Source organism: Kosakonia sp. BYX6 (assembly GCF_038449125.1).
Lineage (GTDB): Bacteria > Pseudomonadota > Gammaproteobacteria > Enterobacterales > Enterobacteriaceae > Kosakonia > Kosakonia calanthes.
On sequence record NZ_CP151800.1, the window covers coordinates 4,473,436 to 4,531,106 of the forward strand.

The 57,671-nt window shown below is 54.4% G+C and carries 46 protein-coding genes, 6 tRNA genes and 3 rRNA genes (1 of these 55 running past the window's edge); 16 read left to right on the forward strand and 39 right to left on the reverse strand.

Annotated features, from left to right (window positions below; all coding sequences use genetic code 11):
- The 10 genes from rsd to AAEY27_RS20945 form a co-directional block, all read left to right on the forward strand.
- A protein-coding gene (gene rsd / locus AAEY27_RS20900) for a sigma D regulator (RefSeq protein WP_342322693.1) crosses the window boundary here: on the forward strand, positions 1 to 173 show its final stretch. The gene continues 331 nt to the left of window position 1, outside the view; only the last 173 of its 504 coding nucleotides appear in the window; the start codon falls outside the window, past its left edge; it ends in the stop codon at positions 171 to 173.
- A 320-nt stretch (positions 174 to 493) separates the two neighbouring features.
- Positions 494 to 2,389: a phosphomethylpyrimidine synthase ThiC gene (thiC, locus tag AAEY27_RS20905; protein ID WP_342322694.1), complete on the forward strand. Its 1,896-nt coding sequence runs from the start codon at positions 494 to 496 to the stop codon at positions 2,387 to 2,389.
- A complete protein-coding gene (gene thiE / locus AAEY27_RS20910) occupies positions 2,389 to 3,024 on the forward strand; it encodes a thiamine phosphate synthase (protein ID WP_342322695.1) in 636 nt (211 codons plus the stop codon). The genes thiC and thiE overlap by 1 nt, the downstream gene beginning before the upstream one ends.
- Positions 3,017 to 3,775, forward strand: coding sequence for a HesA/MoeB/ThiF family protein (locus AAEY27_RS20915; RefSeq protein ID WP_342322696.1), 759 nt, complete (start codon positions 3,017 to 3,019; stop codon positions 3,773 to 3,775). The genes thiE and AAEY27_RS20915 overlap by 8 nt, the downstream gene beginning before the upstream one ends.
- Positions 3,756 to 3,956 (forward strand): sulfur carrier protein ThiS, encoded by a 201-nt coding sequence (gene thiS, locus AAEY27_RS20920; protein ID WP_342322697.1) that lies wholly within the window; start codon positions 3,756 to 3,758, stop codon positions 3,954 to 3,956. Before AAEY27_RS20915 ends, thiS begins: the two co-directional genes overlap by 20 nt.
- Position 3,957: 1 nt before the next feature.
- Positions 3,958 to 4,728 (forward strand): thiazole synthase, encoded by a 771-nt coding sequence (thiG, locus tag AAEY27_RS20925; protein ID WP_342322698.1) that lies wholly within the window; start codon positions 3,958 to 3,960, stop codon positions 4,726 to 4,728.
- Entirely contained in the window at positions 4,725 to 5,879 is a 1,155-nt protein-coding gene (thiH, locus tag AAEY27_RS20930; protein ID WP_342322699.1) for a 2-iminoacetate synthase ThiH, read from the forward strand. The genes thiG and thiH overlap by 4 nt, the downstream gene beginning before the upstream one ends.
- A 206-nt stretch (positions 5,880 to 6,085) precedes the next feature.
- Positions 6,086 to 7,630 carry a sensor domain-containing diguanylate cyclase gene (locus AAEY27_RS20935; RefSeq protein ID WP_342322700.1) on the forward strand — a complete coding sequence of 515 codons (1,545 nt, stop codon included), beginning with the start codon at positions 6,086 to 6,088 and terminating at the stop codon, positions 7,628 to 7,630.
- Between the two features lie 130 nt (positions 7,631 to 7,760).
- Positions 7,761 to 8,066 carry a PTS sugar transporter subunit IIB gene (locus AAEY27_RS20940; protein ID WP_020456060.1) on the forward strand — a complete coding sequence of 102 codons (306 nt, stop codon included), beginning with the start codon at positions 7,761 to 7,763 and terminating at the stop codon, positions 8,064 to 8,066.
- Between the two features lie 4 nt (positions 8,067 to 8,070).
- Positions 8,071 to 8,388, forward strand: coding sequence for a PTS lactose/cellobiose transporter subunit IIA (locus tag AAEY27_RS20945; RefSeq protein ID WP_342322701.1), 318 nt, complete (start codon positions 8,071 to 8,073; stop codon positions 8,386 to 8,388).
- A 134-nt stretch (positions 8,389 to 8,522) separates the two neighbouring features.
- Here the strand turns inward: AAEY27_RS20945 and rpoC are convergent, their stop codons facing one another.
- The 13 genes from rpoC to AAEY27_RS21010 form a co-directional block, all read right to left on the reverse strand.
- On the reverse strand, positions 8,523 to 12,746 hold the full coding sequence (gene rpoC, locus AAEY27_RS20950; RefSeq protein ID WP_342322702.1) for a DNA-directed RNA polymerase subunit beta': 4,224 nt from the start codon (positions 12,744 to 12,746) through the stop codon (positions 8,523 to 8,525).
- A 76-nt stretch (positions 12,747 to 12,822) separates the two neighbouring features.
- Entirely contained in the window at positions 12,823 to 16,851 is a 4,029-nt protein-coding gene (rpoB, locus tag AAEY27_RS20955) for a DNA-directed RNA polymerase subunit beta (protein WP_342322703.1), read from the reverse strand.
- 323 nt (positions 16,852 to 17,174) lie between these two features.
- Complete coding sequence (gene rplL / locus AAEY27_RS20960; RefSeq protein WP_035890291.1) at positions 17,175 to 17,543, reverse strand: 50S ribosomal protein L7/L12; 369 nt, start codon at positions 17,541 to 17,543, stop codon at positions 17,175 to 17,177.
- 66 nt (positions 17,544 to 17,609) lie between these two features.
- Positions 17,610 to 18,107: a 50S ribosomal protein L10 gene (gene rplJ / locus AAEY27_RS20965; protein ID WP_007704673.1), complete on the reverse strand. Its 498-nt coding sequence runs from the start codon at positions 18,105 to 18,107 to the stop codon at positions 17,610 to 17,612.
- A gap of 299 nt (positions 18,108 to 18,406) precedes the next feature.
- Positions 18,407 to 19,111: a 50S ribosomal protein L1 gene (rplA, locus tag AAEY27_RS20970; RefSeq protein WP_342322704.1), complete on the reverse strand. Its 705-nt coding sequence runs from the start codon at positions 19,109 to 19,111 to the stop codon at positions 18,407 to 18,409.
- Between the two features lie 3 nt (positions 19,112 to 19,114).
- Entirely contained in the window at positions 19,115 to 19,543 is a 429-nt protein-coding gene (gene rplK, locus AAEY27_RS20975; protein ID WP_006688357.1) for a 50S ribosomal protein L11, read from the reverse strand.
- Between the two features lie 141 nt (positions 19,544 to 19,684).
- Positions 19,685 to 20,230, reverse strand: coding sequence for a transcription termination/antitermination protein NusG (gene nusG / locus AAEY27_RS20980; protein WP_006816549.1), 546 nt, complete (start codon positions 20,228 to 20,230; stop codon positions 19,685 to 19,687).
- A 1-nt stretch (position 20,231) separates the two neighbouring features.
- On the reverse strand, positions 20,232 to 20,615 hold the full coding sequence (secE, locus tag AAEY27_RS20985) for a preprotein translocase subunit SecE (RefSeq protein ID WP_003033128.1): 384 nt from the start codon (positions 20,613 to 20,615) through the stop codon (positions 20,232 to 20,234).
- 228 nt (positions 20,616 to 20,843) lie between these two features.
- Positions 20,844 to 22,028, reverse strand: coding sequence for an elongation factor Tu (tuf, locus tag AAEY27_RS20990; protein ID WP_342322705.1), 1,185 nt, complete (start codon positions 22,026 to 22,028; stop codon positions 20,844 to 20,846).
- A gap of 114 nt (positions 22,029 to 22,142) precedes the next feature.
- Positions 22,143 to 22,218, reverse strand: a tRNA-Thr gene (locus tag AAEY27_RS20995).
- Positions 22,219 to 22,223: 5 nt separating this feature from the next.
- A tRNA-Gly gene (locus AAEY27_RS21000) sits at positions 22,224 to 22,298 on the reverse strand.
- Between the two features lie 112 nt (positions 22,299 to 22,410).
- Positions 22,411 to 22,495: transfer RNA gene (locus AAEY27_RS21005), tRNA-Tyr, on the reverse strand.
- Between the two features lie 8 nt (positions 22,496 to 22,503).
- Positions 22,504 to 22,579, reverse strand: a tRNA-Thr gene (locus AAEY27_RS21010).
- Between the two features lie 551 nt (positions 22,580 to 23,130).
- On the opposite strand from AAEY27_RS21010, the gene coaA reads away from it, so the two are divergent.
- Positions 23,131 to 24,081: a type I pantothenate kinase gene (gene coaA / locus AAEY27_RS21015; protein WP_342322706.1), complete on the forward strand. Its 951-nt coding sequence runs from the start codon at positions 23,131 to 23,133 to the stop codon at positions 24,079 to 24,081.
- A gap of 33 nt (positions 24,082 to 24,114) precedes the next feature.
- Here coaA and birA read toward each other — a convergent pair whose 3' ends face one another.
- The 11 genes from birA to pepQ all read right to left on the reverse strand — a co-directional run bounded on the left by birA (position 24,115) and on the right by pepQ (position 35,753).
- The gene (gene birA / locus AAEY27_RS21020; RefSeq protein ID WP_342322707.1) at positions 24,115 to 25,077 is read right to left on the reverse strand and encodes a bifunctional biotin--[acetyl-CoA-carboxylase] ligase/biotin operon repressor BirA; all 963 of its coding nucleotides are present in this window, start codon (positions 25,075 to 25,077) and stop codon (positions 24,115 to 24,117) included.
- Positions 25,074 to 26,102 (reverse strand): UDP-N-acetylmuramate dehydrogenase, encoded by a 1,029-nt coding sequence (murB, locus tag AAEY27_RS21025; protein ID WP_342322708.1) that lies wholly within the window; start codon positions 26,100 to 26,102, stop codon positions 25,074 to 25,076. The genes birA and murB overlap by 4 nt, the downstream gene beginning before the upstream one ends.
- Positions 26,103 to 26,226: 124 nt before the next feature.
- Positions 26,227 to 26,342, reverse strand: a 5S ribosomal RNA gene (gene rrf, locus AAEY27_RS21030).
- Positions 26,343 to 26,444: 102 nt separating this feature from the next.
- Positions 26,445 to 29,350, reverse strand: a 23S ribosomal RNA gene (locus AAEY27_RS21035).
- A 179-nt stretch (positions 29,351 to 29,529) separates the two neighbouring features.
- Positions 29,530 to 29,605, reverse strand: a tRNA-Ala gene (locus tag AAEY27_RS21040).
- 107 nt (positions 29,606 to 29,712) lie between these two features.
- Positions 29,713 to 29,789 (reverse strand) — tRNA-Ile (locus AAEY27_RS21045).
- A gap of 71 nt (positions 29,790 to 29,860) precedes the next feature.
- Positions 29,861 to 31,402, reverse strand: a 16S ribosomal RNA gene (locus AAEY27_RS21050).
- Together the 16S, 23S and 5S rRNA genes with 2 tRNA genes alongside form the textbook arrangement of a ribosomal RNA operon.
- A 358-nt stretch (positions 31,403 to 31,760) precedes the next feature.
- A complete protein-coding gene (gene hemG, locus AAEY27_RS21055; RefSeq protein WP_342322709.1) occupies positions 31,761 to 32,303 on the reverse strand; it encodes a menaquinone-dependent protoporphyrinogen IX dehydrogenase in 543 nt (180 codons plus the stop codon).
- 11 nt (positions 32,304 to 32,314) lie between these two features.
- Positions 32,315 to 33,766: a Trk system potassium transporter TrkH gene (trkH, locus tag AAEY27_RS21060; protein WP_342322710.1), complete on the reverse strand. Its 1,452-nt coding sequence runs from the start codon at positions 33,764 to 33,766 to the stop codon at positions 32,315 to 32,317.
- Positions 33,767 to 33,807: 41 nt separating this feature from the next.
- Positions 33,808 to 34,422 carry an IMPACT family protein gene (locus AAEY27_RS21065; RefSeq protein WP_342322711.1) on the reverse strand — a complete coding sequence of 205 codons (615 nt, stop codon included), beginning with the start codon at positions 34,420 to 34,422 and terminating at the stop codon, positions 33,808 to 33,810.
- The gene (gene pepQ / locus AAEY27_RS21070) at positions 34,422 to 35,753 is read right to left on the reverse strand and encodes a Xaa-Pro dipeptidase (RefSeq protein ID WP_342322712.1); all 1,332 of its coding nucleotides are present in this window, start codon (positions 35,751 to 35,753) and stop codon (positions 34,422 to 34,424) included. The genes AAEY27_RS21065 and pepQ overlap by 1 nt, the downstream gene beginning before the upstream one ends.
- A 189-nt stretch (positions 35,754 to 35,942) precedes the next feature.
- Here pepQ and fadB point away from each other — a divergent pair, with 189 nt between their 5' ends.
- Both fadB and fadA read left to right on the forward strand, forming a co-directional pair.
- Entirely contained in the window at positions 35,943 to 38,132 is a 2,190-nt protein-coding gene (gene fadB / locus AAEY27_RS21075) for a fatty acid oxidation complex subunit alpha FadB (RefSeq protein WP_342322713.1), read from the forward strand.
- A 9-nt stretch (positions 38,133 to 38,141) separates the two neighbouring features.
- The gene (gene fadA, locus AAEY27_RS21080) at positions 38,142 to 39,305 is read left to right on the forward strand and encodes an acetyl-CoA C-acyltransferase FadA (protein WP_342322714.1); all 1,164 of its coding nucleotides are present in this window, start codon (positions 38,142 to 38,144) and stop codon (positions 39,303 to 39,305) included.
- 198 nt (positions 39,306 to 39,503) lie between these two features.
- On the opposite strand, the gene fre is transcribed toward fadA, so the two are convergent.
- Positions 39,504 to 40,205, reverse strand: a complete 702-nt coding sequence (gene fre, locus AAEY27_RS21085; RefSeq protein ID WP_342322715.1) for an NAD(P)H-flavin reductase — start codon at positions 40,203 to 40,205, stop codon at positions 39,504 to 39,506.
- Positions 40,202 to 41,710: a 4-hydroxy-3-polyprenylbenzoate decarboxylase gene (gene ubiD, locus AAEY27_RS21090; RefSeq protein ID WP_342325666.1), complete on the reverse strand. Its 1,509-nt coding sequence runs from the start codon at positions 41,708 to 41,710 to the stop codon at positions 40,202 to 40,204. The genes fre and ubiD overlap by 4 nt, the downstream gene beginning before the upstream one ends.
- Positions 41,711 to 41,880: 170 nt before the next feature.
- On the opposite strand from ubiD, the gene rfaH reads away from it, so the two are divergent.
- Positions 41,881 to 42,369: a transcription/translation regulatory transformer protein RfaH gene (rfaH, locus tag AAEY27_RS21095; protein ID WP_342322716.1), complete on the forward strand. Its 489-nt coding sequence runs from the start codon at positions 41,881 to 41,883 to the stop codon at positions 42,367 to 42,369.
- 3 nt (positions 42,370 to 42,372) lie between these two features.
- On the opposite strand, the gene tatD is transcribed toward rfaH, so the two are convergent.
- From tatD to udp, 9 genes are all read right to left on the reverse strand, one after another.
- Complete coding sequence (tatD, locus tag AAEY27_RS21100) at positions 42,373 to 43,161, reverse strand: 3'-5' ssDNA/RNA exonuclease TatD (RefSeq protein WP_342322717.1); 789 nt, start codon at positions 43,159 to 43,161, stop codon at positions 42,373 to 42,375.
- Between the two features lie 42 nt (positions 43,162 to 43,203).
- Positions 43,204 to 43,968 carry a Sec-independent protein translocase subunit TatC gene (gene tatC / locus AAEY27_RS21105; RefSeq protein WP_342322718.1) on the reverse strand — a complete coding sequence of 255 codons (765 nt, stop codon included), beginning with the start codon at positions 43,966 to 43,968 and terminating at the stop codon, positions 43,204 to 43,206.
- A gap of 2 nt (positions 43,969 to 43,970) precedes the next feature.
- Positions 43,971 to 44,495 carry a Sec-independent protein translocase protein TatB gene (gene tatB, locus AAEY27_RS21110; protein WP_342322719.1) on the reverse strand — a complete coding sequence of 175 codons (525 nt, stop codon included), beginning with the start codon at positions 44,493 to 44,495 and terminating at the stop codon, positions 43,971 to 43,973.
- A 3-nt stretch (positions 44,496 to 44,498) separates the two neighbouring features.
- The gene (gene tatA, locus AAEY27_RS21115; RefSeq protein WP_342322720.1) at positions 44,499 to 44,768 is read right to left on the reverse strand and encodes a Sec-independent protein translocase subunit TatA; all 270 of its coding nucleotides are present in this window, start codon (positions 44,766 to 44,768) and stop codon (positions 44,499 to 44,501) included.
- A gap of 101 nt (positions 44,769 to 44,869) precedes the next feature.
- Positions 44,870 to 46,510 (reverse strand): ubiquinone biosynthesis regulatory protein kinase UbiB, encoded by a 1,641-nt coding sequence (ubiB, locus tag AAEY27_RS21120; RefSeq protein WP_342322721.1) that lies wholly within the window; start codon positions 46,508 to 46,510, stop codon positions 44,870 to 44,872.
- Positions 46,507 to 47,112 (reverse strand): ubiquinone biosynthesis protein UbiJ, encoded by a 606-nt coding sequence (ubiJ, locus tag AAEY27_RS21125; RefSeq protein ID WP_342322722.1) that lies wholly within the window; start codon positions 47,110 to 47,112, stop codon positions 46,507 to 46,509. Before ubiJ ends, ubiB begins: the two co-directional genes overlap by 4 nt.
- Before the next feature lie 11 nt (positions 47,113 to 47,123).
- Positions 47,124 to 47,879: a bifunctional demethylmenaquinone methyltransferase/2-methoxy-6-polyprenyl-1,4-benzoquinol methylase UbiE gene (gene ubiE, locus AAEY27_RS21130; protein ID WP_342322723.1), complete on the reverse strand. Its 756-nt coding sequence runs from the start codon at positions 47,877 to 47,879 to the stop codon at positions 47,124 to 47,126.
- A 66-nt stretch (positions 47,880 to 47,945) separates the two neighbouring features.
- Positions 47,946 to 49,403, reverse strand: coding sequence for a DNA recombination protein RmuC (gene rmuC / locus AAEY27_RS21135; protein WP_342322724.1), 1,458 nt, complete (start codon positions 49,401 to 49,403; stop codon positions 47,946 to 47,948).
- Between the two features lie 134 nt (positions 49,404 to 49,537).
- The gene (gene udp / locus AAEY27_RS21140; protein WP_342322725.1) at positions 49,538 to 50,299 is read right to left on the reverse strand and encodes a uridine phosphorylase; all 762 of its coding nucleotides are present in this window, start codon (positions 50,297 to 50,299) and stop codon (positions 49,538 to 49,540) included.
- A 260-nt stretch (positions 50,300 to 50,559) separates the two neighbouring features.
- Here udp and AAEY27_RS21145 point away from each other — a divergent pair, with 260 nt between their 5' ends.
- Positions 50,560 to 51,366 (forward strand): dienelactone hydrolase family protein, encoded by an 807-nt coding sequence (locus AAEY27_RS21145; RefSeq protein ID WP_342322726.1) that lies wholly within the window; start codon positions 50,560 to 50,562, stop codon positions 51,364 to 51,366.
- Positions 51,367 to 51,412: 46 nt separating this feature from the next.
- On the opposite strand, the gene metE is transcribed toward AAEY27_RS21145, so the two are convergent.
- The gene (gene metE / locus AAEY27_RS21150; protein WP_342322727.1) at positions 51,413 to 53,674 is read right to left on the reverse strand and encodes a 5-methyltetrahydropteroyltriglutamate--homocysteine S-methyltransferase; all 2,262 of its coding nucleotides are present in this window, start codon (positions 53,672 to 53,674) and stop codon (positions 51,413 to 51,415) included.
- 248 nt (positions 53,675 to 53,922) lie between these two features.
- On the opposite strand from metE, the gene metR reads away from it, so the two are divergent.
- On the forward strand, positions 53,923 to 54,876 hold the full coding sequence (gene metR / locus AAEY27_RS21155) for an HTH-type transcriptional regulator MetR (RefSeq protein ID WP_342322728.1): 954 nt from the start codon (positions 53,923 to 53,925) through the stop codon (positions 54,874 to 54,876).
- On the opposite strand, the gene AAEY27_RS21160 is transcribed toward metR, so the two are convergent.
- The 3 genes from AAEY27_RS21160 to pldB all read right to left on the reverse strand — a co-directional run bounded on the left by AAEY27_RS21160 (position 54,764) and on the right by pldB (position 57,587).
- Positions 54,764 to 55,663, reverse strand: a complete 900-nt coding sequence (locus AAEY27_RS21160) for a carboxylate/amino acid/amine transporter (RefSeq protein WP_342322729.1) — start codon at positions 55,661 to 55,663, stop codon at positions 54,764 to 54,766. The two genes, metR and AAEY27_RS21160, sit on opposite strands and share 113 nt — an antisense overlap.
- 105 nt (positions 55,664 to 55,768) lie before the next feature.
- A complete protein-coding gene (yigL, locus tag AAEY27_RS21165; protein WP_342322730.1) occupies positions 55,769 to 56,569 on the reverse strand; it encodes a sugar/pyridoxal phosphate phosphatase YigL in 801 nt (266 codons plus the stop codon).
- 25 nt (positions 56,570 to 56,594) lie between these two features.
- Positions 56,595 to 57,587, reverse strand: coding sequence for a lysophospholipase L2 (pldB, locus tag AAEY27_RS21170; protein ID WP_342322731.1), 993 nt, complete (start codon positions 57,585 to 57,587; stop codon positions 56,595 to 56,597).
- Between the last annotated feature and the right edge of the window lie 84 nt (positions 57,588 to 57,671).

A 57,671-nucleotide genomic window follows, 5' to 3' on the forward strand; every position in this document is an offset into this window, starting at 1 on the left:
TGGAAAATGCCATCGATGACGACAACTGTCTGGAGTTCCAGCAAGCGCTCTCTGGCATTGGCGAAGCGCTGGCCGCGCGGTTTACGCTCGAAGACAAACTGATCGTGCTGGCGTTTGATAACAACCTTCATGAAAGTGCTAATGACGAAAGTGGGATGGCCCGCCCGGCTTGAGTTCTTAAACATTAGCGCGTAGTTTAAAAAGCAGTCCCCCGCTTATGGGCGGGGTTTTTTCTTGTCGGAGTGCCACTGTTTTACACAAAAGCTTTCGCGCTGTGTCTATGAACCTCTAGGGGGGAGCAGATGCAGCCACGTGAAAGAGGAAGTGTAAAAAGGCTGAGACCGTTAATTCGGGATCCGCGGAACCTGATCAGGTTAATACCTGCGAAGGGAACAAGAGTAATCCATTCACATCAACCACCCTCACGGGCGGTTTGCTGCCATTACTCCATCCGTCGTCTGACAAGCCATCTCCTCTAATTCTGGAATGAGCTATGTCTACAACTAAACTGACACGCCGTGAACAACGCGCCCAGGCGCAACACTTCATCGACACGCTGGAAGGCACCGCTTTCCCCAACTCTCACCGGATTTACATCACCGGTTCGCAACCTGATATCCGCATTCCGATGCGCGAAATCCAGCTCAGCCCGACGCTGCTCGGCGGCAGCAAAGCGCAACCGCAATATGAACAAAATGAAGCGGTGCCGGTGTATGACACCTCCGGCCCGTACGGCGATCCGGCGATTGCCATTGATGTGCAACAAGGGTTGGCGAAGCTGCGCGCGCCATGGATTGCCGCCCGCGATGACAGCGAAACTCTTGAAAAGCGCAGTTCCGCCTACACCAATGAACGCCTGGCGGATGACGGCCTCGACGAGTTACGTTTTAGCGGCTTACTGACACCGCGTCGCGCCAGAGCAGGCCAGTGCGTGACACAATTGCACTATGCCCGCCAGGGAGTTGTGACGCCGGAGATGGAATTTATCGCCATCCGCGAAAATATGGGCCGCGAGCGCATCCGCAGCGAAGTGCTGCGCAGGCAGCATCCGGGCGAAGGGTTTGGCGCACGCCTGCCGGAAAATATCACACCAGAATTTGTGCGTGATGAAGTGGCCGCCGGTCGCGCGATTATCCCGGCCAACATCAACCACCCAGAGTCGGAACCGATGATTATCGGCCGTAACTTCCTGGTGAAAGTGAACGCCAATATCGGCAACTCCGCCGTGACGTCTTCCATTGAAGAAGAGGTGGAAAAGCTGGTGTGGTCGACCCGTTGGGGCGCGGACACGGTGATGGATTTATCCACCGGGCGCTATATTCATGAAACCCGCGAATGGATCCTGCGTAACAGCCCGGTACCGATCGGCACGGTACCGATCTACCAGGCGTTGGAGAAAGTGAACGGGATCGCCGAAGATCTTACCTGGCAGGCGTTTCGCGACACGTTGCTTGAACAAGCCGAGCAAGGCGTGGACTATTTCACCATCCACGCGGGCGTGCTGCTGCGCTACGTGCCGATGACCGCCCAACGCCTGACCGGCATTGTCTCGCGCGGGGGCTCGATCATGGCGAAATGGTGCCTTTCACATCATCAGGAAAACTTCCTCTACACCCACTTCCGCGAAATCTGCGAAATCTGCGCCGCGTACGATGTTTCGCTCTCGCTCGGCGACGGCTTGCGCCCCGGTTCCATTCAGGATGCCAATGATGAAGCGCAATTCGCCGAACTGCACACCTTGGGCGAGCTGACCAAAATCGCCTGGGAGTACGACGTGCAGGTGATGATCGAAGGCCCCGGCCATGTGCCGATGCAGATGATCCGCCGCAATATGACCGAAGAGTTGGACCATTGCCACGAAGCACCGTTTTACACCTTAGGACCGTTGACCACCGATATCGCGCCGGGCTACGACCACTTCACCTCCGGGATTGGCGCGGCAATGATCGGCTGGTTCGGCTGCGCAATGCTCTGTTACGTCACGCCAAAAGAACACTTAGGCCTGCCGAACAAAGAGGACGTGAAGCAGGGATTGATCACCTACAAAATCGCCGCCCACGCCGCCGACCTGGCGAAAGGCCACCCTGGCGCGCAAATCCGCGATAACGCCATGTCGAAAGCGCGTTTTGAGTTCCGCTGGGAAGACCAGTTCAACCTCGCGCTCGATCCCTTCACCGCACGCGCCTATCACGATGAAACCCTGCCGCAAGAGTCCGGCAAAGTGGCGCACTTCTGCTCGATGTGCGGGCCGAAATTCTGCTCAATGAAAATCTCCCAGGAAGTGCGCGATTACGCGACGGCGCAGGCCATTGAAGTCGGCATGGCGGATAAGTCCAACGACTTCCGCGCACGCGGCGGCGAAATCTACCTCAAAAAGGAGGAAGCCTGATGTATCAGCCTGATTTCCCTCCGGTGCCCTTTCGTCTGGGGCTTTACCCGGTCGTTGATAGCGTTGAGTGGATTGCGCGTCTGCTGGATGCGGGCGTGCGCACGCTGCAACTACGCATCAAAGACCAACGCGACGATCAGGTCGAAGACGAGGTGGTTACCGCCATTGCGCTCGGTCGACGCTACAACGCACGGCTGTTTATCAACGATTACTGGCAACTGGCGGTTAAGCACCAGGCCTACGGCGTGCATCTTGGTCAGGAAGATCTGGAAACCACCGACTTGAACGCAATCCGCAAGGCCGGGTTACGCCTCGGCGTGTCGACCCATGACGATATGGAAATCGACATCGCGCTGGCGGCGCGCCCATCTTACATCGCGCTGGGTCATGTGTTTCCGACGCAAACCAAACAGATGCCGTCCGCCCCGCAGGGGCTGGCGCAACTGGCTCGCTATATCGAACGGTTGGGCGATTACCCGACGGTCGCTATCGGCGGCATTAGCCTGGCGCGCGCGCCGGAGGTGCTCGCCACCGGCGTTGGCAGCATTGCGGTGGTCAGCGCCATCACCCAGGCGGATGACTGGCACCAGGCCACCCGCCAGTTACTGGAATTGGCGGGGGTGGGCGATGAATGATAATGATTTTATGCGCTATAGCCGCCAGATTTTGCTGGAGGATATCGCCATTGCCGGGCAGCAAAAACTGCTCGCCAGCCGGGTATTGATTGTCGGTCTCGGCGGGCTTGGCGCACCGGCGGCGGTCTATCTTGCCGGTGCGGGCGTCGGCACGCTGGCGTTAGCGGATGATGACGCCGTACACCTCAGCAACCTGCAACGCCAAATTCTGTTTACCACCGACGACATCAACCAGCCAAAAACCGCTGTTACGGCGCAGCGGTTGCATGCGCTGAACCCCGAAATCGAACTGATCACCTTGCAACAGCGGCTCAGCGGCAAAGCGCTGCACGAACAAGTCGCCAACGCTGACGTGGTGCTTGATTGCAGTGACAACATGCTGACACGCCAGGCGATTAACGCCGCCTGCGTCGCACTGAATACGCCGCTTATCACCGCCAGTGCGGTGGGTTTTGGCGGCCAGTTGATGGTGCTGACGCCGCCCTGGCAACACGGCTGTTACCGCTGTTTGTGGCCGGACGAAAGCGAACCAGAGCGCAACTGCCGCACGGCAGGCATTGTCGGCCCGGTGGTCGGCATTATGGGCGCGATGCAAGCGCTCGAAGCCATCAAATTATTGAGCGGCATGCAGGCGATTTCCGGCGAATTGCGGCTGTTTGATGCCCGCACTCATCTCTGGCGCACGCTGGCGTTGAACCGCGCCATTGGCTGCCCGGTCTGTGGGGGGCAGCATGCAGATACGCTTCAATGATGAACCAATGCATTGCGCGGCAGAGATGCCGGTCGCCACGCTGCTAAGCCAGCTTAATCAGTTAAAACCTGGCGTCGCGCTGGCGTTGAATGAACAGATCCTGCCGCGCGAGCGCTGGGAAGAACAACTGGTGCAGGACGGCGATCGCATCCTGCTGTTTCAGGTCATCGCAGGGGGTTGAGATGCTACGTATTGCAGAAAAAACATTTTCGTCACGGCTGTTCACCGGCACCGGTAAATTCGCCACACCACAACTGATGGTGGACGCTGTTCGTACCTCGGGCAGCGAACTGGTGACGCTGGCCATGAAACGCGTTGATTTGCGTCAGCGCAACGACGGCATCTTACAACCCCTGCTCGACGCGGGAGTGACGTTGCTGCCAAACACCTCCGGGGCGAAAAACGCGGAAGAGGCCATTTTTGCCGCAGAACTGGCGCGCGAAGCGCTGGGGACGCATTGGCTTAAGCTGGAAATCCATCCCGACGCCCGCTGGCTGCTGCCCGATCCCATCGAAACACTGCGCGCCGCAGAAAAGCTGGTGCAGATGGGCTTTGTCGTGCTGCCTTATTGCGGCGCCGATCCGGTGCTGTGCAAGCGGCTGGAAGAGGTCGGCTGCGCGGCGGTGATGCCACTCGGCGCGCCCATTGGTTCCAACCAGGGGCTGGAAACCCGCACCATGCTGGAGATTATCATTGAGCAGGCCTGTGTTCCGGTGGTGGTGGATGCCGGAATCGGCGCACCAAGCCACGCCGCGCAGGCGCTGGAAATGGGCGCAGATGCCGTGTTGGTGAATACCGCCATCGCCGTGGCTGACGACCCGATCCGCATGGCGCGCGCGTTTCGTCTGGCAGTAGAAGCTGGCGAGTTAGCCCGCGAAGCCGTACCGGGCGCGCGCCAGCGCTATGCCACCGCCACCAGCCCGCTGACTGGTTTTCTGGAGGCCACACAATGAACACGTTTAGCGACCGCTGGCGGCAACTGGACTGGGATGACATCCGCTTGCGCATCCACAGTAAAACTGCAACAGATGTTGAACGCGCCCTCAGCGCCCGCCAGCCCACGCGCGACGATATGATGGCGCTGCTTTCGCCTGCGGCCAGTGATTTTCTTGAACCGCTGGCACAAAAGGCGCAGCGGCTGACCCGCCAGCGCTTTGGCAACACGGTGAGTTTTTACGTGCCGCTGTACCTTTCCAATCTTTGCGCCAACGACTGCACGTACTGTGGCTTCTCAATGAGCAATCATTTGAAGCGCAAAACGCTGGATGAGCACGAAATCGCCCGCGAGTGCGCGGCGCTACGTGAACTGGGGTTTGAGCATTTACTGCTGGTTACTGGCGAACATCAGGGCAAAGTGGGAATGGACTATTTTCGCCGCCATTTGCCGGATATTCGCCGCCAGTTCGCCTCATTACAGATGGAAGTGCAGCCGCTTTCTCAGCAAGAGTACGCCGAGCTGAAAACATTGGGGCTGGATGGCGTGATGGTCTATCAGGAGACGTACCACGAAGGCCAGTATGCGCGGCACCATCTGCGCGGCAAAAAGCAGGATTTTTTCTGGCGGCTGGAAACCCCGGAGCGGCTGGGGCGTGCGGGGATCGATAAGATCGGGCTGGGCGCGTTGATGGGGCTGTCTGATAGCTGGCGCGTAGACTGTTATATGGTGGCGGAGCACCTGCTGTGGCTACAGCAACATTACTGGCAGAGCCGGTTTTCCATCTCGTTTCCGCGATTGCGGCCGTGCGCCGGGGGAATTACGCCCGCGTCACTGATGGATGAACGCCAACTGGTGCAAACCATTTGCGCGTTTCGCCTGCTGGCGCCGGATGCGGAGTTGTCGCTGTCGACGCGTGAATCGCCGCACTTTCGCGATCATGTCGTCCCGCTGGCCATCAATCACGTCAGCGCGTTTTCCAAAACACAGCCGGGCGGTTATGCCGATAATCACCCGGAGCTGGAGCAGTTTTCCCCCCATGATGGTCGCCGCCCGCAGGAGGTCGCCGATGCGCTTTCGGCGCGCGGGTTACAGCCGGTCTGGAAAGATTGGGATAGCTGGCTGGGACGCGCGCCGCAAAAAAACCGCAACACGGTGATAAGCGGTTAATAGCTTGCGGCGAAGTACGTAAATCAAAAATCGGGTGATGGCATCGCCGCACCCGATCCTGCACTGTTGCGCAGTCAGATTAAGCGACTGACCGGAGCGGGCGCTTTTCCCTCTTCCGCTCCGCCCACCGCCTGACAAGTACGCTATCTTGCCGCTAAGCCCTATACTGTTATCTGCCACTCTTCTGCATGTTCAAGGACAAGAAAATGCGCAGCGGAAAACTTTCGTTTACCACACCGATTCTGGTCAGTCTCGCCGGAATTTTCCTCAGTTTTATCGTGATTGCTGTGCTGGTCACCGCAGGTCAGCGCAAAGAGTTGCTGGAGGAATACCACGGGATGAACCACAACTTCGCCCATAACATGGCGGTGAACTACACGCAGTCCATCCTGCGTGAAAACGACTACGTCCTTAATCGCGCCACTGCGTTCTTCGCCCACGATGATCAGTTAGACGCCACCGTCTCCGGCGATCGGGACAATGGGTTAAAACTCCTGATGCAACTGTTGGCATTGATGCCATCGGTTTCGTCGATTTCACTCGCCGATTCGCAGGGCCATTATCTGCGCGCGCCGCAAGTGCTCGGCAACAATGAAAATTTTAATGCCAGTTCGCGCCCGTGGTTTATGCATCAGGCGGAAGCCAGCATGTTCAACCACTACACCCGCAGCTACACGGATTTCTTTACCCACAACCCAACAGTAAGCATTTACAAGCCGGTGATTGCGCCAGATGGCAAGCTGAAGGGGACACTCGCTTTTCACCTCGATCTGGCGTCAATGGGTTTTAGCCTGCGCACCATGCAAGCCCCGATGCCGGGCGAATTCTTTATTGTCGATCGCGACGGTAAGGTGATGCTGCACCCGGACTCCGGCGTATTGTTCAAACCCTATATCAGCCATTCGCTGATCTCGGCCATGACCAGCGGTGAGAATTCGCTCTACGACGAAAAAAGCGCGAGCTGGTATTACTACTATTCCTTCACCAATCCGGACTGGTTTGTCATTTATAAAGTCTCCGCCAGCACGCTCGACGCTCGCGTCCACCATCAGAGCATGCTGATCAGTTGGGGGTTTGGCACCGCGGCGGTGATGATTATTTTGTTCGGCCTCTATTTACGCCATAGCTCGCGCACGGTGCTGATGAATATCATCAATGCGATAAAAACGGGCGATGTGCAGCGCGCGCCAAAACTGGAAGCCATGCTGAGCAAAGCCATCGAGAGCAACAAAGAGCGCGAACGGACGTGGGCGCGGCAAGCGACTATTGATGCTTTGACCAACTGTAAAAACCGCCGCGCGTTTGATGGCGACATTGCCGCGCTGATGAACGATCACCAACCGTTTGCCCTTGCGCTGGTGGATATCGACAATTTCAAATCCATTAACGATACCTGGGGTCACCTGAACGGCGACATTGTGCTGCGCAATGTCGCGCGTGAGGGTATGCAGGTGCTGCAACCGCAGGGGATCTCGCTTTACCGCTACGGCGGCGAAGAGTTCGCGGTCATTTTTCCGCAGCCGCATAGTGATGATGCATTGGCGCTGCTGGAGCAGTGGCGTATGAAGGTAGAAAGTCGCACCTGGCGCGAAGAAGGGCTGGCGGTGACATTTAGCGCCGGGCTGGGTGAATGGCATATGGAGCCGCTTAATCAGTTGGTCGCCAGCGTCGACGAAGCGCTGTACAGAGCGAAGCAACAAGGCAAAAACCGCATCTTACAGGTGTCGAGCACGGGAGGGAGCAATGCATAGCCAAGTTGTAACCGGTTTCATTTCGTACAGGTTTTCTTTGTGATGCCATACACACAATCACGGTAAAGCGGTTGTTGAAGCCGGCGGAGCCAGATAATTATCACTCATCCCATCAACACCGAGGCTGACTATGAAAAACATCGTTTTATGCTGTGCAGCAGGTATGTCCACCAGCATGTTGGTACAACGCATGAAAGACGCGGCGCAAAAAAAAGGCGTTGAAGTGACCATCAAAGCGGTTCCTGTTGCGGAATTCAAAGATGAAATCGCAACGGCGGATATCGTGTTGCTGGGGCCACAAGTGAAATACGAGCAGGCGAAGTTACAAGCGCAGGCAGAACCGCTGGGCAAAAAGGTGGCGGTGATCGACATGATGGATTACGGCATGATGAAAGGTGATGTCGTACTGGAAAAAGCCCTTAAGCTACTGGAGTGAGCGCGTGGAAGATTTAGAAACCATCATTATGGAATTACTGGTTAACGCCGGTGCAGCACGGAGTTCGGCGTTAACTGCACTGCAGATGGCGCGAAAAGGCGAATTTGACGATGCGGAAAAGGCGATGGAGGAATCGCGGGAATTCGTCAAAGCTGCCCATAAAATTCAGACCCAACTGATCGGGCTGGATGAGGGAGCTGGCAAGCTGCCGGTAAATTTAATCACGGTGCATTCGCAGGATCACTTGATGAACGCGATGGTGATTCAGGATCTGGCTGGCGACATGATTGAGATCTATCGCCGCTTACCGCCCCGCGATTAACACGCTCTTTCCTGCGACAGACAAAATACCCGCTTTGCCGGGTATTTTTGTTTGTGCCATAAATCGAGGTCCTGCTTTGCGGATTTCAGACGAAAAAAAACCCGCCGAAGCGGGTTTTTTATAACGAGAAACGATTACTCGTTGTCTGAGCCACCCAGACCTGCGTTCAGCAGTTCTGCCAGGCTTGCGCTCGCATCTTCCGCAGTCACCTGCGGTGCTGCTGGCAGTTCGCCAGCGGCGCGACGGCGCATACGATCCTGGTGGTACGCGTAACCGGTACCGGCCGGGATCAGACGACCCACGATCACGTTCTCTTTCAGGCCGCGCAGTTCATCGCGTTTGCCCGCGACGGCTGCTTCGGTAAGCACACGAGTGGTCTCCTGGAACGATGCCGCGGAGATGAAGGACTCGGTTGCCAGAGACGCTTTGGTGATACCCAGCAGATCGCGTGCATAAGTTGCAGCGATTTTGCCGTTCGCTTCGAGGTCGCGATTAGCGATCTTGACGCGAGAGTATTCAACCTGCTCACCTTCCAGGAAGTCGGAACTTCCTGCGTTAGCGATGGTGGCTTTACGCAGCATCTGACGAACGATAACTTCAATGTGCTTATCGTTGATCTTAACGCCCTGCAGACGGTAAACGTCCTGTACTTCGTTGGTGATATAACGCGTTACCGCGTGTACGCCACGAAGACGCAGAATGTCGTGCGGTGCTTCCGGACCGTCGGAAACCACGTCACCACGTTCTACACGTTCACCTTCAAACACGTTGAGCTGACGCCATTTCGGAATCATCTCTTCGTACGGATCGCTACCGTCAACCGGCGTGATCACCAGACGGCGTTTCCCTTTGGTTTCTTTACCGAAGGAAATGATGCCGCTGATTTCAGCCAGGATTGCCGGCTCTTTCGGACGACGTGCTTCGAACAAGTCCGCAACGCGCGGCAGACCACCGGTAATATCCTTGGTACCGCCGGATTCCTGCGGAATACGCGCCAGGGTGTCACCGGAGCTGATCTGAACGCCATCTTCCAACTGAACAATCGCTTTACCCGGCAGGAAGTACTGTGCAGGCATATCGGTGCCTGGGATCAGTACGTCGTTGCCATTGGCGTCAACGATTTTCAGTGCCGGACGCAGGTCTTTACCGCCCGCGGTACGTTCTGCGGAGTCCAGAACCACCAGCGAAGACAGACCGGTCAGTTCGTCGGTCTGACGAGTAATCGTCTGACCATCGATCATGTCCGTGAAGCGGATGAAACCAGCCACTTCAGTGATAACCGGCATGGTGTGCGGATCCCAGTTTGCAACGGTTTCACCGCCGGCAACCTGCTCGCCATCACCCTTCGCCATTACCGCACCGTAAGGCACTTTATAGCTTTCTTTGGTACGACCGAATTCGTCGATCAGTTTCAGCTCAGTGTTACGGGAGGTGACAACCAGTTTACCGCTGGAGTTAACAACCGACTTCGCATTGCTCAGACGGATGCTACCTTTGTTTTTCACCTGGATGCTGGATTCAGCAGCCGCACGAGATGCCGCACCACCGATGTGGAACGTACGCATCGTCAGCTGTGTACCCGGTTCACCGATGGACTGTGCCGCGATAACGCCGATGGCTTCACCTTTGTTGATGATGTGGCCACGCGCCAGGTCACGACCGTAGCAGTGGGCACACACACCAAAGTCGGTGTCACAAGATACAACGGAACGCACTTTGACGGAGTCAACAGAGTTCGCTTCCAGCAGGTCACACCACTGTTCGTGCAGCAGCGTGTTGCGCGGAACCAGAATATCTGCGGTGCCCGGCTTCAGAATGTCTTCAGCAGTCACACGACCCAGAACGCGATCGCGCAGCGGCTCTTTAACATCGCCACCTTCGATAACCGGCGTCATGGTGATCCCTTCGAGGGTGCCACAATCGTCTTCGGTGACAACCAGATCCTGCGCCACGTCTACCAGACGACGCGTCAGGTAACCGGAGTTCGCCGTTTTCAGTGCGGTATCCGCCAGACCTTTACGCGCACCGTGCGTGGAGATGAAGTACTGGAGTACGTTCAGACCTTCACGGAAGTTCGCGGTGATCGGCGTTTCGATGATGGAGCCATCCGGCTTCGCCATCAGACCACGCATACCCGCAAGCTGACGAATCTGGGCTGCGGAACCACGCGCACCGGAGTCGGCCATCATGTAGATGCTGTTAAAGGAAACCTGCTGCTCTTCAACGCCGTCACGGTTAATAACGGTTTCAGTTTGCAGGTTGTCCATCATCGCTTTGGATACGCGATCGTTCGCCGCGGCCCAAATATCGATAACTTTGTTATAGCGTTCGCCAGCGGTTACCAGACCAGACTGGAACTGCTCCTGAATCTCAGCAACTTCAGCTTCCGCTTCGCTGATGATCTCGTGTTTCTTCTCCGGGATGACCATGTCATCAATACCCACGGATGCACCTGAACGCGCTGCATAAGCAAAGCCGGTGTACATCGTCTGGTCCGCGAAGATAACGGTCGGTTTCAGGCCCAGAATGCGGTAACAGGTGTTCAGCATTTTGGAGATTGCTTTCTTGCCCAGCGCCTGGTTGACGATGGAGAAAGGCAGACCTTTCGGAACGATCATCCACAGAATGGCACGGCCAACGGTCGTGTCTTTCAGGCTGGTGTTCGCTACGAACTCGCCGTTAGCGTCTTTTTCATATTCGGTGATACGCACTTTAACGCGCGCATGCAGAGAGGCCAGGCCAGCGCGATAAATACGCTCAGCTTCTTTCGGGCCAGTCAGCACCATGCCTTCGCCTTTGGCGTTAACACAGTCACGGGTCATGTAGTACAGACCCAGTACCACGTCCTGAGACGGAACGATGATTGGTTCGCCGTTCGCCGGAGACAGGATGTTGTTGGTAGACATCATCAACGCACGCGCTTCCAGCTGGGCTTCCAGCGTCAGCGGTACGTGAACTGCCATCTGGTCACCATCGAAGTCGGCGTTATAGGCCGCACAAACCAGCGGGTGCAGCTGGATTGCTTTACCTTCGATCAGAACCGGTTCAAACGCCTGGATACCCAAACGGTGCAGGGTTGGTGCACGGTTCAGCAGTACCGGGTGTTCGCGGATAACTTCGTCCAGGATATCCCAAACGACAGCTTCTTCGCGCTCAACCATTTTCTTCGCGGCTTTGATGGTGGTGGCGAGGCCACGCAGTTCCAGCTTGCCGTAAATGAACGGTTTGAACAGTTCCAGTGCCATTTTCTTCGGCAGGCCGCACTGATGCAGACGCAGGTATGGACCTACGGTGATGACGGAACGACCGGAGTAGTCAACACGCTTACCGAGCAGGTTCTGACGGAAACGACCCTGTTTACCTTTGATCATATCGGCCAAAGATTTCAGCGGACGTTTGTTGGAACCGGTGATCGCACGACCGCGACGGCCGTTATCCAGCAGGGCGTCAACCGCTTCCTGCAGCATACGTTTTTCGTTGCGTACGATGATGTCCGGCGCCGCCAGGTCCAGCAGGCGTTTCAGACGGTTGTTACGGTTGATCACGCGACGATACAGATCGTTCAGATCCGACGTTGCGAAACGACCACCGTCCAGCGGAACCAGCGGACGCAGGTCCGGCGGCAGCACTGGCAGAACGGTCAGGATCATCCACTCCGGTTTGTTACCAGACTGTACGAAGGCTTCCAGCAGTTTGATACGCTTGGTCAGCTTCTTACGTTTGGTTTCGGAGTTGGTTTCGTTCAGCTCTTCGCGCAGCTGTTCGCATTCCTGGTCCAGATCCATGCTTTTCAGCAGGGCCTGGATCGCTTCTGCGCCCATTTTCGCGTCGAATTCATCACCGAACTCTTCCAGCGCGTCCAGGTACTGTTCTTCGGTCAGGATCTGGTTACGTTCCAGATTGGTCATACCGCCTTCGATAACCACATAGGATTCGAAGTACAGAACACGTTCGATATCGCGCAGCGGCATATCCAGCAGCAGGCCGATACGGGACGGCAGAGATTTCAGGAACCAAATGTGCGCGGTCGGAGATGCCAGTTCGATGTGGCCCATGCGCTCACGACGCACTTTAGTCTGGGTCACTTCAACGCCGCACTTCTCACAAATCACACCGCGGTGTTTCAGGCGCTTGTACTTACCGCACAGGCACTCGTAGTCTTTTACTGGCCCGAAAATACGCGCACAGAAAAGGCCGTCACGTTCAGGTTTGAACGTACGGTAGTTGATGGTTTCCGGCTTTTTAACTTCACCAAAAGACCATGAACGGATCATGTCTGGCGAAGCCAGAGCAATTTTGATCGCATCAAACTCTTCGGTTTTAGTTTGCGCTTTCAGAAACTTTAATAAGTCTTTCACGGATTTGCTCCCGTCGGAGTTAGCACAATCTGGTGTCGGGAGTTACCCCGACACCAGTGACCTGTTTGAGCGAGAGTTACTCGTCTTCCAGCTCGATGTTGATACCCAGCGAACGAATCTCTTTCAACAGTACGTTGAAGGACTCTGGCATACCCGGTTCCATCTGATGATTGCCGTCCACGATGTTTTTATACATCTTGGTACGACCGTTCACGTCATCAGACTTAACGGTAAGCATTTCCTGCAGGGTGTATGCCGCGCCGTATGCTTCCAGCGCCCACACTTCCATCTCCCCGAAGCGCTGACCACCGAACTGCGCCTTACCACCCAGCGGCTGCTGAGTAACCAGGCTGTAAGAACCGGTGGAACGCGCATGCATCTTGTCATCAACCAGGTGGTTCAGTTTCAGCATGTACATGTAGCCAACGGTAACCTGGCGCTCGAATTGCTCACCGGTACGACCGTCGAACAGCGTGATCTGACCGGAAGTCGGCAGGCCACCCAGCTGTAACAGTTCCTTGATTTCAGACTCTTTCGCACCGTCGAATACCGGCGTTGCGATCGGCATGCCTTTGCGCAGGTTTTCTGCCAGACGCAGAACTTCCTCATCGCTGAAGGTGCTCAGGTCGACTTTCTGACGAACGTCAGCACCCAGATCGTACGCACGCTGGATGAACTCGCGCAGTTTCGCGACTTCTTGCTGCTGTTTCAGCATGGCGTTGATCTTATCGCCAATACCTTTCGCAGCCATACCCAGGTGGGTTTCGAGGATCTGACCGATGTTCATACGAGACGGTACGCCCAGCGGGTTCAGTACGATGTCTACCGGCGTGCCGTTTTCATCGTAAGGCATATCTTCGATCGGGTTGATCTTAGAAATAACACCCTTGTTACCGTGACGACCTGCCATTTTGTCACCCGGCTGGATCTGACGTTTAACGGCCAGATAAACCTTAACAATCTTCAGCACGCCCGGTGCCAGATCGTCGCCTTGAGTGATTTTGCGGCGTTTCGCTTCGAGTTTTTTCTCGAACTCGTGTTTCAGTTCGTCATACTGCTCAGCCAGCTGTTCCAGCTGATTTTGTTTCGCTTCGTCGGTCAGGCCGAGTTCCAGCCAGCGGTCGCGCGGTAGTTTGTCGAGCTTGTCAGCTTCAACGCCACCGGAAACCAGCACGGTATGGATACGGCTAAACAGGCCAGCTTCGAGGATCTGCAATTCTTCAGACAGGTCTTTCTTCGCCTGCTTCAGCTGCATCTCTTCGATTTCCAGCGCACGTTTGTCTTTTTCCACGCCATCGCGGGTGAAGACCTGAACGTCGATAACAGTACCGGAAACACCGTTTGGTACGCGCAGAGAAGAGTCTTTAACGTCAGACGCTTTCTCACCGAAGATCGCGCGCAGCAGTTTCTCTTCTGGTGTCAGCTGGGTTTCACCTTTCGGCGTTACCTTACCAACCAAAATGTCGCCGCCGGTCACTTCTGCACCGATGTAAACGATACCGGATTCATCCAGTTTGGAGAGCGCAGCTTCACCCACGTTCGGGATGTCGGCAGTGATCTCTTCCGGCCCCAGTTTGGTGTCACGGGACACACAAGCCAGTTCCTGGATGTGAATAGTGGTGAAACGATCTTCCTGAACCACACGTTCGGAGACGAGAATGGAGTCTTCGAAGTTGTAACCGTTCCACGGCATGAACGCTACGCGCATGTTCTGACCGAGCGCCAGTTCACCGAGGTCGGTGGACGGACCGTCTGCCAGCACGTCGCCGCGCTCAATTGGCTCACCCAGATACACACACGGCATCTGGTTGATGCAGGTGTTCTGGTTAGAACGGGTGTATTTGGTCAGGTTATAAATGTCGATACCTGCTTCGCCCGGGTACATCTCGTCTTCGTTAACTTTGATAACGATACGGGAGGCATCCACGTACTGAACGGTACCGCCACGTTTAGCAACGGCGGTTACACCGGAGTCAACGGCAACAGCTCGTTCCATACCGGTACCAACCAGCGGCTTATCAGCGCGCAGAGTCGGAACCGCCTGACGTTGCATGTTCGCACCCATCAATGCACGGTTGGCGTCATCGTGTTCCAGGAACGGGATCAGGGACGCACCGACGGAAACCACCTGCTGGGTGGAAACGTCCATGTAGTCAACCTGGTCTGCGCTGAACAGGCTGGATTCGCCTTTGCTGCGGCAGGTCACCAGATCTTCTGCAAAACGACCTTCATCCGTCAGGTTGGTGTTCGCCTGAGCGATAACGTAGTTACCTTCTTCAATTGCAGAAAGGTAATGGATCTCGTCAGTCACCACGCCGTCAGTGACTTTACGGTACGGCGTTTCGAGGAAGCCGTATTCGTTAGTCTGTGCGTACACGGACAGGGAGTTGATCAGACCGATGTTCGGACCTTCAGGCGTTTCGATCGGACATACACGACCGTAGTGGGTCGGGTGAACGTCTCGAACTTCAAAGCCTGCACGCTCACGGGTCAGACCGCCTGGGCCGAGTGCGGAGATACGACGTTTGTGCGTAATCTCAGACAGCGGGTTGTTCTGATCCATAAACTGAGACAGCTGGCTGGAACCGAAGAACTCTTTCACTGCGGCAGAGATTGGCTTGGCGTTGATCATGTCCTGCGGCATCAGGGTATCCAGATCGCCCAGAGACAGGCGCTCTTTCACCGCACGTTCTACACGCACCAGGCCAACGCGGAATTGGTTTTCCGCCATTTCGCCAACGGAACGGATACGACGGTTGCCGAGGTGGTCGATATCATCCACTTCACCGATGCCGTTACGGATACCGATGAGCTTTTTCATCACTTCGATGATGTCTTCTTTGCTCAGGATACCGGAACCTTCGATGCTGTCGCGCAGCAGAGAACGGTTGAACTTCATACGACCAACCGCAGACAGATCGTAGCGGTCTTCGGAGAAGAACAAGTTCTCGAACAGGCTTTCAGCCGCTTCGCGAGTCGGCGGCTCACCAGGGCGCATCATGCGGTAGATTTCTACCAGCGCGCTCAGGCGATCGTTGGTCGGGTCGACACGTACAGTTTCAGAAATGTACGGACCGTGGTCCAGATCGTTGGTGAACAGAGTTTCGATACGTTTGTGACCAGATTGGCTCAGCTTAGCCAGCAGATCGAGCGACAGCTCCATGTTTGCCGGGCAGATCAGTTCGCCAGTGGATTCGTCAACGTAGTCTTTAGAGGCAACTTTGCCTGCGATGTACTCAACCGGGACTTCGATATGTTGGATTTCGTCTTTTTCCAGCTGACGAATATGGCGCGCAGTGATGCGACGGCCTTTCTCAACATACATTTTGCCGTTCGCTTCGATATCGAAAGACGCGGTTTCACCACGCAGGCGTTCCGGCACCAGTTCCATCTGCAGCTTGTTGTCGCGGATTTCAAAGGCAACTTTTTCAAAGAACAGGTCAAGGATCTGCTCAGTGGTGTAGTTCAGCGCGCGCAGAATAATGGTAGCTGGCAGCTTACGACGACGGTCGATACGAACGAACAGGTTGTCTTTCGGATCGAATTCAAAGTCCAGCCATGACCCACGGTAAGGAATAATACGTGCGTTATAAAGCACCTTACCAGATGAGTGGGTTTTACCCTTGTCGCTGTCAAAGAAGACACCAGGGCTACGGTGCAGCTGAGAAACGATAACACGCTCAGTACCGTTGATAACAAAGGTACCGTTGTCGGTCATGAGCGGAATTTCGCCCATGTAGACTTCTTGTTCTTTAATGTCTTTAACGGTGCCTTCCGGCGCTTCGCGCTCGTAGATCACCAGACGCAGTTTTACGCGCAGCGGAGCGGAATACGTTACGCCACGGATCTGACATTCTTTAACATCAAATACGGGTTCGCCAAGACGGTAGCTGACGTATTGCAGTTCCGAATTGCCGCTGTAGCTTTTAATCGGGAACACGGAGCGGAACGCCGCTTCGAGACCGTACTGGCCTTCAGGATCTTGCTCGATGAACTTCTGGAACGAGTCAAGCTGGATAGAAAGGAGATATGGAACATCCAGTACTTGTGGACGTTTACCAAAATCCTTACGAATACGTTTTTTCTCGGTATAGGAGTAAACCATAGGGTTCCTCAGCTCGCTGACAAGTCGACCCACTCTGTCCATAGAAAAGGACAGTTTATGCAACACTATTTTTTTGACCGGAAAGTGGAGCACTTTCCGCAATGCTTGTTGCTATCACGCTTAAATCATTTCATTGCGGTTTACACAGAAGAGGCCTTCTGTCGCAGTATATTAAGTCGTCGATAGAAACAAGCATTGTAAAGGCTACTGGCAGTCAAACAGTGTGAAACGCTACCGGCACCTTTTACAGCGCAAAAAGGCTGGTGACCAAAAAGTCACCAGCCATCAGCCTAATTCCTCAGGCTGCAACCGGAAGGGTTGGCTTATTTAACTTCAACTTCAGCGCCAGCTTCTTCCAGAGATTTTTTCAGAGCTTCAGCGTCATCTTTGCTCACGCCTTCTTTCAGAGCGGCCGGAGCAGATTCTACCAGGTCTTTAGCTTCTTTCAGACCCAGGCCAGTTGCGCCACGTACTGCTTTGATAACAGCAACTTTGTTAGCGCCAGCGGCTTTCAGAATTACGTCGAACTCAGTTTTTTCTTCAGCAGCTTCAGCAGCCGGGCCAGCAGCAACAGCTACAGCAGCAGCAGCGGAAACACCGAATTTTTCTTCCATTGCAGAAATCAGTTCTACAACGTCCATTACGGACATAGCGGCAACTGCTTCAATGATTTGATCTTTAGTGATAGACATTTAAATTGTTCCTGAATATCAGAATAAGTTTATACGTAAGCGAATGCGTTATAGAGAAAACTGCGATTAAGCAGCTTCTTTCGCATCGCGTACAGCAGCCAGAGTGCGAACCAGTTTGCCAGCAGAGGCTTCTTTCATGGTTGCCATCAGGCGTGCAATTGCTTCTTCGTATGTCGGCAGGGTTGCCAGGCGATCGATTTGCGATGCCGGGATCAACTCACCTTCAAAGGCAGCGGCTTTGACCTCAAATTTTGCATTCGCTTTCGCGAAATCTTTGAACAGACGAGCAGCAGCGCCCGGGTGTTCCATAGAATATGCAATCAGGGTCGGACCAACGAACGCGTCTTTCAGGCACTCAAACTGAGTACCCTCAACAACACGGCGCAGCAGGGTGTTACGAACAACACGCATGTAAACGCCGGCTTCGCGACCTGCTTTACGCAGTTCGGTCATTTTATCTACGGTAACGCCACGGGAATCCGCAACAACCGCAGACAGCGCGCCTTTGGCTACTTCGCTGACTTCAGCAACAATCGCTTGTTTGTCTTGAAGATTTAAAGCCATTAGCTTTGCTCCTGGATGTTTGCCAGGGCTCTTGCCCTGGAACTCACTTCACTCTTCTCAAAGAAAAGAGCGTCTTAATACGGTGAGCAGAAACAAGCCAAAGAGTACTTAAAAAATATTCTTCAGGTTCTGTCACCGTCTACGCAGGGAATTAAGTTTCTAACGAAACACCTGCGGTCTTCGACGGAGGCCTGGATTAGGCCAGGCTCCAACGAACAAATCTGTTTGCTTGCTAACTTTCGCTAGCAAAACGTGGGGGAAGATTGTAGACAAATCCACCACCCACGTAAAGGCGAATATTAGTTCGCCGCTGCGCTCAGACCAGCCTGGTCTACCGCAACACCAGCACCCATGGTGGTGGAGATACTAACTTTCTTGATGTACACACCTTTCGCCTGCGACGGTTTTGCTTTTTTCAGGGCAACCAGCAGAGACTCCAGGTTTTCTTTCAGTTTGTCAGCGTCAAAGTCCACTTTACCGATGGTGGTGTGGATGATGCCGTTTTTATCGTTACGGTAACGAACCTGACCAGCTTTAGCGTTTTTAACTGCTTCAGCAACGTTCGGCGTTACAGTACCCACTTTCGGGTTCGGCATCAGGCCACGCGGACCCAGAACCTGGCCCAGCTGGCCAACAACGCGCATTGCATCCGGGGAAGCAATAACAACGTCAAAGTTCATTTCGCCTTTCTTGATCTGGTCAGCCAGATCTTCCATACCTACCAGCTCTGCGCCAGCTGCTTTAGCAGCTTCAGCGTTCGGGCCCTGGGCAAATACGGCTACGCGAACAGAACGGCCAGTACCGTGCGGCAGTACAGTTGCACCACGTACGTTCTGGTCAGATTTACGCGCGTCGATACCGAGGTTAACGGCAACGTCTACGCTTTCTACGAATTTAGCAGTGGCCAGCTCTTTCAGCAGAGCAATGGCTTCGTTGATGTCGTACTGTTTGGTCGCATCAACTTTGTCACGGATCACGCGCATGCGCTTGGTCAGTTTAGCCATTTCTTAATCCTCCACTACCAGGCCCATGGAACGAGCAGTACCTTCGATTGAGCGAGTCATCGCTTCAATGTCAGCACCGGTCATGTCCGCGGCTTTAGTCTGAGCGATTTCCTGCAGCTGAGCGCGGGAGATTTTGCCCACTTTGTCTTTGTTCGGCTTGCCGGAACCAGACTTGATACCAGCCGCTTTCTTCAGCAGAACTGCTGCCGGAGGCGTTTTGGTAACGAAAGTGAAGGAACGGTCAGCGTAAACGGTTATAACAACCGGAATCGGCAGACCTTTTTCCATGGAATCAGTTTTCGCGTTGAACGCTTTACAGAATTCCATGATGTTAACACCCTGCTGACCCAGAGCCGGACCGACCGGCGGGCTCGGGTTTGCCATGCCAGCTGCAACCTGCAGCTTGACGTAGGCCTGGACTTTCTTAGCCATTGAAATTTCCTCGTTTGGGTATAGCGCCCCGAAAGGCTCCCCGTGTTTAAATGCGTTTTACGGGTACGAGACCCATAAAAACAAAAGGCGCGAAATTGTATGTCAATTTCGCGCCCTGCGCAACGTTTGATCGCCGAATATTTAGGCTTTTTCGACCTGGCTGAAATCCAGTTCTACCGGAGTCGCACGACCGAAGATAGAAACAGAAACTTTCAGGCGGGACTTCTCATAGTCCACTTCTTCAACCACACCGTTAAAGTCGGCGAACGGACCATCGCTAACGCGGACCATTTCACCCGGTTCAAACAGCGTTTTCGGACGCGGCTTATCACCCACCTGCTGCAGGCGGTTCATGATCGCATCCACTTCTTTGTCGCTAATTGGTGCCGGACGATCGGAAGTACCACCGATGAAGCCCATTACGCGCGGAACGCTGCGTACCAGGTGCCAGCTGGCGTCATTCATCACCATCTGCACGAGCACGTAGCCCGGGAAGAATTTGCGTTCGCTTTTGCGACGCTGGCCACCACGGATTTCGACCACTTCTTCGGTCGGAACCATGACTTCACCAAACAACTCTTCCATATTGTGTAATTTGATATGCTCACGCAGCGACGTCGCTACGCGGCCTTCAAAACCGGAAAACGCCTGAACGACGTACCAGCGCTTTTTAGGAGCTTCAGACATCTCAGAACCTCAGGCCAGTGATAAAGGAAACCAGGCGGACCAGAATACCATCCAGTCCCCACAGGATCAGTGACATGACTGCGGTTACCGCAGCCACGATCAATGTGGTGTGCAATGTTTCCTGACGAGTGGGCCAAATCACTTTACGTACTTCGGTTCTCGCTTCACGGGCAAAAGCAACGGTCGCTTTACCCTTCGTCGTCAACAGCGCGACACCACCTGCTGCAGCAATCAGAATTACAACTGCCAGCGCGCGGAGCGGCAGCATCATGTCACGATAAAGATAGTTGCCTACGATAGCCACGAGCAGCAGTACAGCAACAACAACCCACTTCATCGCTTCCAGGCCGCGCCCGCTCCCTTGAGCTTCGGTATTCGCACTCATAAACCAACCTGTCACAAGAATTCAGACAAAGATTTTTGCCCCGCATAAGCGAGGCAACCAAACCGAAATGCTCTGGCGAGTTTCGGACTAACGCCCTCTTCAGAGCCTGTCTCAGCAATGATTATGACAAATAAAATCACTGATGAGCCAGGTTCTGGTTCGAAAGCGTACAAAAAGGGCATCAAATGATGCCCTTTTCTTGCGCATTGCGTCAAATGTTATCAGCGATTAACCGAGAACTTTTGCTACAACGCCCGCGCCAACGGTACGGCCGCCTTCACGGATTGCGAAACGCAGACCATCGTCCATTGCAATCGGGTGAATCAGGGTAACAACCATTTTGATGTTGTCGCCCGGCATTACCATCTCCACGCCTTCCGGCAGTTCGATGGTGCCAGTCACGTCAGTTGTACGGAAGTAGAACTGCGGACGGTAGCCTTTGAAGAACGGAGTATGACGGCCGCCTTCATCTTTGGACAGGATGTAAACTTCTGATTCGAATTTGGTGTGCGGCTTGATGGAACCCGGCTTAGCCAGTACCTGACCACGTTCGATTTCTTCACGTTTGATACCACGCAGCAGAACGCCTACGTTCTCACCAGCACGGCCTTCGTCCAGCAGTTTGCGGAACATTTCTACGCCGGTACAGGTGGATTTCGCGGTGTCTTTGATACCAACGATCTCAACTTCTTCACCCACTTTGATGATACCGCGCTCTACACGACCGGTAACAACGGTACCACGACCGGAGATGGAGAATACGTCTTCGATCGGCAGCAGGAACGGCTTGTCAATCGCACGCTCAGGTTCCGGGATGTAAGAATCCAGGAAGCCGGCCAGTTCGATGATTTTCGCTTCCCACTCTGCGTCGCCTTCCAGCGCTTTCAGAGCAGAACCACGGATGATCGGCGTGTCGTCGCCCGGGAAATCGTACTGAGACAGCAGTTCACGAACTTCCATCTCTACCAGTTCCAGCAGCTCTTCGTCATCTACCATGTCACATTTGTTCAGGAACACGATGATGTACGGAACGCCTACCTGACGACCCAGCAGGATGTGCTCACGGGTCTGCGGCATCGGGCCGTCAGTCGCAGCTACAACCAGGATCGCGCCATCCATCTGCGCAGCACCGGTGATCATGTTTTTAACATAGTCGGCGTGGCCCGGGCAGTCTACGTGTGCGTAGTGGCGAGTCGGGGTGTCATATTCAACGTGAGAAGTGTTGATGGTGATACCACGAGCTTTTTCTTCCGGCGCGTTATCGATCTGGTCGAATGCGCGCGCAGCACCGCCGTAGGTTTTAGCCAGTACGGTAGTGATTGCAGCAGTCAGCGTTGTTTTACCATGGTCAACGTGGCCGATAGTACCGACGTTAACGTGCGGTTTTGTACGTTCAAACTTTTCTTTAGACATCGATTGTCCCTCTAAGACACGGATAAATCGGTGATATCACCACATCAACCAGGCAACACGCCCGACTCGTTGAATGCTAAATAACAGAAGAGAAACCAGGGAGGAGAAGTGAAGTGGTGCTGATACCCAGAGTCGAACTGGGGACCTCACCCTTACCAAGGGTGCGCTCTACCAACTGAGCCATATCAGCACGTTTGGAGCGGGCAGCGGGAATCGAACCCGCATCATCAGCTTGGAAGGCTGAGGTAATAGCCATTATACGATGCCCGCATCCTGAAACTCGGCTACCCAGTGCTTTCTGTATTTTCGGGAGAAGACTCTCTCCCTAAGAGTTGATTCACTACTGACACCAACTCAGGTTACGTTTTAGCGTAACCGAAAATGGTGGTGGGGGAAGGATTCGAACCTTCGAAGTCTGTGACGGCAGATTTACAGTCTGCTCCCTTTGGCCGCTCGGGAACCCCACCGGACTTGATGGTGCCGACTACCGGAATCGAACTGGTGACCTACTGATTACAAGTCAGTTGCTCTACCTACTGAGCTAAGTCGGCATCAAGTAGCGCGCATTCTAGGGAGACAGAGGAATGGATGCAACAAAAAAATTGCACAAAATGTTCTATCGCTCACATTTTGCGCGACAACCCGAAGAAATGCTGTAATTTCATGCAACACCGTGGAAAAAACCACCATTTATCACTATCCGGTTTTCTTTTCCGAGGCCTTTTACCTCTATGAATTATCGTTGAGGTATCGCGAAATTTATCTACAAAGATGCAAAAAATTCCAGGGCCGCATAAAAATACTTAATAGCCTCGCCAAGCGCGTGGATTTTGCCTCCAGGCCGCCTTTGTTATGCATGTGGCATCAGTAAATCAGTGAGTTGCTACAATTGTTGAGTAAAGGGCAGAGCGTGATGCTGGCAACGTAACGCTTCATTCGGACGCGATTTTTCATATTATTCGCTGCCATCTGGTGTTAACCTCCTGCCCATTGATCCCACTTATTCAATAACGTCGTGCCATAGCATTATCTAAAGAGACTCTCTTTCATTGCGCTCATGAATAATGTGCAGTGAATGATAATGGCAGGCAGATAAAAGCTTATGAGTAAAAAAGAGCAAACGTTAATGACGCCTTACTTACAGTTTAATCGCAGCCAGTGGGCTGCTCTTCGTGATTCCGTTCCGATGACGCTGACCGAGGGCGAAATCGCGAGATTAAAAGGCATTAATGAAGACCTGTCTTTGGAAGAAGTTGCGGAAATTTATCTTCCACTTTCCCGTTTACTCAATTTCTATATCAGTTCAAACCTGCGCCGTCAGGCCGTGCTTGAACAATTTCTCGGCACCAATGGGCAGCGCATTCCTTATATCATCAGTATCGCTGGTAGCGTCGCAGTGGGTAAAAGCACCACTGCCCGTGTATTGCAGGCGCTGCTGAGCCGCTGGCCAGAACATCGCCGCGTTGAACTCATTACCACCGACGGCTTTTTGCACCCCAACCAGGTATTGAAAGATCGCGGGTTAATGAAGAAGAAAGGGTTCCCACAATCCTACGATATGCATCGTCTCGTGCAGTTCGTATCCGACATTAAATCAGGTGTGACAAATGTGACCGCGCCGGTTTATTCACATCTCATCTACGATGTGATCCCAGAGGGTGATAAAACGGTCGCTCAACCGGATATTCTTATTCTCGAAGGACTCAATGTTTTACAGAGTGGTATGGATTATCCTCATGATCCGCACCACGTTTTTGTTTCGGACTTCGTAGATTTTTCCATTTATGTAGATGCACCTGAAGATCTGTTACAGACCTGGTATATCAATCGCTTCCTGAAATTCCGTGAAGGGGCGTTTACCAATCCGGATTCTTATTTCCACAATTATGCGAAATTATCAAAAGAAGAAGCGATTGAGATCGCCCAGTCGCTGTGGAAAGAAATTAACGGGTTAAATCTTAAAGAAAATATCTTACCCACGCGCGAGCGCGCTAGCCTGATTATGACAAAAAGCGCCAATCATGCAGTTGAGCAAGTGCGCCTGCGTAAATAAACATTAAGGGGAGCATCAACGCTCCCCTTGTTATTATTCCGCACTACGCAGCGATATTTCTCCACCTACCCAAGGCTTAATCACCCTATTCTGTTCAAGCAATAGAGCGCCTTGCGAATCGATCCCGCGAGAAATACCGAATATTTCTTTTTCACCAATAATCAATTTCACCGGACGGTTAATAAAATTATCCAGCACTTCCCAACGGGAGAGAAAAGGCGCAAGGCCGTCTTGCTCGAAGCGCTGCAAGGCGGTTCGTAACTCAATAACCAGACGAGCCGCCAGCAGGTTACGGTCAATGCGCACACCGGCTTCCTGCAAATTAATCCAGCCTTGATTGATATCTTCCGCCTGCGCTTTCCGCATCACCAAGTTGACGCCCGCACCAATCACAATCTGCGCGGCATCGCCCGTTTTGCCGGTTAGTTCGACGAGAATGCCGGCTAGTTTGCGATCTTGAAGATATAGGTCATTTGGCCATTTCACCCGAACCTGATCAGCACCAAGATCGCGTAAAACTTCAGCCATCACGATGCCGATCACCAGGCTTAACCCGATAGCCGCAGCCGGGCCCTGTTCGAGACGCCAGTACATCGAGATATAGAGGTTCGCCCCAAATGGTGATACCCACTTACGACCACGACGTCCGCGCCCTGCTTGCTGATATTCCGCAACGCAGGCATCGCCAGACTGCAATTCACCAAGTCGGTCCAGCAAATATTGGTTGGTTGAATCAATCACAGGCAGAACAGCGACGCTGCCTTGTTTAACCTGGCAACTAATAACTTTTTCATCAAGCAGTTGGATGGGTTCAGGGAGACTGTAGCCCTTGCCCGGCACAGTAAAAACATCCACGCCCCAATCTCGTAGCGTCTGAACATGTTTATTGATGGCGGCACGGCTCATGCCTAAATGCTCGCCAAGCTGTTCGCCGGAGTGGAACTCGCCATTCGCCAGAATAGAGATGAGTGTTAACGGCACGGTATTATCTTTCATGCAATAGCCTCCACTGCGTTTACCTCGCCGGAGCGGCCAATAAACCGTACCTCTGGCTCCAGCCAGACATTAAATTTTTCGCCTACGCGTTGTCGGACTAAATGCGCGAGTTGCACTACATCTTCACTTGTGGCTTGTCCCGCGTTGATGAGCACCAATGCTTGTAAGTGATGGACTGCTGCTCCGCCTACAACAACACCCTTTAACTGACATTGATCGATAAGCCAACCGGCAGCCAGCTTCACGGAGCCATCAGCTTGCGGATAATGTGGAGCATTCGGGAAACCAGCCAGTAAAATGCTGGCCTGCTCAGACGTAATGACCGGGTTTTTAAAGAAGCTACCGGCATTGCCGTTTATTTTTGGATCCGGCAGCTTGCTGGTGCGCATGTGGCACACTGCATCAAAAACCTGTTGTGGCGTAACAGTGGACGGATCAAGGCGAGCCAGCTCACCGTAGGTCAGCACGGGCTGCCAGTTTTTCGTCAAACGTAGCCCTACCGCTGTGATTGCATAGCGATCCTGATATTCATGCTTAAAAATACTGTCGCGATAGCCAAAACGGCAGGCTTGCGCAAGCAAACGTTGCAGCTTTCCGCTGCTGAGCTCTACGCAGTCGACATAATTGCAGACGCGTTGTAACTCTACGCCATACGCACCAATGTTTTGGATAGGAGAAGAGCCTGCACAGCCGGGAATCAGCGCCAGGTTCTCAAGGCCAGGCATTCCTCGCTCAAGAGTAAACTGCACCAGTTTATGCCAGTTCTCACCGGCTCCGACATGCAGAAGCCAGGCATCGGCCTCTTCGCTGACGTCAATACCTTTGATGCGGTTGATAATGATTGTTCCTGCAAAATCTTCCAGGAAAAGCACATTACTGCCTTCGCCAAGGATCATCACAGGCTGCTGGTTTTGCACTGCTGTCTGCCAGGCTTTCAGCAGTTGCGGCGTATTTTCGGCACATACAATGCGCTGGGCATTACGATCAATACCAAAGGTATTCCAGTGCTTAAGGGAGAGATTCATTCACGCTATCCTGATGCAAAAACATGGCTAGTTTACCGCATCCATAAGGTGAGCGCTTGTGGTGTTTCATGGGGATAAAACGCAAAAAGGCCATCCTGACGGATGGCCTCTTCACTTGTCTGATGCCTGGCAGTTCCCTACTCTCGCATGGGGAGACCCCACACTACCATCGGCGCTACGGCGTTTCACTTCTGAGTTCGGCATGGGGTCAGGTGGGACCACCGCGCTAGTGCCGCCAGGCAAATTCTGTTTACCGCATGCAGACTTCTCCTCCGCACCCGGCTTTATCTGTATCAGGCTGAAAATCTTCTCTCTCTCACACCAAAACATCTTCGGCGTTGTAAGGTTAAGCCTCACGGTTCATTAGTACCGGTTAGCTCAACGCATCGCTGCGCTTACACACCCGGCCTATCAACGTCGTCGTCTTCAACGTTCCTTCAGGAGACTTTAAGTCTCAGGGAGAACTCATCTCGGGGCAAGTTTCGTGCTTAGATGCTTTCAGCACTTATCTCTTCCGCATTTAGCTACCGGGCAGTGCCATTGGCATGACAACCCGAACACCAGTGATGCGTCCACTCCGGTCCTCTCGTACTAGGAGCAGCCCCCCTCAGTTCTCCAGCGCCCACGGCAGATAGGGACCGAACTGTCTCACGACGTTCTAAACCCAGCTCGCGTACCACTTTAAATGGCGAACAGCCATACCCTTGGGACCTACTTCAGCCCCAGGATGTGATGAGCCGACATCGAGGTGCCAAACACCGCCGTCGATATGAACTCTTGGGCGGTATCAGCCTGTTATCCCCGGAGTACCTTTTATCCGTTGAGCGATGGCCCTTCCATTCAGAACCACCGGATCACTATGACCTGCTTTCGCACCTGCTCGCGCCGTCACGCTCGCAGTCAAGCCAGCTTATGCCATTGCACTAACCTCCTGATGTCCGACCAGGATTAGCTGACCTTCGTGCTCCTCCGTTACGCTTTAGGAGGAGACCGCCCCAGTCAAACTACCCACCAGACACTGTCCGCAACCCGGTTCACGGGTCCACGTTAGAACATCAAACATTAAAGGGTGGTATTTCAAGGTCGGCTCCACGCAGACTGGCGTCCACGCTTCAAAGCCTCCCACCTATCCTACACATCAAGGCTCAGTGTTCAGTGTCAAGCTATAGTAAAGGTTCACGGGGTCTTTCCGTCTTGCCGCGGGTACACTGCATCTTCACAGCGAGTTCAATTTCACTGAGTCTCGGGTGGAGACAGCCTGGCCATCATTACGCCATTCGTGCAGGTCGGAACTTACCCGACAAGGAATTTCGCTACCTTAGGACCGTTATAGTTACGGCCGCCGTTTACCGGGGCTTCGATCAGGAGCTTCGCTTGCGCTGACCCCATCAATTAACCTTCCGGCACCGGGCAGGCGTCACACCGTATACGTCCACTTTCGTGTTTGCACAGTGCTGTGTTTTTAATAAACAGTTGCAGCCAGCTGGTATCTTCGACTGGTTTCAGCTCCGTGAGCAAGTCACTTCACCTACGCACCAGCGTGCCTTCTCCCGAAGTTACGGCACCATTTTGCCTAGTTCCTTCACCCGAGTTCTCTCAAGCGCCTTGGTATTCTCTACCTGACCACCTGTGTCGGTTTGGGGTACGATTTCGTGTTACCTGATGCTTAGAGGCTTTTCCTGGAAGCAGGGCATTTGTCACTTCAGCACCGTGGTGCCTCGTCATCACGCCTCAGTGTTAAAAACAACCGGATTTACCTGGTCGTTCCACCTGCACGCTTAAACCGGGACAACCGTCGCCCGGCCGACATAGCCTTCTCCGTCCCCCCTTCGCAGTAACACCAAGTACAGGAATATTAACCTGTTTCCCATCGACTACGCCTTTCGGCCTCGCCTTAGGGGTCGACTCACCCTGCCCCGATTAACGTTGGACAGGAACCCTTGGTCTTCCGGCGAGCGGGCTTTTCACCCGCTTTATCGTTACTTATGTCAGCATTCGCACTTCTGATACCTCCAGCATGCCTCACGACACACCTTCAACGGCTTACAGAACGCTCCCCTACCCAACAACGCATAAGCGTCGCTGCCGCAGCTTCGGTGCATGGTTTAGCCCCGTTACATCTTCCGCGCAGGCCGACTCGACCAGTGAGCTATTACGCTTTCTTTAAATGATGGCTGCTTCTAAGCCAACATCCTGGCTGTCTGGGCCTTCCCACATCGTTTCCCACTTAACCATGACTTTGGGACCTTAGCTGGCGGTCTGGGTTGTTTCCCTCTTCACGACGGACGTTAGCACCCGCCGTGTGTCTCCCGTGATAACATTCTCCGGTATTCGTAGTTTGCATCGGGTTGGTAAGCCGGGATGGCCCCCTAGCCGAAACAGTGCTCTACCCCCGGAGATGAATTCACGAGGCGCTACCTAAATAGCTTTCGGGGAGAACCAGCTATCTCCCGGTTTGATTGGCCTTTCACCCCCAGCCACAGGTCATCCGCTAATTTTTCAACATTAGTCGGTTCGGTCCTCCAGTTAGTGTTACCCAACCTTCAACCTGCCCATGGCTAGATCACCGGGTTTCGGGTCTATACCCTGCAACTTAACGCCCAGTTAAGACTCGGTTTCCCTTCGGCTCCCCTATACGGTTAACCTTGCTACAGAATATAAGTCGCTGACCCATTATACAAAAGGTACGCAGTCACCCCATTAATGAGGCTCCCACTGCTTGTACGTACACGGTTTCAGGTTCTCTTTCACTCCCCTCGCCGGGGTTCTTTTCGCCTTTCCCTCACGGTACTGGTTCACTATCGGTCAGTCAGGAGTATTTAGCCTTGGAGGATGGTCCCCCCATATTCAGACAGGATACCACGTGTCCCGCCCTACTCTTCGAGCTCACAGCATGTGCATCTTCGTGTACGGGGCTTTCACCCTGTATCGCGCGACTTTCCAGACGCTTCCACTGACACACAAACTGATTCAGGCTCTGGGCTGTTCCCCGTTCGCTCGCCGCTACTGGGGGAATCTCGGTTGATTTCTTTTCCTCGGGGTACTTAGATGTTTCAGTTCCCCCGGTTCGCTTCACAGCACTATGGATTCATGCTGTGATGATGCACCTGAGTGCACCGGGTTTCCCCATTCGGACATCGCCGGCTATAACGGTTCATATCACCTTACCGGCGCTTTTCGCAGATTAGCACGTCCTTCATCGCCTCTGACTGCCAGGGCATCCACCGTGTACGCTTAGTCGCTTAACCTCACAACCCGAAGATGTTTCTTACGCATCATCACGTTGCGAAAATTTGAGAGACTCACGGAACAGTTCGCACTGCTCCGCGTTTCAATTTTCAGCTTGATCCAGATTTTTAAAGAGCAAAACTTCGCAGCACACACAGAATGTGTACTCTGAAGTTTTCTTGTACCGAACAGTAAAGGATGGTGGAGCTATGCGGGATCGAACCGCAGACCTCCTGCGTGCAAAGCAGGCGCTCTCCCAGCTGAGCTATAGCCCCATCGTAGTCAAACCTCATGAACCGGAATTTCTGGTGAGGCAGGGCGAGGTGGCACGAAGCATACTGAAGTATGCGAGTGTCGCCGCAACGCAGCATCAGCAGAAATTTGGTAGGCCTGAGTGGACTTGAACCACCGACCTCACCCTTATCAGGGGTGCGCTCTAACCACCTGAGCTACAAGCCTGCAGAGATTTTTTACTGCTCGTTTTTCATCAGACAATCTGTGTGGGCACTGCAGGGGCAGGTTCTTTCAGGTAAGGAGGTGATCCAACCGCAGGTTCCCCTACGGTTACCTTGTTACGACTTCACCCCAGTCATGAATCACAAAGTGGTAAGCGCCCTCCCGGAGGTTAAGCTACCTACTTCTTTTGCAACCCACTCCCATGGTGTGACGGGCGGTGTGTACAAGGCCCGGGAACGTATTCACCGTGACATTCTGATTCACGATTACTAGCGATTCCGACTTCATGGAGTCGAGTTGCAGACTCCAATCCGGACTACGACGCACTTTATGAGGTCCGCTTGCTCTCGCGAGGTCGCTTCTCTTTGTATGCGCCATTGTAGCACGTGTGTAGCCCTGGTCGTAAGGGCCATGATGACTTGACGTCATCCCCACCTTCCTCCAGTTTATCACTGGCAGTCTCCTTTGAGTTCCCGGCCGGACCGCTGGCAACAAAGGATAAGGGTTGCGCTCGTTGCGGGACTTAACCCAACATTTCACAACACGAGCTGACGACAGCCATGCAGCACCTGTCTCACAGTTCCCGAAGGCACCCCGGCATCTCTGCCAGGTTCTGTGGATGTCAAGACCAGGTAAGGTTCTTCGCGTTGCATCGAATTAAACCACATGCTCCACCGCTTGTGCGGGCCCCCGTCAATTCATTTGAGTTTTAACCTTGCGGCCGTACTCCCCAGGCGGTCGACTTAACGCGTTAGCTCCGGAAGCCACGCCTCAAGGGCACAACCTCCAAGTCGACATCGTTTACGGCGTGGACTACCAGGGTATCTAATCCTGTTTGCTCCCCACGCTTTCGCACCTGAGCGTCAGTCTTCGTCCAGGAGGCCGCCTTCGCCACCGGTATTCCTCCAGATCTCTACGCATTTCACCGCTACACCTGGAATTCTACCTCCCTCTACGAGACTCAAGCCTGCCAGTTTCGAATGCAGTTCCCAGGTTGAGCCCGGGGATTTCACATCCGACTTGACAGACCGCCTGCGTGCGCTTTACGCCCAGTAATTCCGATTAACGCTTGCACCCTCCGTATTACCGCGGCTGCTGGCACGGAGTTAGCCGGTGCTTCTTCTGCGGGTAACGTCAATGAAAATGGTTATTAACCATTCCCCCTTCCTCCCCGCTGAAAGTACTTTACAACCCGAAGGCCTTCTTCATACACGCGGCATGGCTGCATCAGGCTTGCGCCCATTGTGCAATATTCCCCACTGCTGCCTCCCGTAGGAGTCTGGACCGTGTCTCAGTTCCAGTGTGGCTGGTCATCCTCTCAGACCAGCTAGGGATCGTCGCCTAGGTGAGCCTTTACCCCACCTACTAGCTAATCCCATCTGGGCACATCTGATGGCAAGAGGCCCGAAGGTCCCCCTCTTTGGTCTTGCGACGTTATGCGGTATTAGCTACCGTTTCCAGTAGTTATCCCCCTCCATCAGGCAGTTTCCCAGACTTTACTCACCCGTCCGCCACTCGTCAGCGAAGCAGCAAGCTGCTTCCTGTTACCGTCCGACTTGCATGTGTTAGGCCTGCCGCCAGCGTTCAATCTGAGCCATGATCAAACTCTTCAATTTAAGTTTGATGCTCACTGAATTAAACTTCGTAATGAATTACGTGTTCACCCGTGAGACTTGGTATTCATTTAGCGTCTTGCGACGTTCAAGAATCCATATCCCCTGAGTGCCCACACAGATTGTCTGATAAATTGTTAAAGAGCAGTGCCGCCTCGCTTTTCGCTGCGGCGCGGGGTGTGCATATTACGCTTTCCCGCCGTGAAGTCAACTGATTATTTTCAGAATTCTTCACCTGACAGGCCGGTGTGTCTGCCGTTGTGCCGTGTCAGTGGAGGCGCATTATAGGGAGTTAATTCCGGCTGACAAGCATAAAATTCAAAAAAGTTATCGTTCGCTCAATTTTCATTCGCAATGCCCGTTAAACCGCCATCTTGCCGTTTAACTGAGCAATTTCACGGGCAAAATTAGCAACATGCAGCCAATCGGTATAGACAACTTCTTTCGTCGGATTCGTTTCACCGCCGGTCATCTTCATAATTAACTGAATCATCAAACGGTCATACCAGCGGTAGCGCGGGTAACGCAGCGCACCAGCAAACACCGCACATTGATCCGGCTGCCATGGTGACGAAAGCAAAAACTTACGCGTATAACTATTCGTTTGTGGGGAACTCTTCTCGGGCTTGCGAGCCACCAGGTTGACGGAATAGAACGCGCTCGGCAGCGCATTAAGTTTTTGCTGATGCTTTTTCACAAAGCTCGCCAGCGCCGGATGGAAATGCCCATAGCGAATAGATGCGCCAATCACCACGCGATCGTAGTTATCCCACTCAATGTCCGGCGTGCGGTTCAGGTTCACCACATCGGCGTGCACACCAAGCTCTTTAAGTTCGGAAGCCAGATAAGAAGCAATCTCGCGCGTTTGTCCATCGCGGGTGGAAAATAGAATCAATGTTTTCACGTCAAGCTCCCTTACTCGCGCCAGAAGGTGGGGGTAAACAACACCAGCAGGGTGAAGACCTCAAGACGACCAAATAGCATATTGCCGATGAGGACCCACTTCGCCACCGGATTCATGCTCGCAAAGTTGTCCGCCACAACCCCCAGCCCCGGCCCCAGGTTATTAAGTGTGGCGACTACCGAGGCAAAAGCGGAAAAATCATCAACGCCAGTGGCGATAATTGCCAGCATGCTGACGATGAACACCAGCGCGTAGGCAGAGAAGAATCCCCACACCGCTTCGAGGATACGTTCCGGTAGCGCGCGCTGGCCAAGTTTGATGCTGTACACCGCGTTCGGGTGCACCAGGCGTTTCAACTCGCGATTTCCCTGTTTGAACAGCAACAAGATGCGAATCACTTTCAGGCCACCACCGGTCGACCCGGCACAACCGCCGATAAATGCCGAGCACAGTAATAGCACCGGCAAAAACAGCGGCCAACGGGCGATGCTGTCGGTCGTGAACCCAGCGGTTGTCGCCATCGAAACGACCTGGAAGAAAGCCTGGTTGACTGTTGTGACCGCCGACGCGTAAACATCATGGAACCACAGCACCACGGTGCAAATTGCCACCAGCGTCAGTTGCACGCCAATAAACATGCGAAATTCAGGATCGCGCCAGTACACTTTCAGACTTCGCCCGCTCAATAGTGAAAAGTGCAAGCCGTAGTTACAGCCGGATATTAATAAGAAGATAGCAATAATGGTGTTGATGGTCGGGCTGTTGAAATAGCCGACGCTGGCATCGTGCGTGGAGAAACCGCCGATCGCGATAGTCGAGAAACTGTGGCCAATCGCATCAAAAGCAGGCATGCCGGCAAACCACAGCGCCAGTGCACAAGCAACGGTCAAGAGCACATAGATGAGCCACAGCGTTTTCGCCGTTTCCGCGATACGCGGGCGCATTTTGTTATCTTTCAGCGGCCCGGGCATTTCAGCACGATAGAGCTGCATGCCGCCGACACCGAGAATCGGCAAGATAGCCACGGCCAGCACAATGATCCCCATCCCGCCAAACCACTGGAGCATCTGGCGATAAAACAGGATGGCGTGCGGCAGCGAATCCAGCCCCACTAGCGTGGTTGCGCCAGTGGTCGTCAAACCGGAGAAGGATTCAAAAAATGCATCTGTTACCGTCAGGTTGGGGCTTTCGGAAAAGATAAACGGCAGCGCCCCCACGCTACCCAGCACTGTCCAGAACAGCACCACAATCAGAAAGCCTTCGCGGGATTTCAGCTCGCCTTTTTCCCGGCGGTTAGGCCACCACAAAATAGAGCCGATCACTAACGCGGCGAGGAATGTCTGGGTAAATGCACGCCCCGCGCCATCACGGTAAATAAGGGCTACCAGTCCAGGTAAGATCATCGTTCCAGAAAAGAGGATGACCAGCAGTCCAACGATTCGGGTTATGGCGCGAAAATGCATCTCTGCCGCTTCCTTAGGTGTTCAGAAAATCAGGTGGGGAATTATTCTTCAGTTTTTAACAATTGCAATGCGCCACGGCTAAAATCTGCGAGCTTTGCCGAAAACACATCCAGTCTGCTGTGAGGAAGCGCCACGCGTAAATGCACAGCCGCCTGATAATCGCTCGCGACAACCCTCCCCTCGAATTGCCCAAGCAGAGTTTCAACACCCGCCAGCTGTGCATAATCGCAACACAAAGTATATTCGGTTAATGGCATTTTGCGGGTTGTGGCAAGTCGACTTAAGGCTTGCTGCACTCCCCCGCCGTAAGCTTTAACCAGCCCGCCAGTACCGAGCAGCACGCCGCCGTAATAACGCACTACAACCGCCGTGATTTCGCCAACACCGCTGCCCATCAACTGCGCGAGTATCGGTTTGCCTGCGGTGCCCGCCGGTTCGCCATCGTCAGAAAACCCCAACTGCTGCGAATCGTCCGGCGGCCCGGCAACCCAGGCCACACAGTGATGGCGCGCATCCGGGTGTTCAGCCCGCACGGTTTCGACAAACGCCTTTGCCGCGTCCACGCCATCGGTATGGGCTAATAACGTAATAAAGCGGCTCTTTTTGATATCCTCGCTAAAGGTGACCGGAGCCGCCGGTATTAACCAACTTTCCATTACGCCAGCTTCTGATCCCGCGTCATGTTCTCAATGCTGTTCTCGTGAATGACAACGTTATCTTCAATGCGAATACCACCGAACGGTTTCAGCGCTTCAATTTTCTGCCAGTTGAAGTGCTTGCCGAGCGGGCCATCGCGCCACGGCGCCAACAGCGATTCGATAAAATAGATACCCGGTTCAATGGTCAACACCATGCGCGGCTGGACCACACGCGTGCAGCGCAAGTAGGGGTATTTCGACGGCGCAGCCAGGTGCGTACCGGTGTCATCCTGCATAAAGCCCGCGACATCGTGCACCTGTAAACCGAGCGGGTGACCAATGCCGTGCGGCATAAATGGCCCGGTGATGTCCTGCTCGACCATCGCTTCTTCGCTGATATCGGTGATGATTTGGTGGCGACGCAACAGCTTAGCGATACGTTGATGGAACTGAATATGGTACTCAACGTAGTTAACGCCCGCTTTCATGGTGGCGATCAGCGCTAACTGCTCTTCATTTACGTCTTTCACCAACTGCGCATAATCGGTGTCGCTGTTTGCCGCCCAGGTACGCGTCAGGTCAGCGGCATAACCGTTATATTCCGCGCCAGCATCAAGCAGGAAACTGCGCATTTCCGCCGGCGCGCGGTGATCGAGTTTGGTGTAATGCAGCACGGCCGCGTGTTCGTTGAGCGCCACGATATTGCCATACGGCACATCGGTATCGCGGTGACCGGTGGCGGTCAGGTACGCCAGGTTGATGTCGAACTCGCTCATGCCGGACTGGAAAGCCTCATGCGCCGCGCGATGACCAATAACCGCGGTCTTCTGCGCTTCACGCATGCACGCCAGCTCATAATCGGTTTTGTAGGCACGGTAATAATGCAGGTAATCGATCACCCCTTTCGGGTTGATGTTACTTGCCGCGATATCGAGGCCGAGAGCGCGTTCAGCAACCGGCCCAATATAAGCGATGTTATTGCGCGCGGCGGGCAGCAAGCTTCCGATGCCATCGGCTTTCGGCAGCGCAATCACTTCGACTTCTTCGGTCCAGAAGGAGGTCGGCAGCGGCTCGACGTTATGCCAGTAGTCCACCGGCAGATAGAACCACAACTTCGGTTTGTTGACACCATCGACCAGCAGCCAGCAGTTCGGCACTTGCGTCACCGGCACCCAGGCTTTGAATTGCGGGTTCACTTTAAACGGGTAAGCGTGGTCGTCGAGAAAGACATTAAACAGCTCGCCGGAGTGAATAAGTAACGCGTCGAGCTTGAAGCGCGCCAGCACGTCACGGGTGCGCTCTTGCAACGTAACGATATGATTTTTATAAAGTGCTGCCAGTGAGTCCATCGTTTTTCCTTCTGTTTCTTGTGACCTCAAGTTTCCGCATCTTAGCACACCTGCTTACGGCTGGGTGATTTCCGCTGAGCGTGATCCGCTCAGCATTTTCTTAATGAGTTATTTGCATTTTATTAACATAAAAACCACACTCCGATTCATCTGGTACGACCAGATCACTGCTGGATTCAGGAGACTGACATGCTCTACAAAGGCAATAACCTGTACCTCAACTGGCTTGAAGATGGCATCGCGGAATTGGTATTTGATGCACCTGGCTCAGTTAACAAGCTTGATACCGCCACAGTCGCCAGTCTCGGTGAGGCGCTGGATGTGCTGGAAACGCAATCAGATTTAAAAGGGCTGCTGCTGCGCTCAGAAAAAGCGGCCTTTATTGTCGGTGCCGATATCACCGAATTCCTTTCGCTGTTCATGGTGCCTGAAGAGCAACTGAGCCAGTGGCTGCATTTCGCCAACAGCGTCTTTAACCGGCTGGAAGATTTACCGGTGCCAACCCTCTCTGCGGTTAACGGTTACGCCCTTGGCGGCGGGTGCGAATGCGTGCTGGCTACAGATTATCGCCTGGCGACGCCTGATCTGCGCATTGGCCTGCCGGAAACGAAACTCGGCATCATGCCTGGTTTTGGCGGTTCGGTGCGTATGCCGCGCCTGCTTGGGGCTGATAGCGCGCTGGAAATTATCGCCGCCGGGAAAGATGTGGACGCAGAACAGGCGCTGAAGATTGGTCTGATCGATGGCATCGTGAAGCCGGAAAAACTGCGCGATGGCGCGGTTGCCATTCTGCGCCAGGCGATCAATGGCGATCTCGACTGGAAAGCGAAGCGCCAGCCAAAACTGGAACCGCTGAAACTCAGCAAAATTGAAGCCGCCATGAGTTTTACTATCGTCAAAGGCATGGTGATGCAAACCGCGGGCAAACATTACCCGGCGCCGATCACGGCGGTGAAAACCATTGAGGCCGCCGCGAAATTTGGCCGTGACGACGCACTGAAGCTGGAAAACCAGAGCTTTGTTCCGCTGGCGCACAGCAATGAAGCCCGCGCGCTGGTCGGCATCTTTTTGAATGATCAGTACGTCAAAGGCAAGGCGAAGAAACTCACCAAAAATATCGATACCCCGAAACAGGCGGCGGTGCTCGGCGCGGGCATTATGGGCGGCGGCATTGCTTACCAGTCGGCGTGGAAAGGTGTGCCGGTATTAATGAAAGATATCAATGAGAAGTCGCTTAGCCTTGGCATCAATGAAGCGGGCAAGCTGCTGAATAAACAGCTTGAGCGCGGCAAGATCGATGGTCTGAAACTGGCGAGTGTGATTGCAACTATTCAGCCGACACTGGAATACGCTGGTTTTGATCGCGTCGATGTTGTTGTCGAAGCGGTCGTCGAAAATCCGAAAGTGAAAAAAGCAGTGCTGGCGGAAACAGAAGACAAAGTGCGACCGGATACGGTACTGGCATCCAACACCTCGACGATTCCTATCAGCGAACTGGCGAGCGTGTTGAAACGCCCGGAGAACTTCTGCGGTATGCACTTCTTTAACCCGGTGCACCGCATGCCGCTGGTTGAAGTGATCCGTGGCGAGAAAACTTCTGATGAAACTCTCGCTAAAGTGGTGGCCTGGGCGAGCAAAATGGGCAAAACGCCGATTGTGGTGAATGACTGCCCCGGCTTCTTTGTTAACCGCGTGCTGTTCCCCTACTTCGCCGCTTTCAGCCAGTTGCTGCGCGACGGCGCGGATTTCCGCAAAGTCGACAAAGTGATGGAGAAACAGTTTGGCTGGCCGATGGGCCCGGCCTATCTGCTCGACGTTGTCGGCATTGATACCGCGCATCACGCCCAAGCGGTGATGGCCGCCGGTTTCCCGCAGCGTATGCAAAAAGATTATCGCGACGCGATCGACGCGCTGTTTGAGGCCAACCGTTTTGGGCAGAAAAACGGCCTCGGTTTCTGGCGCTACAAAGAAGATAGCAAAGGCAAACCGAAGAAAGAGGAAGACAGCGCCGTTGACGGCCTGTTGGGCGAAATCAGCCAAGACAAACGAGATTTCACCGACGATGAAATCATCGCACGCATGATGATCCCAATGGTCAACGAAGTCGTGCGTTGTCTGGAAGAAGGGATTATCGCCAGCCCTGCTGAAGCAGATATGGCGCTGGTGTATGGGCTGGGCTTCCCGCCATTCCACGGCGGCGCGTTCCGCTGGCTGGATACCCTCGGCAGCGCGAAATACCTCGATATGGCGCAGCAGTATCAGCACCTCGGTCCGCTGTATGAAGTCCCGGCCGGGTTACGTGAAAAGGCGCGTCACAACGCGCCTTATTATCCTGCGGTTGAACCTGCGCGCCCAGTGGGCGATTTGAAAACGGCTTAAGGAGTCACAATGGAACAGGTTGTCATTGTCGATGCAGTGCGTACCCCGATGGGCCGTTCAAAAGGTGGCGCGTTCCGCCATGTGCGAGCAGAAGATCTCTCCGCCCATTTGATGCGAAGCCTGCTGGCGCGTAACCCCGCACTGGAAGCGACCGCTATCGACGACATTTATTGGGGCTGCGTGCAGCAGACGCTGGAGCAGGGTTTCAACATTGCCCGCAACGCCGCGCTGCTGGCGGAGATCCCGCACTCTGTGCCAGCTGTCACGGTGAACCGCCTGTGCGGTTCGTCAATGCAGGCCTTGCATGACGCGGCGCGAATGATCATGACCGGCGATGCACAGGTTTGCCTTGTCGGCGGGGTTGAACATATGGGTCACGTGCCGATGAGCCACGGCGTCGATTTCCATCCTGGAATGAGCCGCAACGTCGCCAAAGCGGCAGGCATGATGGGGCTGACCGCCGAAATGCTGTCGCGCATGCACGGTATCAGCCGTGAAATGCAGGATGCTTTCGCCGCCCGCTCTCATGCACGGGCCTGGGCCGCGACGCAATCTGGTGCATTCAAAGGGGAAATTATCCCAACAGGCGGACATGATGCCGACGGCGTGTTGAAACAGTTCAATTATGACGAAGTGATCCGCCCGGAAACCACGGTCGAGGCGCTGTCGACGCTGCGACCGGCGTTTGATCCGGTAAGCGGGACAGTCACTGCCGGGACATCCTCGGCGCTGTCGGATGGCGCATCCGCCATGCTGGTGATGAGCGAAAGTCGCGCCCGCGAGCTGGGCTTAACGCCGCGAGCACGCATTCGTTCGATGGCGGTGGTTGGCTGCGATCCGTCGATTATGGGTTATGGCCCGGTTCCGGCGTCGCAGCTGGCGTTGAAAAAAGCCGGGCTGACCGCCAGCGATATCGATCTGTTTGAGATGAATGAAGCCTTTGCCGCGCAGATCCTGCCGTGCATTAAAGATCTGGGGCTGATGGAGCAGATCGACGAGAAGATCAACCTCAACGGCGGCGCGATCGCGCTGGGTCACCCGCTGGGCTGCTCCGGCACGCGTATCAGCACGACGCTTCTGAACCTGATGGAACGTAAAGACGCGCAATTAGGTTTGGCGACGATGTGTATCGGTTTAGGTCAGGGGATCGCCACGGTGTTTGAGCGCGTATAACCCTTTAACGAATCTAACTGATTTATTTATCTCAAAGCCATGTGTTCCAGAGCAAGGCGGCAACTGAGTGAATCCCCGGGAGCATAGATAAACTATGTGACCGGGGTGAATGAAGGCAGCCAACACAGCTATGGGACGCCTGGCAAAGAGAGAGAATTTAGTTGCCGTTCTTCCCGCCTGTCAGGGGCGGGTTTTTTATTAAATAAATGCAAATGCATCGCCGAACAGACGATCCTCGCGCGCACCGCGCTCATTGCAGAACAGATCACGGGCGATTTTCGCCATCTCAAAACGGCCAGCGATATAGATATCATGCTCGGCAAGCGAACCGAAATCCTGAAGCACTGCCGCCAGCACCGTACCTGAACGACCACGCCAGTCATCCTCCGGCTGCTCAACGACCGGCACCACGCGCAGGTTCTGATGATCGACAGACAGCGCTTCAAGCTCGGCCAAATCGTAAAGGTGCTTCTCTTCGCGACCGCCCCAGTAAATGGTGATTTCACGGTTCGGATTTTGCGCCAGCGACGTCAACAGGATCGAGCGCGCATAGGAGAAACCGGTACCACCCGCGATCAGCACCATCGGGCGCTCTTCGTCATCGCGCAGCCAGGCGTCGCCATGAGGAATATCAATCACGATTTCCCGATCTTTCAGGATACGGTCCATCACGGCCATAGCGTAAAGATTCAGCTCGGACGCGCCAATATGCAGCTCAATAAAATCACGCTGATCCGGCGTGGAAGCCATCGAGAAGGGACGCTTATCTCGCTCATCCATCACCACCATTAAGTACTGGCCAGCGCGAAATGAAAAAGCCGCTTCCGGCACTAAACGGACGCGATATACGGTATCAGTGATGGCATCTACCGAGGTCACTTTACAGCTTAAGGTTGTCATGCGCTCTCTCTGTCGGGTCTATTTTCAGCATTGAATATGGCCAGTTCATCCCAGATAGCGTCGATTCTCGCCGTTACATCGGGATCCTTCTTAATTGGGCGACCCCATTCACGCTGGGTTTCGCCGGGCCATTTATTGGTGGCATCCAGTCCCATTTTTGAACCAAGGCCGGATACCGGCGAGGCAAAATCCAAATAATCGATTGGCGTGTTCTCCACCAGCACGGTATCCCGCGCAGGATCCATACGGGTGGTGATCGCCCAAATAACATCATTCCAGTCGCGAGCGTTAATGTCGTCATCGCACACGATCACAAACTTGGTATACATAAACTGGCGCAGGAAAGACCAGACGCCCATCATCACGCGCTTGGCGTGGCCTGCGTACTGCTTCTTCATAGTGACTACCGCCAGACGGTAAGAACAGCCTTCCGGCGGCAGATAGAAATCAACAATTTCCGGGAACTGCTTTTGCAGAATCGGCACGAACACTTCGTTCAGCGCCACACCCAACACTGCGGGTTCATCCGGCGGCCGCCCGGTATAAGTGGAGTGATAAATCGCATCTTCGCGCTGCGTAATATGGGTAACGGTAAACACCGGGAAGTTATCGATTTCATTGTAATAACCGGTATGGTCGCCATACGGCCCTTCCGGCGCCATTTCGCCCGGCTCAATATAGCCTTCAAGCACAATTTCCGCACTGGCGGGCACTTCAAGATCGTTTGAAATGCATTTCACCACTTCAGTTTTCGTACCGCGTAGCAGCCCGGCGAAAGCGTATTCGGAAAGCGTGTCCGGCACCGGCGTGACCGCGCCAAGAATGGTAGCCGGATCGGCCCCCAGCGCCACGGCAACCGGGAAACGCTCGCCCGGATGTGCCGCTTGCCACTCCTGAAAATCAAGTGCGCCGCCACGATGGGAAAGCCAGCGCATAATTAATTTGTTCTTACCTATCAGCTGTTGGCGGTAAATCCCCAGGTTTTGCCGCTCTTTATGTGGCCCGCGGGTGACCGTCAAACCCCAAGTGATCAGCGGCGCGGCATCTTCCGGCCAGCATTGCATAATCGGGATTTTGTTGAGATCGACGTCGTCACCTTGCACCACTTTTTGCTGGCAGGGCGCGCCACGTAGCCGTTTTGTCGGCATGTTCAGCACTTGCTTGAACTGAGGGAGTTTATCGAAGAGATCGCGGAAGCCTTTTGGCGGCTCGGGCTCTTTCAGGAAGGCCAGCAGTTTGCCGACTTCACGCAGCGCACTGACATCGTCCTGCCCCATGCCCAGCGCGACACGGCGCGGCGTACCGAATAAATTACACAACACCGGCATCGCATAACCTTTCGGATTTTCAAACAACAATGCCGGGCCACCCGCACGCAGTGTGCGATCGGCTATTTCCGTCATTTCCAGGTAGGGATCCACCGGAAGCGCGATGCGTTTTAGCTCGCCCTGTTGCTCAAGTAGTGTCAGAAAGTCGCGAAGATCGTTGTATTTCATGCGGTGTATTATCGCCTCCAGATAAGCGCTTTATTATACGGTGTTCGTCCTGAGCTTGCTGTATTTTTGTTAAATCCGCGTGAATTACAACGACGCGAGTGAGTGGGAGTTATAATCAACTTAGCCATCAAGCTGCGGTTTTGGTATTCTTGCGGCCGAACTTACGGAAAAGAGTCATTATGCAATCCTGGTATCTACTCTACTGCAAACGAGGCCAGCTCCAGCGCGCCCAGGAACACCTGGAACGCCAATCTGTAAGCTGCCTCACGCCAATGATCGCATTGGAAAAAATCGTTCGCGGCAAGCGGACGACGGTGAGTGAGCCTCTCTTCCCAAACTACTTGTTTGTGGAATTTGATCCCGAGGTCATTCACACCACGACCATTAACGCCACGCGAGGTGTCAGCCACTTTGTGCGTTTTGGCATGCATCCGGCAAGCGTGCCTTATTCGGTTATCGATCAGCTCGCCACCTGGCAGCCGGAAGGGATTACCGATCCGGATACGCCCTACCCCGGCGATGATGTCATCATTACGGAAGGTGCGCTTGAAGGTTTGCAAGCCATCTTTAAAGAGCCGGATGGCGAAGCGCGCTCGATGCTGCTGCTGCATCTGCTCAATAAACAGGTGCTGCAAAGCGTCAAAAATACCGACTTCCGCAAAGCCTGACATTCACGTTAAAAAATCAATACCAAACAACCGCTTCACATTTTGATCGGTTACCGCGCCCAGCCAGTAGGGATCTTCACCCCGTAGCCCGGCGACAGTGGCAAGAATATGTGCCAACCATGCGGGTTCATTACGCCGGGATGCCGGTTTCGGTTTAAGATCGCGCGGCAATAGATAAGGCGCATCGGTTTCAATCAATAACCGCTCAGCGGGAATCAATGGCACCACTTCACGCAGCGCCTGCCCGCGACGTTCATCGCAAACCCAACCCGTAATGCCAAGATAAAGCCCGCGTTGAGCGTACTCTGTGGCTTCCTGCGCCGAACCGGTAAAACAGTGCAACACCGCGCCGGGCAATCTATCCAGCCACGGATCCAGCAGCGCCAGGAAACGCTCGTGAGCATCACGGCAGTGCAGAAAAACAGGCATGTTCAGTTCAGCCGCCAGCGCCAGTTGCGCGTTAAAAGCATATTCCTGCTCCTGCGGCGTGGAGAAATTGCGATTGAAATCCAGTCCGCATTCACCCATCGCCACGACCTGCGGCGTCGCCGCCAGGGCGCGAATAGATTGCGCCGTTTCAGCAGTCCAGCCGCTGCTGTCGTGAGGATGCACCCCGGCGGTAGACCAGCAGTGAGAATAGCGTTGCGCCAATTGTTGTGCCTGCTGGCTTTCGTGCAGGTTGGTGCCGGTTATCAGCATTCCCGCAACGCCCGCCGCTTGCGCGCGCTTCACAATCTCATCCCGGTCTTTAGCGAACTGGGAACTGGTCAGATTCACACCAATATCAAACATGCTTTTCCCCATACAACAACCGCCCTGACGGGCGGCTGGTAATTACTCTTCGCTGGTTTCTGTTTCGTTTTCTTCGTCCGGAATGCGCCGCTTGCCCACGTAAAAGCGGGCAAAGAAAACCCCGACTTCAAACAGGCAGTACATCGGGATCGCCAGCAGTGTTTGCGAGAACACATCCGGCGGGGTCAGCAACATACCGACGACAAACGCGCCGACCAACACATACGGGCGCTTTTGCCGCAGGTCGGCTGGCGTCGTGACGCCCATCCAGCACAGCAGCACAATAGCCACCGGCACTTCGAACGAGACACCAAAGGCCATAAACAGCGCCATCACGAAACTGAGGTAGCTCGCAATGTCAGTGGAAACCTGGACGCCTTCCGGCGCGGTATTTGCCAGGAAGCCAAACGCCAGCGGGAACACCACGAAATAGGCGAAGGCCATGCCGATGTAAAACAGCAGCGAGCTGGAAACCAGCAACGGCACAACCAGACGGCGTTCGTGCTTATACAGCGCCGGAGCGACAAAAGCCCACACCTGATACAGAACGACCGGCGCAGACAGGATCAGCGACACCATAAAGGTCAGTTTGATCGGCGTGAAAAATGGTGATGCCACGTCGGTGGCGATCATCGTTGCGCCCAGCGGCATCTGTTTGATCAGCGGCGCGGAGACCAGCTGGTAAATATCATTCGCGAAGTAGACCAGCGCGAGAAAAATCACCATCACGGCGATAATGCAGTTCAGCAGACGCTTACGCAGCTCAATAAGGTGTGCGATCAGCGGTTGGGTATCGTCTACAGCCATGTTCAGGACTTATCACTTGCAGAAGGTGTGGAATCGGAAACCACCACGGCTTCTTTCACCGCAGGGTTCACTACCGGCGCTTTTTTCTCGGGCGCGGCAGCAGGAACCTGTTCCGGGGAACTCGCCTGGTTTTCAGCTGCGCCAGGCGTTACGCCTTCGTGCTGCGCTTCGTTATCTTTCACCACCGGATTGTGGATGGTGTGTGCTTCATCACTCGCTTTTTCCGCGTCGTTTGCGCTGTACGAGCGCTTCATGGATTCCGCCGCCTGGCGCAGTTCGTCCATTGACTCTTTTAACTCTGGCGTCAGGCTATCCAGGCTCGCTTTCTCAACCTTTTTCAGGCTGTCCTGGAATTCCTGCAACTTAAGTTCCTGCGTCAATTCGTTCTGCACCGTGGTCGCCAGCGATCGTAACGCGCGAACCCAGCCCGCCACGGTACGCACCGCCACGGGCAAACGTTGCGGCCCGAGCACAATCAGGCCGATCACAAACACGAGTATCAGTTCGCCAAAACCTATATCGAACACGAATCACACCTGCTCTTTGTCGTGACGTTTTTCGTCTTTTTTAGCGTCGTCGGGTTGATTGCTATCGGAGAGCGTCTTCGCCGTAAAATCTGCATCCTGTGCCGATTTATCCTGCGTCTCCGTCTTTCCTTTATCATCGTCGCTCATGGCTTTTTTAAAGCCTTTGATTGATGCACCCAGATCGGAACCAATTGAACCGAGCTTTTTCGTACCGAACAGCAGTACAACGATGACCGCAATAATCACCAACTGCCAAATGCTGATACCACCCATACATAATCCTCTGTAGGAGATGATGTTAAAAACAGGCCCCAGTATACACGTTATCCCTTAGGCTGCATGTGTCTACCCGGCGTTACGCGAGCGGCATCAAATCAACGCGTCTTGCACCAGCCCAACAGCCAGGCGACGCCGCCGCCCGCCATTAACCATAAGGGATTAAGGCCCCATTCAGGTCGATTGATCAGTAATAACGTCCCGCTCAACAGCAACGTCGCGCCAATGCCAAACAGGTAACGCGATTGCCCCTGCCGTACATGGTTGGTCTGTAGTTCATTGGCGATTTTATCCACGCTGTGCTGCAAATACTTACCTTGCTGCAAGCCGCTGTAGATCAGTTCAGGAAGCTCCGGCATTTTCTCAATCCAGAACGGTCCTTTCTCTTTGAGCGCCCTGACTAACGCAGGAATGCCCACCTGATCTTTGATCCACGATTCAAGGAAAGGTTTCGCGGTTTTCCACAAATCCAGCTGCGGATAAAGCTGGCGACCCACACCTTCGATGTAGAGCAGCGTTTTCTGCAACAGCACCAGTTGCGGCTGCACTTCCATATTGAAACGCCGCGCTGTATTAAACAGGTTAAGCAGGACATGGCCGAAAGAGATTTCCGCCAGCGGCTTTTCAAAAATAGGCTCGCAGACCGTGCGGATCGCAAACTCGAACTCTTCCACGTTGGTGTCCAGCGGAACCCAACCAGAATCCACATGCAGCTCAGCCACTTTGCGATAGTCGCGGTTAAAGAAGGCGATAAAGTTTTCAGCTAAATAGCGCTTATCTTCTTTATTCAGCGAGCCAACAATGCCGCAATCAATACCGATGTACTGTGGGTCTTCCGGGTGGTCATAGCTGACAAAAATATTGCCGGGGTGCATATCCGCATGGAAAAAGCTGTCGCGGAAAACCTGCGTGAAAAACACCTGCACACCGCGTTCGGCCAGCAATTTCAGGTTGGTACCGTTCTTTTCCAGCGCCGGAACATCAGACACCGGGATGCCGTAAATCCGCTCCATCACCAGCATATTCTGGCTGCAATAGTCAGAATAAATTTCAGGAACGTAGAGCATCGGGCTGTTTTCAAAATTGCGGCGTAACTGGATAGCGTTAGCGGCTTCGCGCAGCAAATCCAGTTCGTCGATCAGCGTCTTTTCATATTCGCGCACCACTTCACGCGGGCGCAGACGACGTCCGTCCGGCAGCAAACGTGGAACCCAGCCCGCCAGACGATAGATAAGTTTCAGGTCCGCTTTGATAATCGGCAGGATATCCGGGCGGATAACCTTAATCACCACCTCTTTGCCGCTATCTTTCAGCCGCGCGGTATGTACCTGGGCAATGGACGCAGAAGCCAGCGGTTCAATCTCGAAATCGTCGAACCAGGTTTCAACAGGAAGATCGCCCATGGCTTTTTCGATCTGCTGTTTGGCCAGCCGACCATCAAAAGGCGCAACGCGATCCTGCAACATCGCGAGTTGATCGGCGATAAGCGGGGGGAATAAGTCGCGGCGCGTTGAAAGCATTTGCCCGAATTTAATCCATACCGGACCTAACTCCTGCAAGGCCAGGCGCAGACGTTCCCCTAACAGCTTCTCTTTGTGCCGGTTCGGCATCCAGAACAACATCCTGCGCCAGATCCGTATCGGCAGGGTGATGCGCATTTTAGGGATGAGCTCATCAAGCCCGTAACTCAAAAAAGTCTGGATGATGAAATAGAGCCGCCGTAGTTCTCCAGGCGTCATTTGCCCTCCAGTTTATCCAGGCGCTTGGCTAAGGTGTCCGCAGCACGTTCAACGGCCGCCGTCTCCTCTGCGAACCAGGCGACTTCCAGCGCGCCTGGCGCGACACGCCACTCTTCCGTTAAGACTTCAGAAACATAACGCCGCTGACGTTGAAAACCGTGGCGCAAAAAACGCGCGCCACCGCGCAGGAACTTACTGATGCCCTCGGCGGCGATATCACCCGTCCACGGCGCGAGCACTTCTGCGGGGTCGAACTCCGCCAGATCCATCAGCGATACCAGGTTTTGCACCACCTGGATATCGCCCTGCACTTCCAGCTCGCCGCTGCGAATAAGCGCGGTCAGCTGCTGGCGATCGCGCAGTTTCGGTAATACCCGTAGCTGCGTGATAACGGAACAGTCGGCTTCGCCTTCCCATTCGCCCAGCACATCAATTTGCCGCTCGCTGAACACCAGCACAAACGGCGAGGAAAACTCTTGCAGAACCACGCGCAGCACTTTGCCATGCAGACGCTGGCGCGCCGGTTTCAACGCGCCCTCGCGGTATAAAAAGGTATTCAGCACGCGTTCGATTCCCGCGGCCACCATCGGCTTAAAGGGCATACGCACTCCTGTCAGAACTTGTAGCCACGGTGCAGAGCAACGATACCGGCGGTCAAATTGTAATAATCGACGTTTTCGAAACCCGCGTCCTGCATCATCGCTTTCAGGGTGTCCTGATCGGGATGCATACGGATGGATTCAGCAAGATAGCGATAGCTTTCAGCGTCATTTGCCACCATCTGGCCGATACGCGGCAGGATGTGGAAAGAGTAAGCGTCGTAGACTTTGCTCAGCGGCTCGATAATCGGTTTGGAAAACTCCAGCACCAGCAAGCGACCGCCCGGTTTCAGCACGCGAAACATGGAGCGCAGCGCTTTCTCTTTTTCGGTCACATTACGCAAACCAAAAGAGATGGTGATGCAGTCGAAGGTGTTATCCGGGAAAGGCAGTGCTTCGGCATTCGCCTGAACATATTCAACGTTGCCAATTACACCGATGTTGCGCAGCTTTTCGCGCCCCATTTTCAGCATTGATTCGTTGATATCGGCCAGTACAACCTGGCCGGTTTCGCCTACCAGGCGGGAGAATTTAGCGGTGAGGTCACCGGTACCGCCAGCCAGATCAAGAACTTTTTGCCCGCGACGGACGCCGCTGCAATCAATAGTAAAGCGCTTCCACAAACGGTGAATGCCCATCGACATCAAGTCGTTCATGACGTCATATTTTGATGCGACCGAATGGAAAACATGCGCCACCATATCGGCTTTATTTTCCTTGGCGACGGTCTGAAAACCAAAGTGTGTCGTCTCTTTTGAATCTTCCGCCATCTTAGTGCCTGCTATTTAAGAATTTGTTTATGAAGTGTATCAGATTGGACGCATTTGCCCTACGATTCAACCACCCGACGACGCCTTCGGCGCGGGTTCATCACCCGGCGCGGCGGTGTCTAATGCGTTGTCTTCATTACGATCGTTTAACCCATCTTCCCCCGCTCGCAGACGAGACTCTTCGTCCTGCGCCTGCGCTTCGGCGGCCAATTCCGGATTAATCTCGCGTTTGATCTCCACGCCAAGCCCGCGGAACGCCTCGGCCTGAACGAGCAGGTTGCCACGCCCGGAACTGAGTTTTTTCATCGCCTGCCGATAGTTGTCCTGCGCGCGATCCAGACTTTGCCCGATGGCGCTCATATCGTCGACAAACAGGCGCATTTTGTCATACAGACGGCTCGCTCGCTCCGCAATTTGCTGGGCGTTGCGGCTCTGATGCTCATAACGCCACAAATTGGCAATGGTGCGCAGCGCCACCAAAAGCGTCGTCGGGCTGACCAGCATTATGTTGTTTTTTAGCGCTTCGGTGATCAGTTCTGGCTGTCTGTCGAGCGCAATCAGAAACGCCGGTTCCACCGGGATAAACATCAGCACGTAATCCAGGCTGCGCAGACCGGGCAATTGCTGGTAATCCTTTCGCCCCAGCAGGCGAATATGGTTACGCACCGACGCAATATGCTCCTGCAATGCGCCTTCACGGGTGAATTCATCTTCGGCGTTGAAGTAACGCTCGTAAGCCACCAGCGTCATTTTGGCATCGATCACCACGTCTTTGCCCTGCGGAAGACGCACGATAACGTCCGGCTGCATGCGGGCGCGGCTGTCATTCTCCAGGCTGACCTGAGTTTCATATTCGTAGCCTTCGCGCAGGCCGGAGGCTTCAAGTACGCGGGTCAACACCACTTCGCCCCAGTTGCCCTGGGTTTTGTTGTCGCCTTTTAATGCGCGGGTCAGATTGATGGCTTCTTGCGCCATCTGGGCGTTGAGTTGCTGCAAGTTGCGAATCTCATGCGCCAGCGTGTGGCGTTCGCGCGCCTCCTGACCAAAGCTCTCCTGCACCTGGCGTCGAAAGCCGTCAAGCTGCTCACGCAGCGGCGTCAGCAGGCCATTCAGGCTTTGGCGATTCTGCTCATCGACCCGACGGTTACTCTGCTCAAAAATACGGTTGGCCAGGTTCTCGAATTGTTCGCTCAAACGCTGTTCGCTGCTGTGCATCTGGCGCAGTTTTTCTTCGGCATGCAGCTGGGTGGATTCCAGCCGGGTAGTGACTTCGCGGAGATCCGCCTCCAGCGAACTGTTGATATGTTGCAGGCTGCGCAGCTCGTTATTGAGCAATTCGCACTCTTCGCGCCAGTGTTCGTTCTGGCTGATTTGCTGGCGAGCGGCGCTTAATTCACTAAAGACATCGCGCTGCTCAGCAAGCAATTCCGCCTGTTGCTGCGCCCCGCGCCAGCTTGCTGCCAGCCAGCCGACCAGTAGCCCTGCCAGCGCAACCGCTGCCAACACAATGATTGAAGTATCCACCACGCCCCCTGTTCATAATGCACATCAGCCGGAATTGTGCTGTATAAACGTCCAGTTTGGAAGGGTTTTTCCTGCGAGGAAGTACGCAAATAAAAAAGGCCGAACAGGTCGGCCTTCTAAATTTGGAAGCAAGATTACAAAAGGCGACGCGCGGCTTCGACGACAATTTTCACCGCATGGCTTTCGGTTTGCTTCATGGTTTCGGCGTTCGGGATCTCCTGCTGGGTGCGATTCACAATCACCCCGGCGACCATTCCGGCGCGCAGGCCCTGGCTGGAGCACATGGTCAGCAGCGTTGCTGATTCCATTTCATAATTCATTACGCCCATGGATTGCCACTCTTCCATTGAACCTCTGTAACGGTTCACAACACGGCCGGAGAAGGTGTCGTAACGCTCCTGGCCCGGATAGAAGGTGTCAGAAGACGCGGTAACGCCGATGTGTTTGGTGGCACCAATCGCATCTGCCGCCGCGACCAGCGCGGTTGTGCACGCGAAGTCAGCCACCGCCGGGTATTCCATCGGCGCAAAGTGCAGGCTGGCACCATCGAGGCGCACGGAAGCGGTCGTAATCAGCACGTCGCCCACATTGATATGCGGCTGAATCGCGCCGGTGGTTCCCACGCGCAGGAAAGTGCGGATACCAAGCTGCGCCAGCTCTTCGACTGCGATAGAGGTAGAAGGCCCGCCGATGCCGGTGGAGCAAACGATAACCGGTTTGCCATCAAGCTCTGCGCGCCAGCTGGTGAATTCACGATGCGATGCCAGTTTGACCGGCTTATCCATCAGCGCGGCGATCTTTTCCACACGCTCAGGATCGCCAGGGACGATGGCCAGCGTAGCCCCTTGTAAATCGGTTTTGGTGAGGCCGAGATGAAAAACATCAGACTTGGACATAACAGACTCCTCTGTGGTTGGTTTTTATCAGGAGAGGTAAAAAGGCACTTTACAGAAGCCATGGGCTTGATTTCGTGACTGGTGTCACCATGAATGAAAATGGTTGCACTTCATTTCCATAAAATAGTGAAACACATCACATTAACATGTTGTATCCGACAACTCAGCAGCAAAGATAGACGACGCAACGGTGTTTTGCGCACGCGACAACCTTCCCGACTATAGTTATTGGAGCGCTAATAAAGGGTAGGGAGAATGCCATGACAACCAACAAACAGCCGGGCTTTGCACCTGCGGCTTCACCACTTGCTACAACGATTGTAAACACGCCGGAAGACGCCTTAATCGCCGGCGAAACCTCCATTCCAACTCAGGGCGACAACATGCCCGCTTTCCATGCCCGCCCGAAAGACGCGGACGGCCCGTTACCGATCGTGATTGTGGTACAGGAAATTTTCGGCGTGCATGAACACATTCGCGATCTGTGCCGTCGCCTGGCGCTGGAAGGCTATCTTGCCATCGCGCCGGAGCTCTATTTCCGCCAGGGCGATCCGAATGATTTCACCGATGTCCAGACGCTGCTTAGCGCGCTGGTCAGTAAAGTGCCAGATGCCCAAGTGCTGGCCGACCTCGATCACGTCGCCAATTGGGCGGCGCGCAATGGCGGCAATGCGCATCAACTGATGGTCACCGGTTTTTGCTGGGGCGGTCGCATCGCCTGGCTGTACGCCGCGCACAATCCACAACTGAAAGCCGCTGTGGCCTGGTACGGCAAACTGACGGGTGAAAAAACGCTGAACTCGCCAAACAATCCGATAGATATCGCCACCAATTTGAACGCGCCCGTGCTCGGCTTATATGGCGGGCAGGATACCGGCATTCCTCTTGAGAGCGTGGAAACCATGCGCCAGGCACTGCGGGCGGCGAATGCCAACGCGGAGATTATTGTCTATCCCGACGCGGGACATGCTTTTAACGCGGATTACCGTCCGAGCTATCATGCAGAATCCGCCAAAGATGGCTGGCAGCGCATGCTGGCCTGGTTTTCGCAGTACGGTAAGAAATAGTGTTTTTGCGCCGCCGGTTTCGCAACAGGCGGCGCGATAGAGCAACTTATTTCTGACGCAGGTTCTGCGCGGCTTTCACCATGTTCGCCAGCGCGCTACGCGTTTCCGGCCAGCCGCGGGTTTTCAGGCCGCAGTCCGGGTTCACCCACAAGCGCTCCGCCGGGATACGCTGCGCCGCTTTCTGCAACAGCGCTTCGATCCATTCCACGCTCGGCACATTCGGCGAGTGAATGTCATACACGCCCGGTCCGATTTCGTTCGGGTATTCGAACTCTTCGAACGACTCCAGCAGTTCCATATCGGAACGCGAGGTTTCAATGGTGATCACGTCGGCATCCAGCGCGGCGATGGAATCCATGATGTCGTTGAACTCGCAATAGCACATGTGCGTGTGGATTTGCGTGTCGTCTTTCGCCACGGCGGCGTTGATTCGAAAAGCTTCCACGCCCCATGCCAGGTAAGCATCCCAATCGCTACGGCGCAGTGGCAAACCTTCGCGCAGGGCCGGTTCATCAATCTGGATAATGCCGATACCTGCGGCTTCCAGATCCGCCACTTCATCACGCAATGCCAGCGCAATTTGTTTGGCGATGGTTTCGCGGCTGACATCTTCACGCGGGAACGACCAGCAAAGAATGGTCACCGGGCCAGTCAGCATGCCTTTCACCGGTTTGTCGGTCAGGGACTGCGCATACTTCGCCCACTCGACGGTGATCGCTTCCGGGCGGCTGACGTCGCCGATCACTACCGGCGGTTTCACGCAGCGGGAACCGTAGCTCTGTACCCAGCCATTTTGCGTAAAGACGAAACCGTCGAGGTTCTCACCGAAGTATTCCACCATGTCGTTACGCTCGGCTTCGCCGTGCACCAGCACATCCAGCCCCAGGCGCTCCTGCTCGGCAATCGCTTGTTTAATATGTTCCGCGATGCCGGTGCGGTAGTTCGTGGCGTCCAGATTGCCTTTTTTGAAGTCCAGGCGCAGGCCGCGGATTTCAGTGGTTTGTGGGAATGAACCGATGGTCGTTGTCGGCCAGGCTGGCAGGTTAAAGCGGGCGCGTTGCGCCTGAGCACGCTCGCCGTACGGGCTGTGGCGTTGGCTGTCTTGCGCCGTGATCGCCGCCAGGCGTGTTGCCACGGCGGTGTTATGCACACGGGTAGAGTGGCGACGAGCCTGAATCGGCGCACTCCATTGCGCCAGTTTTTCGGTGTTGCCGCTGTTCAGCGCATCGCGCAGCAGCGCCAGTTCCTGGCATTTTTGCAGGGCGAAGGCGAACCAGCTTTTTACCTCTTCATCAAGACGCGTTTCGACGCTCAGATCGATCGGGCTGTGCAGCAGAGAGCAAGAGGAAGCGACCCATAGCGGGCGTTTCCCGACAATCTGTTGCACTTGCGCGTATTTCTCAGTCAGGTCGGCACGCCAGACGTTTCGGCCATTAACCAGGCCAGCGGAGAGTAACCAGTCAGCAGGCAAGCGCTGGTGCAGCTCAGCAACGTTGTCTTTGCCGTGCACCAGATCGACATGCAGGCCCTGCACTGGCAGCGCGGTGATCACATCCAGGTTCGGCGTAACGCCTTCAAAATAGGTGGTCAGCAGCAGTTTTACCTGACCGTTCAGCGCGTCATACGCCGGTTTAAAAACATCCAACCACGCTTGCGGTAACTCCAGCACCAGCGCGGGTTCATCGATTTGTACCCACTCGATATCGCGTTTTGCCAGTTCGGCCAGAACCTGTTGGTACACCGGCAGAATGTCGTTCAGCAGGCTTAAGCGGTCGAATTGCTCGCCTTTCACTTTACCCAGCCACAGGTAGGTTACCGGCCCCAGCAGCACGGGTTTGACTTTGTGGCCCAATGCCAGCGCTTCGTCCACCTCTTCCAGTAACTGGGTCCAGGTCAGTTTGAACTGCTGGCCTTTGCTGAACTCCGGCACCATGTAGTGGTAGTTGGTGTTGAACCATTTGGTCATTTCCGCCGCGGCAGCGGGTTCACCGGTCGGTGCGCGACCACGACCAATGCGGAACAGGGTATCGATATCCACAGAGCCGTCTTTGTTCTGATGACGAGCCGGCACATTGCCGAGCAGCAGGCTGGTGGTCAGAACATGGTCGTACCAGGCAAAGTCGCCGACCGGTAGCAGATCGATGCCGGCCTGTTTTTGTTGATCCCAGTGGCGAGCGCGCAATTCGCAGCCCACCGCCAGCAGTTCTTCACGGCTGGTGTTGCCAGCCCAGTAACTTTCTTGCGCTTTTTTCAACTCGCGACGCAGGCCAACGCGAGGGAAACCGAGGGTGTGATTAATAATTGTCATGATCCTTCCTCTTTTATATGGCTGATTCTGAAGGCAAAACTCTAAATAGTTCGGCTGGCAGGAAGGCGGCAACGCAGCGCATTCCCAGGAGCTTACTGAAGTAAGTGACTGGGATAAGCGAGGCAGCCAACGCATCTGCCAGTCGAAATATGACGAGTTTTGGACGTCCAGATGTTTACACATCCATAATGTGAAGGTACTGTGTATACCTCAAGCGCAAAATGTTCATGCCGGAGTGAAGGACTTTCATGATCGAGATTAAACATCTGAAAACGCTACAGGCGTTACGAAATAGCGGATCGCTCGCGGCAGCAGCAGCTACGTTGCATCAGACGCAATCTGCGCTTTCCCATCAGTTCAGCGATCTGGAACAACGCCTCGGTTTCCGGCTATTTGTGCGTAAGAGTCAGCCGCTGCGCTTTACGCCGCAGGGTGAAATTTTGCTGCAATTGGCGAATCAGGTGCTGCCGCAAATCAGCCGCGCCCTGCAATCTTGCAACGAACCGCAACAGACCACTTTACGTATCGCCATTGAATGCCATAGCTGTATTCAGTGGCTGACGCCCGCACTTGAAAATTTCCGCCAGAGCTGGCCGCAGGTGGAGATGGATTTCAAATCTGGCGTGACTTTCGACCCGCAACCCGCACTGCAACAAGGCGAGTTGGATCTGGTGTTGACCTCCGACATTCTGCCGCGCAGCGGCCTGCACTATTCCCCGATGTTTGATTTCGAAGTGCGGCTGGTTTTGGCGCCGGATCATCCGCTGGCGGCGAAAGCGCGCATTACGCCGGATGATATCGCCAGCGAAACGCTGCTGATCTACCCGGTACAGCGCAGCCGGCTGGATGTCTGGCGCCACTTCCTGCAACCGGCTGGCGTTAGCCCGTCGCTGAAAAGCGTCGATAACACCCTACTGTTAATTCAGATGGTTGCGGCCCGCATGGGGATTGCGGCGCTGCCGCACTGGGTGGTGGAGAGTTTTGAGCGCCAGGGTTTGATCGTGACCAAAACCCTGGGCGAAGGATTGTGGAGCCGGCTGTATGCCGCCGTGCGCGACGGCGAACAGCGGCAGCCGGTGACAGAAGCGTTTATTCGCTCAGCGCGGAACCACGCTTGCGATCATCTACCGTTTGTGCGGAGCGCGGAGCGACCCAACGCCGATGTACCCACAACGAGGCCATTATCACCGCACCACCAATAATAAAACTCGGCCAGTGCGGCTGTTCCTGCCAGATAGCGAGGTTCACCAGTAACCCGGCAGGAACATGCACATTGTTCATGATGCCGAGCGTGCCCGCGTCCACCTGCGTGGCACCGTAGTTCCACATAAAGTAACCCAACCCGGACGCCACCACGCCCAGCCAAATCAGCACGCCCCACTGCAAGCTGGTGGTCGGCAATTTCTGCGGGTTGCCCATCGCAAACCACGCGATAACAGCCACCACCAGCGCGCCGAGATAGAACCAGGCGAAGGCGTTATGCTGCGGCATCGGGCGGGTTTCCATCAGGCGTTTATAGCCAACCATGCCAATAGCGAAGCTGATATTCGCCAGTTGCACCAGAATCAGGCCAATCCAGAAGTGATCGCTGACTTTGTCGTAGCGAATAATCGCCGCGCCAATCACCGCCAGCCCGGCGCTTAATGCGTAGCTCCAGCGCAGCCCGCGCTTGCTCAGCAGGTCGTAAATCAGCGTGACGTACAGCGGCGTGAAAACCGTAAACAGCAGGAATTCCGACACCGTTAAATAGAGATAAGCCTGGAAGCTGAACAGGTACATGATGCCGAGCTGCAATGCGCCGACCAGCATATACAAACCAATGGTTTTCAGGTTGTGCCCACGGGCGCGCAGAAAGGGTAAAAACACCAGCGCCGCCAGCCCCACGCGCATCAGCACGGAGAAATAGCTGTCGACATGACCGGCCAGGTATTCGCCAATCAGGCTAAAAGAGAAAGCCCACAGAATAGTGGTGATGATCAGTAACGCCACAATGAATGTCTCTCAGGGGGAAAGAACACGCATTGTAGCGAACTCAGTTACGCAAAGTTTGAATATTTAGTTGACGTCTGATTATGAAACAAACAGATGTCAATCTTATTCAAGAAACAGTTGGCGCAGGTATTTTGGTACGGCGTTGTCGGCGTTGGTGCCGATCACTTCCAGATCCGGATGCAGCTCCTTCAGGCGCTGATGTGCATTGCCCATGATGCAGCCTTTGCCAGCCATCGACAGCATTTCCGCATCGTTCATACCATCGCCAAATGCGATGCACTCTTTCAAACTGTAACCCAGCGCACCGGCAACCGCTTCCAGCGCATGGCCTTTGGAAACGCCACCGGCCATCACTTCCAGGCAGGTTAAGGTCGAGAAGCTGACGTTCACGCGATCGCCCCAGCGCGCGTTGATCGCCTGCTCCAGCGGCAGCAGTTTTTCGTGGCTTTCGCAGGAGAAAAAGACTTTGCTGATCCCTTCCGGCTCCAGCAAACCCGGCTCATATAGCGAGTACTGGAACACCGCTTCTTTGAAGAAACGCATCTCGTCCGGACGGTGGCGGTTCATAAACCACTCATCGTCGCGGTAAACGTTGGTGATGATATCCGGCTCGTTGTGCATCACGCCAAACAGATCGGCGGCGATATCGCGATCCAGATTATGGGTAAAGACCAGATTGCCCTCGGTGTCATGCACGCGCGCACCGTTGGAAGTGATCATATAGGCCTTGATGCCCAAATTGTCGCGGATTTGCCCGACATCAACATGGTGGCGGCCAGTGGCGAAGACAAAATTGACGCCGCGCGCGGTCAGCAGTTTTAACGTTTCCTTGGCGAAAGGCGACAGTGTGTGATCGGGGGAGAGCAACGTGCCATCTAAATCGGACGCAACAACCTGGTACATAAGAAAATTTAACCTCAATAATTCATCAGTTATGCCGATCGAAGAATTCGACGATGGCGTTGAGCGCGACTGAGCGCATAGCGTCCTTTTCGAAAAGGATCTCATGGTATGCGCCCTCTATGACAAGCGGTTTACCCCCTTCACAAGGGTGACCGGCTGCGGCGCGGAGTTCGCAGAAGCGTTGATGCATGCGGTTATCCACCACGTGCTCTTCCTCTGCCTGAATAATCAATGTCGGCGTGGCGTCTTTTGCCGCCCCCGCCAGCGCGTGTTCACCGGCCAGAATGCCTTCCCGCACCCAGTGCCAGGTTGGCCCGCCTACGCGCAGTGTTGGTTCATCCGCATAAAAGCGCACATTGCGCCGGTAGCGTTCGCGGCTGTGGGTCAGCACGTTAACGGCAAAAGGCAACGCGCGCCAGCTTCCGGTACCGATGGCATAACCATCGCGAATACGCGGGTAGCTTTCCGCCCAATTAAGTAATGGACGCACCATCCAATCAGGCAAGCGAATAATGATACCGAACATCGGTGCACACAGAGCAATCGCATCGCAGGCCTGCGGGTGACGCTGTAAAAAGAGCGTGGAGATCGCGCCGCCCATCGAATGCGCCAAAATATAGCGTTTACGCCACGGCCCGCTGGCGACTTCCTGATCCCAGAAGGCCGCTAAATCATCGACATAATCGCTGAAGTTGACCACATGACCACGATGCGCGTCGGCCAAAATGCGCCCGGAACGCCCCTGCCCCCGGTGATCGATAATCAGCACATCATAACCGAGGTGGAACAAGTCATACGCCAGCTCGGCGTATTTCACGTAACTTTCGATACGACCCGGGCAAATCACAATCACGCGATCGTTACTTTGCGCGCGAAAACGGACAAAGCTGACCGGCACATTGTCGACGCCAGTAAAAACCGCCTCTTCACGCGAATGCCAGAAATCCATCAGCGGCCCCATGGTAAAAGCCGCGAACGCTTTTTCTCTGGTTTCCCATGCTTTTTTTTGCCGAAACATCGGGATTTTGCCCCTTTTAGCCATGTAAAATCGTTTTTTTGTGACCAATAGCAAATTCCGCGGACATTCGCGTATTGTGGCACA

Excerpts from the sequence above, each read along its gene's own strand:
- AAEY27_RS20940 (WP_020456060.1), top strand. The coding sequence starts at position 7,761 with ATGAAAAACATCGTTTTATGCTGTGCAGCAGGTATGTCCACCAGCATG.
- murB (WP_342322708.1), bottom strand. The coding sequence starts at position 26,102 with ATGAATCTCTCCCTTAAGCACTGGAATACCTTTGGTATTGATCGTAAT.
- thiH (WP_342322699.1), top strand. The coding sequence starts at position 4,725 with ATGAACACGTTTAGCGACCGCTGGCGGCAACTGGACTGGGATGACATC.
- rplA (WP_342322704.1), bottom strand. The coding sequence starts at position 19,111 with ATGGCTAAACTGACCAAGCGCATGCGCGTGATCCGTGACAAAGTTGAT.
- rplL (WP_035890291.1), bottom strand. The coding sequence starts at position 17,543 with ATGTCTATCACTAAAGATCAAATCATTGAAGCAGTTGCCGCTATGTCC.
- pldB (WP_342322731.1), bottom strand. The coding sequence starts at position 57,587 with ATGTTTCGGCAAAAAAAAGCATGGGAAACCAGAGAAAAAGCGTTCGCG.
- rfaH (WP_342322716.1), top strand. The coding sequence starts at position 41,881 with ATGCAATCCTGGTATCTACTCTACTGCAAACGAGGCCAGCTCCAGCGC.
- tatD (WP_342322717.1), bottom strand. The coding sequence starts at position 43,161 with ATGTTTGATATTGGTGTGAATCTGACCAGTTCCCAGTTCGCTAAAGAC.
- coaA (WP_342322706.1), top strand. The coding sequence starts at position 23,131 with ATGAGTAAAAAAGAGCAAACGTTAATGACGCCTTACTTACAGTTTAAT.
- nusG (WP_006816549.1), bottom strand. The coding sequence starts at position 20,230 with ATGTCTGAAGCTCCTAAAAAGCGCTGGTACGTCGTTCAGGCGTTTTCC.
- fadB (WP_342322713.1), top strand. The coding sequence starts at position 35,943 with ATGCTCTACAAAGGCAATAACCTGTACCTCAACTGGCTTGAAGATGGC.
- birA (WP_342322707.1), bottom strand. The coding sequence starts at position 25,077 with ATGAAAGATAATACCGTGCCGTTAACACTCATCTCTATTCTGGCGAAT.
- AAEY27_RS20935 (WP_342322700.1), top strand. The coding sequence starts at position 6,086 with ATGCGCAGCGGAAAACTTTCGTTTACCACACCGATTCTGGTCAGTCTC.
- yigL (WP_342322730.1), bottom strand. The coding sequence starts at position 56,569 with ATGTACCAGGTTGTTGCGTCCGATTTAGATGGCACGTTGCTCTCCCCC.
- secE (WP_003033128.1), bottom strand. The coding sequence starts at position 20,615 with ATGAGTGCGAATACCGAAGCTCAAGGGAGCGGGCGCGGCCTGGAAGCG.
- metE (WP_342322727.1), bottom strand. The coding sequence starts at position 53,674 with ATGACAATTATTAATCACACCCTCGGTTTCCCTCGCGTTGGCCTGCGT.
- udp (WP_342322725.1), bottom strand. The coding sequence starts at position 50,299 with ATGTCCAAGTCTGATGTTTTTCATCTCGGCCTCACCAAAACCGATTTA.
- thiC (WP_342322694.1), top strand. The coding sequence starts at position 494 with ATGTCTACAACTAAACTGACACGCCGTGAACAACGCGCCCAGGCGCAA.
- metR (WP_342322728.1), top strand. The coding sequence starts at position 53,923 with ATGATCGAGATTAAACATCTGAAAACGCTACAGGCGTTACGAAATAGC.
- thiG (WP_342322698.1), top strand. The coding sequence starts at position 3,958 with ATGCTACGTATTGCAGAAAAAACATTTTCGTCACGGCTGTTCACCGGC.
- fadA (WP_342322714.1), top strand. The coding sequence starts at position 38,142 with ATGGAACAGGTTGTCATTGTCGATGCAGTGCGTACCCCGATGGGCCGT.
- tatC (WP_342322718.1), bottom strand. The coding sequence starts at position 43,968 with ATGGCTGTAGACGATACCCAACCGCTGATCGCACACCTTATTGAGCTG.
- pepQ (WP_342322712.1), bottom strand. The coding sequence starts at position 35,753 with ATGGACTCACTGGCAGCACTTTATAAAAATCATATCGTTACGTTGCAA.
- ubiJ (WP_342322722.1), bottom strand. The coding sequence starts at position 47,112 with ATGCCCTTTAAGCCGATGGTGGCCGCGGGAATCGAACGCGTGCTGAAT.
- tatA (WP_342322720.1), bottom strand. The coding sequence starts at position 44,768 with ATGGGTGGTATCAGCATTTGGCAGTTGGTGATTATTGCGGTCATCGTT.
- thiE (WP_342322695.1), top strand. The coding sequence starts at position 2,389 with ATGTATCAGCCTGATTTCCCTCCGGTGCCCTTTCGTCTGGGGCTTTAC.
- ubiE (WP_342322723.1), bottom strand. The coding sequence starts at position 47,879 with ATGGCGGAAGATTCAAAAGAGACGACACACTTTGGTTTTCAGACCGTC.
- rplK (WP_006688357.1), bottom strand. The coding sequence starts at position 19,543 with ATGGCTAAGAAAGTCCAGGCCTACGTCAAGCTGCAGGTTGCAGCTGGC.
- ubiB (WP_342322721.1), bottom strand. The coding sequence starts at position 46,510 with ATGACGCCTGGAGAACTACGGCGGCTCTATTTCATCATCCAGACTTTT.
- rpoB (WP_342322703.1), bottom strand. The coding sequence starts at position 16,851 with ATGGTTTACTCCTATACCGAGAAAAAACGTATTCGTAAGGATTTTGGT.
- trkH (WP_342322710.1), bottom strand. The coding sequence starts at position 33,766 with ATGCATTTTCGCGCCATAACCCGAATCGTTGGACTGCTGGTCATCCTC.
- AAEY27_RS20915 (WP_342322696.1), top strand. The coding sequence starts at position 3,017 with ATGAATGATAATGATTTTATGCGCTATAGCCGCCAGATTTTGCTGGAG.
- fre (WP_342322715.1), bottom strand. The coding sequence starts at position 40,205 with ATGACAACCTTAAGCTGTAAAGTGACCTCGGTAGATGCCATCACTGAT.
- AAEY27_RS21145 (WP_342322726.1), top strand. The coding sequence starts at position 50,560 with ATGACAACCAACAAACAGCCGGGCTTTGCACCTGCGGCTTCACCACTT.
- rplJ (WP_007704673.1), bottom strand. The coding sequence starts at position 18,107 with ATGGCTTTAAATCTTCAAGACAAACAAGCGATTGTTGCTGAAGTCAGC.
- tuf (WP_342322705.1), bottom strand. The coding sequence starts at position 22,028 with ATGTCTAAAGAAAAGTTTGAACGTACAAAACCGCACGTTAACGTCGGT.
- thiS (WP_342322697.1), top strand. The coding sequence starts at position 3,756 with ATGCAGATACGCTTCAATGATGAACCAATGCATTGCGCGGCAGAGATG.
- AAEY27_RS21065 (WP_342322711.1), bottom strand. The coding sequence starts at position 34,422 with ATGGAAAGTTGGTTAATACCGGCGGCTCCGGTCACCTTTAGCGAGGAT.